The following is a 57,671-nucleotide window of genomic DNA, read 5'->3' as shown; positions in this document are numbered from 1 at the left end:
GATATTGAAGAAGTTGCAAATCTCCTCATTGGGCTTTTTCCAGCTTATATGGAGTTCGAAATTTCGAATCTCTATTCCTAACATCTTCATTTCTTGTGAAAAACTAAGCCAATTTTTCACTCCACTTATAATACCTTTTTGTATTACTTTTGTACCGACTCCTTTTTTTCGTATCAATAAACCTTCAAAAACCAGTTTGTTAATGGCTTGTCGTAATGTATTGCGGGAGATATTCAATTTTTGTGAAAGTTCTATTTCATTGGGTAAGTATTTTCCCGATTTATATTCTTCTGAATCGATTAGGGTTCGAAGAACTTCTTCTGCTTGAAGATGCAAAGGTTTATTGCTTTTATGGTTCAGCTCCATACACTATATATTTAATCTCTTTAATCACAAAGATAATTATTTTGTGATATAAATATAGTTTTCCTGCTGTTATTTATATATTAATTTTTTGTTAAAAGTGTGTAGTCATATTGATATCAATAAAGGGGTTTTTGTATCAAAAAGAGCTAAAATGCCATTTCCTTCTAACTCGTATTTTGTACAAAAAGAGCCTTTATGAAGCCTGAATCGCAGTTAAATTCTTATGAAATGCCTTCTAAACATGTTGGAAAACATATTTGAAAGGACTTGTAATAGGATGAAACGATACTTGAATCGGGGGCAAACGATACAAGTATCAATGCCTGATGTGACTAATACCGTATGCTCACGCCATTAGTTCCGTGTGTACTCGATACTGATAATAGAATTTGGGAGGTTTGAACCCCTGTTTTTATACACTTTTTCACATTTTCAGTTATCAACCCTCCTGTCTGAATCTTCTTTTTGATAATAGTATAATGTTATTGATAGATGGTTTTTGGAGAGTATGAAGATTGATAAATCCCTTTTTTGATGGTTTTGTGTTTGCAATGGTAAAGAACAGCTTTCTTTTTGAGTTTGCCTGATTTCGAAAAACAGGCTTTTTTCTTATCACTTTTGTACCTGGGGGCAAATATCGTCGTGTAGAGGCCTCTGATTTGACATTTTGTCAATCCTCTTGCAGTACTGATAAAGAGATTGGAGGATTTTACATTTTGTCAATTGAACTATGGAATTTGTTTCCTTGATTTTTGTTAGAAAGAAAGGGAGACAGGAAGCCTGAAAACAGAGAAAAGCTACCGTAATATCCCATAAATTATTGCTTACAGGGTTGAGTTAATTTGCTCATTTCTTTGTGTATATCTTTTCTTAATACTACCTTTGCAGGGTTAAAATCGAAAGAATGGAGTCTGTCTGAGATTGAACAGGTTGTCCGGTCAGTCTTTACGGAATGATTTCTACAGGCTCTGGGGATACTAAAGAAATAACTAACTTATAGCGTAAGAAAATGAATAAAATTATTTCAAAGGAACATTTTTCAGAAAAGGTTTTCAAACTTGTCATTGAAGCCCCTTTGATTGCCAAGTCTCGTAAGGCGGGACATTTCGTAATTGTGCGTGTGGGAGAGAAAGGCGAGCGTATGCCGCTGACCATTGCTGCTGCCGATCCTGTAAAAGGTACTATTACTTTGGTGGTACAGGAGGTGGGACTGTCGTCTACCCGTCTGTGTGAACTGAATGAAGGCGATTACGTGACCGATGTAGTAGGTCCGTTGGGTAAGGCTACTCATATTGAAAACTTTGGTACAGTAGTATGTGCCGGAGGTGGAGTAGGTGTGGCACCGATGCTTCCTATTGTACAGGCATTGAAAGCTGCGGGAAACCGTGTGATTACAGTTTTGGCAGGACGTACAAAGGATTTGATTATCCTGGAAAAAGAAATGCGTGAGAGTTCCGATGAAGTAATCATTATGACAGACGATGGTTCGTATGGTAAGAAAGGCCTTGTAACCGAAGGAGTGGAAGAGGTCATCAAGCGCGAGAAAGTAGACAAGTGCTTTGCCATCGGTCCGGCTATTATGATGAAATTTGTTTGCTTGCTGACAAAGAAATACGAAATCCCTACCGATGTGTCACTGAATACTATCATGGTAGACGGTACCGGTATGTGTGGAGCATGCCGTATCACTGTGGGCGGAAAAACTCGTTTCGTTTGTGTAGACGGTCCGGAGTTTGACGGTCATCAGGTAGACTTCGACGAGATGTTGAAACGTATGGGAGCCTTCAAGGATATTGAACGTGCTGAAATACATAAATTGGAAGTTGAAAAACCTGATACTTGTGAGGCAGAAAGAGAGGCATCAGACCGTAAGGCTCCTTGGCGTGAAGAACTTCGTAAGAGCATGAAGCCGAAGGAACGTACTGCGATCCCTCGTGTAAAGATGAACGAGCTGGAACCGGAATATCGTTCACACAGCCGTAAGGAAGAAGTAAACCTGGGATTGAGCGAGGAACAGGCTGTAACAGAAGCTAAACGTTGTCTGGACTGTGCAAATCCGTCTTGTATGCAGGGTTGTCCGGTGGGTATCAATATTCCTACATTTATCAAAAACATAGAGCGTGGAGAATTCCTCGAAGCTGCACGTACCCTGAAGCAGACCAGTGCATTGCCGGCTGTGTGTGGACGTGTGTGTCCGCAGGAAAAACAGTGCGAATCGCAGTGTATTCACCTGAAGATGGGACACGAAGCTGTGGCTATCGGTTATCTGGAACGTTTTGCTGCCGACTATGAACGTGAAAGCGGACAGATTTCCGTTCCTCAGATTGCTGCAAAGAACGGTATTAAGGTAGCGGTAGTAGGTTCGGGACCTGCCGGTCTGTCGTTTGCCGGTGATATGGCTAAGTTGGGATACGATGTGACTGTATTCGAAGCACTGCACGAAATTGGTGGTGTATTGAAATATGGTATTCCTGAATTCCGTTTGCCGAACAAGATTGTAGACGTAGAAATTGACAATCTTTCGAAGATGGGTGTACAGTTTGTAAAAGACTGTATTGTGGGTAAGACCATCAGTGTAGAAGACTTGGAACAGGAAGGTTACAAGGGTATTTTCGTAGCTTCGGGAGCAGGTCTGCCTAACTTTATGAATATTCCGGGTGAAAACTCTATCAACATCATGTCGTCTAACGAGTATCTGACTCGTGTGAACCTGATGGATGCTGCCAGCGAAGATTCTGATACTCCGGTCACATTCGGTAAGCGTGTGGCGGTAATTGGTGGTGGTAATACTGCTATGGACTCTGTACGTACTGCACGCCGTCTGGGAGCAGAAAAAGCAATGATTATCTATCGCCGTTCGGAAGCTGAAATGCCGGCTCGTCTGGAAGAGGTAAAACATGCAAAAGAAGAAGGTGTGGAATTCCTTACTTTGCATAATCCAATCGAATATATTGCCGACGAAATGGGTCGTGTAAAACAGGTGGTATTGCAGAAGATGGAACTGGGCGAACCAGATGCTTCAGGACGCCGTAGTCCGGTTGCTATTCCGGGAGCTATAGAGACCATCGATATCGATATGGCTATTGTCAGTGTGGGTGTATCGCCTAACCCGATTGTTCCGAATTCTATTCCGGGACTGGAGTTGGGACGTAAAGGTACAATCGCAGTAAATGAGGATATGCAGTCGTCTATTCCGACTATTTATGCCGGTGGTGATATTGTGCGCGGAGGTGCTACTGTAATTCTGGCTATGGGCGACGGACGCCGTGCTGCGGCAGCTATGCATCGTCAGTTGCAAGGATAAGAAGCTATAAACTTATAAAATGGTAAAAATAATGTCGGCTGAACGAAGAGAACTGTTCTCTATCGTCCAGCCGATGACTTTTTATCATAGATTGGTTAAAGTTTTATATGCTTCGTGGTATTTATTTCTTTTTCAATACCTCTTTTATTTTTTCTATAATTTGAGGAGTCTTTATATTACCGGTATTTAGAAGAGCATATTGGAAGTTTTCTGCTGCAATTTCTTCCGGATCAATGGTGTATGGAGTATTATTGCCTACTACTTCATAAAAGTCGGTAGCAGCGCTAAGCGGATAGATTACAGTATTTCCTTTTTCCTGTACGGGTATATAGCGTTCGTTCAGAGGGATAAGACCTGTCTGCATGTATTGGGATAAATCTCCTCCGCTATAAGGCTTATCGGAATGTAATACCATTGTACACGGTTGTTTTTCTCCCTCGATTGTAAATGTTGCATAACTGTCGTAGCGGCTTACATCCGGATTGGATATCCGCTTCTGGTTAATATCTGACGGGAAGATAATTTCCTTATCGAGTACGGTAAATCCGATGGTAGCATATATCGCTTTTTTGAATTCATGGTTTTCACGTGTCAGAATGTGAAACAGTTCATGAGCCATTACTTGAGTCAGTGTTTCAATTGGGGCATTCAACGCTTTTTCTCCTAATGCTATCCAGTTTTTGCGGGTATAGGCCGTAGCTCCTCCTTCTTCTTTCTGAGTTGTTTTTACAATGATAATTTCCTCAGGGAAAGGCAGGTTGAATTTCTGCTTGCTGATTTGATTTTGTATTGTTTTGAAAGCTTTTTCTACATTGCTTTTCTCTTGGTCACTCCAGTTTCGGGTTTCATCCATAGCCATACGAAGCAGTTCAGACTTTTTTCCTTCTACTTTTTGCAGGCGGAACTCAATATCAAACTGATTCCAATTGCTGGTGTAGTCGTCTATGTCTGTTACCAGCATCTGTGCTTCAGCTCTTGTGGCAAAACGGTAAGGTAGGGAAGTCTTATTTTCTTGGGCAATACCGGTGGTAGCTACGCAGCAGCACCATGTAAGGGCGAGTAAGGATGTTAGTTTCATAAGGTTTATCTTTTATCTAGTCAGTATGAGTTGGTAAATATAAATGTAAATTTTGTTTTTTTCTAATTTTTGAAGAGAAAATATGATTGGGGGAGGAGGAAAACATTACAGTTTTTAGAGGAAAGGCTGTGGAGAATCATCGGGTAAAAAAGGTATAAAAAAGAACCTTCTTCTGTCTGGAAATCCTTTTGTGGATATCGTATACAGAAGAAGGTTCTGATGTATTTCTCTGTGAAAGAAATTTTATTCTTTGTCTTTCAGTGCAGCAAAGATGAGTCCTTCCAGTTCTTCAGCCAGTTCGGGATTGTCCTGAATACACTGTTTGGCTGCATCGCGTCCTTGTCCGAGTTTGGTATCGTTGTAGCTGTACCATGAGCCGCTTTTCTTGATGATGCCCAGTTCTGCTCCCAGGTCGATGATTTCACCGCTGCGGGAAATGCCTTCACCGAACATGATGTCGAATTCTGCTTTGCGGAATGGAGGTGCTACTTTGTTTTTTACTACTTTTACGCGTACTTGGTTACCGATAACTTCTTCACCGTCTTTCAACTGGGTAGCGCGGCGGATGTCGAGACGTACTGAAGCATAGAACTTCAAGGCATTACCACCGGTTGTTGTTTCCGGATTGCCGAACATTACTCCGATTTTTTCACGCAACTGGTTGATGAAGATACAGGTTGTATTGGTCTTGCTGATAGCGGAAGTAAGCTTACGCAATGCTTGCGACATCAGACGTGCCTGTAAGCCTACCCGGTTGTCTCCCATATCGCCTTCGATTTCGGCTTTCGGAGTCAGGGCAGCTACAGAGTCGATAACAATGATGTCAATGGCAGAAGAGCGGATAAGCTGTTCTGCAATTTCCAGAGCTTGCTCACCGTTATCGGGCTGTGAAATCCACAAGTTGTCGATGTCTACTCCCAACTTGGCTGCATAGAAACGGTCGAAGGCATGTTCTGCATCGATGAACGCTGCAATACCTCCGTTTTTCTGTGCTTCGGCAATAGCATGGATAGCAAGTGTGGTCTTACCAGAAGATTCCGGACCATATATTTCAATGATACGTCCTTTGGGATAACCTCCTACACCAAGTGCAGCGTTGAGTGCAATGGAGCCGGTAGGAATGACTTCTACTTCTTGAACATGGTCGTCGCCCATTTTCATGATAGAGCCTTTACCGAAGCTTTTCTCAATCTTATCCATTGCGGCTTGCAATGCCTTGAGCTTTTCGCTGTTGTTGGGCTTGGAAGGAGTATCTACTCCTCCTTCGAATTCCAATTCGTCTTTTTTAGCCATATATTTTTCTTGGTTATTTTAAGATTTGTGCGGCATGGTCTTTGGTCTTCACCTCTTTGGGAGAGATGATACGTTCAATCACGCCTTCTTCGTTTATGATAAATGTGGTGCGGAATGTACCCATGTATTTACGTCCATACATGCTTTTTTCACCCCATACCCCAAATTCTTGCACTAACTTTTGTTCTGTATCGGCAATGAGTGTAAAAGGAAGCTGGTTTTTCTCGATGAACTTCTGGTGCGATTTGGCATCGTTGATGCTGACACCAATTACTTCGTAACCTGCTGCGCGAAGTTCCGAATAGTTGTCGCGCAGGTTGCAGGCTTGAGCCGTACATCCCGATGTCATGTCTTTGGGATAGAAGTAGAGGACTACTTTTTTTCCCTTGTAATCGCTTGTACGGATTTCTTCTCCTTTTTCATTCAGTCCCAATACTTCGGGGGCTTTATCTCCTACTTGCATGATGCTTTGTTTATACAGATTCAAGAATACAGATAATTACAGTTCCAAATCTCCGTCGAATACTTCGTGCCAAGGTAAGCCGTATTGGTTCAGTGCTTCCATGAACGGATCTGGATCGAATTCTTCTACATTCCATACACCCGGACGTTTCCATAAGCCTTTCAGGAACATCATTGCACCAATCATGGCTGGTACACCGGTTGTGTAACTTACGCCCTGCATACCTGTTTCCTGATAAGCAGCCTGGTGTGAACAGTTGTTGTATACATAGTAGGTACGTTCTTTACCGTCTTTGATACCACGGATACGGCAACCGATAGATGTTTCGCCTTCGTAGTTTTCTCCCAGGTCTTGTGGATTAGGAAGAACTGCTTTCAGGAATTGCAAGGGCACAATTTCCATGCCGTTGTAATTGATAGGCTCGATGCTTGCCATACCAATATTCTGAATAACTCTCAGGTGAGTGAGGTATTCTTGTCCAAAGGTCATCCAGAAACGGGCGCGTTTGATAGTCGGGAAGTTCTTAACCAGCGACTCCAGTTCTTCGTGGTACAACAAGTAGGAGTCACGCGGACCAATGTTTGGATATGTCAGGTCTTTATGGAATTCCAATGGCTTTGTTGTAACCCACTGTCCGTTTTCATAATAACGTCCGTTCTGGGTAATTTCACGGATGTTGATTTCTGGATTAAAGTTGGTTGCAAACGCTTTGTGATGATTACCTGCATTACAGTCTACGATATCCAGGTACTGTATTTCGTCGAAATGATGTTTGGCTGCATATGCTGTATACACGCCGCTTACTCCCGGGTCGAAACCACAACCCAAAATTGCTGTCAGTCCGGCTTCTTCGAAACGCTGTTTGTAAGCCCACTGCCAGCTGTATTCGAAATGAGCTTCGTCTTTCGGCTCATAGTTGGCTGTATCCAGGTAGTTGACTCCGGCTTGCAGACAAGCTTCCATGATAGTCAGATCCTGATAAGGGAGCGCTACATTAATAACGATTTCGGGTTTAAAACTGTTGAATAAAGCCACTAATTCGTCTACATTGTCTGCATCTACCTTAGCGGTCTTGATGTCTGGTCTGCCAATTGCTTTTACAATAGCGTCACATTTTGACTGGGTGCGGCTGGCAATCATCACTTCTGTAAATACTTCAGGATGTTGAGCCACTTTGTGTGCAACAACGGTTCCTACTCCGCCTGCACCAATAATTAATACTTTACTCATTTATTTTATTGATGATTTTAATGCCCGGTAAACGTTACCGTTCAGTATGCAAAGATAAGAATAATTAGATTATATAAACATAAAAAACGGAAAAATGCAGGTGGGCTGAACTTTTGTTCAAATATATCGTTATATTTGCGAAGTTTAGAAATTAAAATTGATATGAAAAGAACATTTTTAGGTGTTGCGGCTATTTGTGCCGGAGCGCTGATGGCAAGCTGCATGAGTAGCAAGAATGCAACACAGACAGTAGATCTGACAGGCGAGTGGAATATCGTAACTGTAGATGGAGAGAAACTTGGAGATGAAAATATGCCTTTTATCGGTTTGGATACAGAAACCAAACGAGTATATGGTAGCGCAGGTTGCAACCGTATGATGGGCGGTTTTGAATTGGATTCTGTCAATGCAGGAAAAATTCATTTCAGTCAGATTGCTACTACACGGATGATGTGTCCGGATATGGATACGGAACAGAAGATATTGGGAGCTCTTAATAAAGTAGAAGGTTATTCGGAAACAGAAACCGGTATTGAACTGACAGATGCGGAAGGTAAGACTGTCATTGTTTTGGAAAAGCGTGTACAGGCTGCTGTTTCTATCAATGATCTGGCAGGAGAATGGATTATTTCAGCAGTGAATGGAGAAGCTGTGAAGAAGATGGAAAAGACTCCGTTCCTGGCATTCAACATTGAGGAAAAACGTGTACATGGTAATGCGGGCTGTAATATTATCAATGGAGGTTTCTCTCAGGAAGAAGGCAATGCAGCTTCCTTGAAATTCTCACAAATGATTTCTACGATGATGGCTTGCCCGGATATGGATGTGGAAACACAGGTGTTGAAAGCACTTAATGAAGTAGCTTCATTTGAAAAGAATGAGGATGGATCTGTTTCATTGTTAGATGGAAACGGTAAAGTGCTCCTTACCTTAGTGAAGAATACAGGAGAAAGTCTGGTGAAATAATTGAAATAATTTTTATAAAAAGCGTGGGCATTTTCATTCGTGATGAAGATGTCCACGTTTTTTTATTCAGTTTCTGATGCATGAGCTCCGTTTCCGCTTATTTCTTCGCACCAGGTATAGCTCACTTTGAGTAAGGCTGTGCTGTTGTTCATTTCAATTGCTATGTAATGCCGTCCTCCATATCGTATGAATTTGCCGGTGATACCGTAAAGAGGTCCTTTTTTGGCGATGCGTACAGGGAATCCTTTTTTGTTTTTTAGCTTCTCGGAATCAATAAAGCGTGTACCTTGAATGTTAGGATCTGTAGCTCGTATAAAGTTTTGCATTTCATCATCCGGTACGATGCAGAATTCGTCGCAGTCTCTTTCCCTTTTCATAAAATATATAGGGAGAGGAAAATTACGTGCAAATTTCCTGCACCAGCTTTTGTTGTATGTATGTCGGATAAATAGCAGATTATGAATGGCTGGGACAAGAACATGCTCACACTTATGTTCTTTGTCTTTTGTCTCTTGCAATTCGTATACCATTGGCAAGTAGTATTCAATGCCTTCTTCGCGTAGCAATTCGGCTACTCGAAGTTCTTTACAGTAAAAAGTTTTTATAGGCATCCATACTAATGGTTGCTCTTGCTTCTCTTCCATGATTCATGTTTAGGTTAGTACAATCAGAGAAACAAAGAAAAGAAAAATAATCGATAAGAACAAGTCTATTTACTTTTAGAAGTATTTTAAGTTGGAATCCATAGAAGATTTGTGGATGAGTAAATGGATCTTGTTATTGGGATAATTGGTAGAAAACATAAAAAAAGGGATTACGAATGTCGTAATCCCTTTTGAAATATCTCAGGTGAAGAATTATTTCTTACCTTCAAGCTGTTCTTTCAAAGCAGCCAATGCATCGAGGTCACCCAATGTAGTAGAAGCAGCCTGGTTCTGAATCATAGGAGCTTCTTCTTTCTTAGCAGCCTTCTTAGTAGCTTTCTTTTCTGCTTTTTCTTCTGCCTTAGCAGCATCTTCGAAAATACGGCTGTGAGACAAGATGATTCTCTTAGCGTCTTTGTTGAATTCGATTACTTTGAATTCCAGTTTTTCATCCAACTGAGCCTGTGAACCGTCTTCTTTTACCAAGTGTTTCGGAGTAGCGAAACCTTCTACACCGTAAGGCAATGCAACTACTGCACCTTTATCCAACATTTCGATGATAGTACCTTCGTGGATAGAACCTACAGTGAATACTGTTTCGAATACATCCCATGGGTTTTCTTCCAACTGTTTGTGACCCAAGCTCAAACGACGGTTTTCTTTGTCGATTTCCAATACCTGAACTTCGATGTCTGCACCAATCTGAGTGAATTCAGAAGGATGTTTGATTTTCTTAGTCCAAGACAAGTCAGAGATGTGGATCAAACCGTCTACACCTTCTTCGATTTCTACGAATACACCGAAGTTAGTGAAGTTACGAACTTTTGCAGTGTGTTTAGAACCTACCGGATATTTTTCTTCGATAGTTTCCCATGGATCAGCTTTCAGCTGTTTGATACCCAAAGACATCTTACGTTCTTCGCGGTCCAAAGTCAAGATAACAGCTTCTACTTCGTCACCAACTTTCATGAAGTCCTGAGCTGAACGCAAGTGCTGTGACCAAGACATTTCAGATACGTGGATCAAACCTTCTACGCCCGGAGCGATTTCGATGAATGCACCGTAGTCAGCCATAACCACAACTTTACCTTTTACGTGGTCACCAACTTTCAAGTTAGGATCCAAAGCATCCCATGGGTGCGGAGTCAACTGTTTCAAACCAAGAGCGATACGTTTCTTTTCGTCGTCGAAGTCCAAGATTACAACGTTCAACTTCTGATCCAAAGAAACAACTTCGCGAGGATCGCTTACACGGCCCCAAGACAAGTCTGTGATGTGGATCAAACCGTCTACGCCGCCCAAGTCGATGAATACACCGTAAGATGTGATATTTTTAACAGTACCTTCAAGTACCTGACCTTTTTCAAGTTTACCGATGATTTCTTTCTTCTGCTGTTCCAATTCAGCTTCGATAAGAGCTTTGTGAGAAACAACAACGTTCTTGAATTCCTGGTTGATTTTTACAACCTTGAATTCCATAGTCTTTCCTACGAATACATCGTAGTCGCGGATAGGTTTCACATCGATCTGAGAACCCGGCAAGAATGCTTCGATACCGAATACGTCTACGATCATACCACCCTTAGTGCGGCACTTGATGTAACCCTTAATGATTTCTTCGTTTTCAAGAGCAGCGTTTACGCGATCCCAAGAACGAGTAGCACGTGCTTTCTTGTGAGACAAGATCAACTGACCTTTTTTGTCTTCCTGATTTTCGATGTATACTTCTACAGTATCACCAACTTTCAGGTCTGGATTGTAACGGAATTCGCTCAATGGAATGATACCGTCTGATTTGTAGCCGATGTTAACTACAACTTCGCGTTTGTTCATTGCGATTACAGTACCGTCTACAACCTCACGGTCGTTTACTTTGTTCAAAGTGTTATCGTAAGCTTTTTCCAAGTCTTCTTTGCTTACGTTTGATACTGCATCACCGTTTTCATACGCTTCCCAGTTGAAATCTTCAATAGGAGCAATGTTTTTTAAGTTTTCCATTAAATTAATAAATTGTTTGTAAATAATTAATTGTGTTAGACTTTATATTGTTTATCTAAATCGGTCGCAAAGATACAATAAATTACTGATATAGAAAATATTTGCATTTATTTTTGTGTAAACTTGAATGAAACTTCTTTCATTTTTTTACTTTTTCTTGAAGAAAGGGCGGCAGATATGGTTACAGGAAGGGAAAAGGATGGGGTTGAAAAGGGAGAAAGATACATTTACAGAACTTTTTGAAAGGGTTATTGTATGAACTGACGCTATTAGTATCATGTGTCTTTGTTGACAGTCGCGTCAGACGACGATACTAATAGCGTCAGTTCATGTGATTGATAGTGCTTTTACTGCTGTCTGTTATCAGTCTTCCAGTGAGTAGTCGATGGTAGTCACTACACGTACTTTTTTGATGTGCGGAGTATTTGGATCTCGGTCGCTGATGCTGAATTGTCCCTGATTGGCATGACGTATTTTACCCAATGTACTTTCCGAATCTTTTGCAAACTTTTCGGCAGCCTGACGTGCGTTTTTGGTAGCCTCTTCTATCATTTGCGGCTTGATGGTATTCAGGCCCGTATATTCATATTGAATATTATACTGGTAGTCGCCGGTTGTAATGGCTATACCACGTTTCAGCAGTTCTCCCTGTTCAGTAATAAGACCGCGCACCAAATCCACTTTGTTGGATGTAACAGTAATAACGGTGGTTACATTGTACCGGTAAGGAGAGTCCTGATTGTTACCGTAGCGTTCTGCTTTCATGTCTACGATAACAGGAGCATTGATGCTTATCTCTTTATCGGTAAGTCCTTTTTCCTTTAAAAATTCAGTGATGGTCCGGTTAGAACGCTTTATTTCCTCGTATAAGGCATTCAGGTCGTTGCCCAGGCTCTTGTATACTAAAGGCCAGGTCACTTTGTCTGCCGGAACTTCCATTTCGGCCAGTCCTTTTACGTTTACACTGCGGTCTCTTCCTGCAAATTCGGAGAAACCACGCTCTATGAACACTCCCAACAGCAACAATCCGATACTTAGGATGATTGCTTCTACTCTAAAGTTCTTCATAATCTGATCAATTTAAAGTAATATAATTCAGGTATATTTTATGTCCAATGATAGGCTATCAGGCTATTGATGGGCTGCTTGATAACTTTTTCTATATGCAGTCCGGAGCGCAAGGCTGCTTCCTGTAATTCCTTTTCAAAGAAGCAGGCGATGGAGCCCACAAAAGATACCGGTAACTTTTGTTTGTATTGCAGGATGTTGCGTCGGAAAAACTCCATAAAACAGTCGATGAGTAATGCCTGTATTTCCGGAATGTCTTTGTGCCTATATATATAAGGTGTAATAGCCGATAAGAAAAGGTTTGCTTGAGGCTGTCGGTACACTCTGTCCAGAATATCGGCAGGTGTCAGTTTGTATTCCCGGCAAAAATCGTCTGCTATTTCCCGTGGAAGCTGTCTCTTCAGGCAGTCGGCGATAAAGCGTTTGCCAATGTAGGCTCCACTTCCTTCATCACCTAATATATAACCCAGTGGAGAAATACTGTCGGTAATTTGTTCGCCATCGTACAGGCAAGAATTGGAGCCTGTTCCCAAAATACACGCTATCCCCGGCTGTTTTCCACATACGGCACGAGCCGCACCCAATAAGTCTGTGTAAATATGTATGTCCGCTCTTGGGAAAAAGTGCTCCAGTGAGCGGCGGATGATGCCTGTTTTTTCAGGGATACATCCTGCTCCGTAAAAATAAACGGCAGTACACGTATCGGCATTGGCCAGCTGTGCAACCAGTTGCTCGCGGATGATACGGAATACTTCTTCTTCTTTTAGGTGAAAAGGGTTTATTCCTTTGGTTTCTATCAGTTGGCCGTTTTCCGGATTGTCTCCAGCATACCAGTCAGTCTTGGTGGCTCCACTGTCTGCAATGAGTATCATAATCGTCTTTTTAAATTCTTAATAAAACAAATGTAGTGAAAGGCAAGTGCAGTACCAAGACAAAAGCTTGCTTTTGGACGAAGGTAATGCCAAGCCGCATCCTATATTCTTCAAATATACAAAAAAGAGTAAACCAGTGGTACTGATTTACTCTTTTATCTTTATCGGATTAAATAATAGCTATCCTATTAGTGGCAATGTCCGCATCCGCAACCGCATCCGGCTTCTTCTTCGTGTGAGTGGTCTCCGCATCCGCCTCCGCAGCTGTCACATCCGCAACCGCAGCCTTCACCGCTCATCAGATTTACCATACCTTCTATTTCTTTGTTGGTTGCTTCACGCATTTCAGTGATAACACCTTCGAAAATCAGGTCTTTTCCTGCATGCGGGTGATTCAGGTCGAGAACCACTTTGTCTTCAGTGATTTCGCCTACGTTTGCGTAGAACTGATGTCCTTCTGCATCGTTCAGCATGATGATGTTTCCTTCGAAGATGTTGTCGCTGTCAAAATTTCCGTCTGCATCACAGAACATAGATTTTGAAACGGCGCGTACACTTTCTTCGTCACGTTCTCCGTATGCTTCCGCACAAGGAATAGTGAAGTTGAAGTGGTCTCCTTTGTTGAGTGCAAGGATTTCGTTTTCGAATTTTTCAAGAGTATATCCTATTCCAGAAATGAACTGAAAGGGATGTTCTACAGGAGCTTCTTCCAATAACTCTTTCTTGCCTTCTGTAATAGCATACAGCTTATATGCGACAGTAATGTATTTATTTTCCATGTTTTAATATTTTGATTTGTCGGCAAAGGTAGGAAATAAAAATGATATTTCGGATGAGGGAAATTGATTTCAGAGAAAATACTTTTTGTTTTAGTGTTTTTTAGTAAGGAAAGATGAAAAAAAGTCTTTTTTATGTACTTGGGTAAACATATATGAACATTTGTCTGTAAATTGCAGCCTTTACAGCCTGATGAAAAGGTGTAAAAGTGATAAACTGATAGTAAAATGGCTCTCATTTTTACGATTAATAATTTATTGGAAAAAAAACTATCATTTTATTTGTTCGTTACAAAAAAGCCTTTACCTTTGCAAGCACAATAATCAATTTTGATAAAGAAATGAAAGCAACTATCTTACATAGCAACCTGATTATTTTGCAGGTCATTCGCGTCGTGGTTTTGCAGCCAAGAGGTGAGGAAGGTTCGTGTATATAGTTGTATATGCTAAGATATGTATGAAAGCCTTTCTCACTGATTCAGGAGAAAGGCTTTTTAATTGATAAGAAAAGATACGAAGATGAAAAACCAGTTACGCAGTTCGATGAGTACGGAAGGCCGCCGCATGGCTGGAGCCCGCGCCTTGTGGGTTGCCAACGGCATGAAGCCGGAGATGATGGGAAAGCCCATTATCGCTATTGTAAACTCATTTACTCAGTTTGTTCCCGGACATACACATTTGCATGAAATAGGTCAGCAGGTGAAGGCCGAAATCGAAAAGTTAGGATGCTTTGCGGCAGAGTTTAATACCATTGCCATTGATGATGGTATTGCGATGGGACACGACGGTATGCTTTATTCTCTTCCGTCGCGCGATATCATAGCCGACAGTGTGGAGTATATGGTCAATGCCCATAAAGCAGATGCGATGATTTGTATTTCCAACTGCGACAAGATTACTCCGGGGATGCTGATGGCTGCCATGCGTCTGAATATTCCTACCGTATTTGTATCCGGAGGTCCTATGGAAGCGGGTGACTGGAACGGAAAACATCTTGATTTGATTGATGCCATGATCCAGTCTGCAGACCCTACTGTGAGCGATGCAGATGTAGCGGAGATAGAACGTCATGCTTGTCCGGGTTGTGGAAGTTGCTCGGGTATGTTTACTGCCAATTCCATGAACTGCCTGAATGAAGCCATCGGATTGGCTCTGCCTGGAAACGGTACCATTGTGGCTACACACGAAAACCGTGCCCGGCTGTTCCGGGATGCAGCTGCATTGATTGTGAAAAATGCCTATAAATATTACGAAGAGGGCGATGACAGTGTATTGCCCCGTAGCATTGCTACCCGTGCTGCTTTTCTCAATGCCATGACCTTGGATATCGCTATGGGAGGCTCTACCAATACAGTATTGCATCTGCTTGCCGTGGCACACGAGGCAGAAGTCGACTTTAAGATGGACGACATCGATATGCTTTCCCGCAGAGTTCCGTGTTTGTGCAAGGTGGCTCCGAATACACAGAAATACCATATACAGGATGTAAACCGTGCCGGAGGTATTCTTAATATCCTGGGCGAGTTGGCTAAAGGGGGATTACTCGATACTACAGTACGTCGGGTAGACGGTTCTACACTGGCCGAAGCCATCGCTGCTTATGATATTTGTACACCGGCAGTCAATCCTGAAGCACAGCGTATCTACAGCAGTGCACCGGGTGGAAAGTTCAATATCAAGTTAGGATCGCAGGGAACTGTATATAAAGAACTCGATACAGACCGTGAGTCGGGTTGTATCCGCGATTTGGCTCATGCATATAGTAAGGATGGCGGGCTGGCTGTACTGAAGGGGAATATTGCACAGGATGGTTGTGTAGTGAAGACAGCCGGAGTAGACGAAAGCATCTGGAAATTCTCCGGACCTGCAAAAGTCTTCGATTCTCAGGAGGCTGCCTGCGAAGGAATTCTGGGAGGCAAGGTCGTAAGCGGTGATGTAGTCGTGATTACTCACGAAGGACCGAAAGGAGGTCCGGGTATGCAGGAAATGTTGTATCCTACTTCTTATATCAAATCGAAACATTTGGGTAAGGAATGTGCCTTGATTACCGACGGACGTTTCAGTGGAGGTACTTCCGGATTGAGTATCGGACACATTTCTCCGGAAGCGGCAGCCGGTGGAAACATCGGTAAGATTGTAGACGGTGACATCATTGAAATCGATATTCCGGCTCGCAGCATCAACGTACGTTTGAGTGAGGAAGAACTGGAGGCACGTCCGATGCGACCTGTCACACGCGACAGAAAAGTATCGAAAGCCTTGCGGGCTTATGCCAGCATGGTAAGCTCGGCCGATAAAGGTGGAGTAAGAATTGTGGATTAATGAAGATTTATGCTTCGTAAAAAAGGAGAGTTATGAGTAAAGAAAGAATATCAGGATCGGAAGCGCTGATGCGTTCGCTGGAGCACGAAGGAGTGAAGACTATCTTCGGATATCCGGGAGGAGCCATCATGCCGGTTTTCGATGCATTATACGATCATCGGGACAAACTGAATCATATATTAGTCCGTCACGAGCAGGGAGCGGCTCATGCAGCTCAGGGCTTTGCCCGTGTGTCGGGTGAAGTAGGAGTATGTCTGGTAACCAGTGGACCGGGAGCTACCAATACCATTACAGGAGTGGCCGATGCCATGATAGACAGTACGCCTATTGTGGTGATTGCCGGTCAGGTAGGAGCCGGACTTTTGGGAACGGATGCCTTTCAGGAAGTCGATTTGGTGGGTATTACCCAGCCTATTTCCAAGTGGAGTTACCAGATTCGCCGTGCAGAAGATGTGGCATGGGCTGTATCCAGAGCCTTCTATATCGCACGCAGCGGTCGTCCGGGACCGGTTGTTCTCGATTTTGCCAAAAATGCGCAGATTGATATGACCGATTTCGAACCGATGAAAGTGGATTTCATCCGCAGTTACGACCCGGATCCGGAAACCGACCCGAAAGCATTGGCCGAGGCTGTAGCTCTGATTAACGAGTCGAAGAAGCCTTTGGTTTTGGTAGGACAGGGCGTAGAGCTGGGAAATGCACAGCAGGAATTGCGTGCGTTTGTAGAAAAAGCCGATATTCCCTGTGGCTGTACATTGCTGGGCTTGTCTGCATTGCCTACATCACATCCGTTGAATAAGGGGATGCTGGGAATGCACGGTAATTTAGGCCCCAATGTGAAGACCAACGAGTGTGATGTGCTGATTGCGGTGGGTATGCGCTTCGATGACCGTGTGACCGGTAAGCTGGAAACATACGCCAAACAGGCAAAAGTCATTCATCTGGATATCGACCCTTCTGAAATAGGAAAGAACGTGCCGGTAGATGTTCCGGTATTGGGCGACTGTAAACGTACACTGGCTTTGCTGACTGAGTTGATACAGTCTAATACGCACACAGAGTGGATCAACAGTTTTGCTTCGTACGAAGAAACAGAGTATACCCGGGTGATTGAAAAGGAGATACATCCTTCTTCGGGTCCGCTGAATATGGGTGAAGTAGTACGTGCGGTAAGTGAAGCCACAGAAAATAAAGCAATATTGGTGACCGATGTAGGCCAGAATCAGATGATGGCTTGCCGTTATTTCAAATATAGTCAAAATCGCAGTGTGGTTACATCCGGTGGAATGGGAACAATGGGATTCTGTTTGCCGGCAGCTATTGGTGCTACCTTTGGCGCTCCTCAGCGTACGGTTTGTGCCTTTATGGGCGACGGTGGTTTACAGATGACCATGCAGGAGTTGGGAACCATCATGGAGCAGAAAGCCCCTGTAAAGATTATCCTGCTCAACAACAATTATTTGGGCAATGTGCGCCAGTGGCAGGCCATGTTCTTTAACCGCCGTTATTCATTTACTCCGATGATGAACCCCGATTATAAACAGATTGCTTCGGCCTACGGCATTCCGTTCCGTCGTGTAGCAGAACGTGAAGATCTGAATGAGGCTATCCGTGAGATGTTGACTACCGATGGCCCGTTCTTCCTCGAGGCTTGTGTGATAGAAGAAGGAAACGTACTTCCGATGACTCCTCCGGGAAGCTCTGTAAACTACATGATGTTGGATTTAGACTGTTAAGCAGAAAGGCGATTTATGGAAAACAAAACTTTATATACAATCATTGTTCATTCGGAAAACATTGCAGGTATACTGAATCAGATTACCGCTGTTTTTACCCGTCGGCAACTGAATATCGAGAGCCTCAACGTATCGGCATCTTCTATTAAAGGAGTACATAAGTATACCATTACTTGCTGGACAACGGCCGATATCGTTGAAAAGGTAGTGAAGCAGATAGAAAAGAAACTGGATGTGATACAGGCTCATTATTTCACCGATGAAGAAATTTTCCAGCGTGAGGTAGCCATGTACAAAGTTTCTACACCGGAGTTTCAGTCCACTCCCGAAGCATCGAAAGTAATTCGCCGGTACAGTGCTCATATTGTAGAGGTGAATCCTACTTTTTCTATCGTGGAACTGACCGGAATGAGCGACGACATTACTTCGCTGTATCAGGAACTCAAGGCTCTGAAGTGTGTGCTTCAGTTTGTACGCTCCGGACGAATTGCTGTATCGACCAGCTGTTTCGAAAGAGTAAACGAGTATCTGGCTCATCGCGAAGAAAGATACAACAACAGATAAAGGATTGTTTTTGGCAGTGATGTTATATCGAAGCCACAACAAACCAAGGAGTTTAAAGACTAAAGAACTCACAAACTAAAGAACTTAAAAACTAAAAACTCAAAAACTTAAAAACTCAAAAAATGGTAAATGAGAATAAAGTCGGAACGTATGAGTTTGTGGCAGAACCTTTCCATGTTGATTTCACGGAAAAACTGACCATGGGAGTGCTGGGCAACCACCTGCTGAACTGTGCAGGTTTTCATGCAGCCGACAGAGGATTTGGCATTGCCACCTTGAACGAGAATCATTACACATGGGTGCTTTCCCGTTTGGCTGTAGAGATGAACGAATTGCCCCGTGCTTATGAAAAATTCAGCATACAGACGTGGGTAGAAAATGTATACCGTCTGTTTACCGACCGTAACTTTGCCATTCTGAATGCAGAAGGAAAACCGATTGGGTATGCTCGTTCTGTATGGGCGATGATTAGTATGCAGACACGTAAGCCGGCCGACTTGCTGGCTTTGCATGGCGGAAAAATCACCGATTATATCTGTACCAATGTAGAGTGTCCGATAGATAAACCGGGGCGTATCAAGATGGAGCAGCCGGAGCAGGTGGGCGAACATCTGGCTAAGTACAGCGACATCGACCTCAACGGCCATGTAAACAGTATCAAGTACATCGAGCATATTCTCGACCTCTTTCCGATGGAGCAGTTCCGCGATAAAACCGTCCGCCGCTTCGAAGTGGCCTATGTGGCAGAAGGCTATTATGGCGATACGCTTACTTTCCATCGCGAACAGAAGGGAGAAAACGAATACGATATAGAAGTAAAGAAGAATAACGGTGAAGTCGTTGTTCGCAGTAAAGTGATATTTAAGTAAGTTTTTAAGTTTATGAGTTTTTTAGTTTGTAAGTTTATAAGTTCTTAAGTTTGTAACTTCTTAAGTTTATGAGTTTGCTACTGCTTGATTGCCAAATTAATAACAAACTCAAAAACTTAAAAACTCAAAAACTCATATTCAATATTCAATAAATTGTTTTAATAACCGAAACTCCTTAGGGAGTTAGCTAAAAAAGATTGAAAAATGGCACAGATGAATTTTGGCGGTGTAACAGAAAATGTAGTAACCCGCGAAGAATTTCCATTGGAAAAAGCACGTGAAGTATTGAAAAACGAAACTATAGCTGTCATTGGTTACGGTGTGCAGGGTCCGGGCCAGTCATTGAACTTGCGCGACAACGGATTCAATGTAATCGTAGGACAGCGTCAGGGAAAAACATACGACAAGGCAGTAGCCGACGGATGGGTACCTGGAGAAACACTCTTCAGTATCGAAGAAGCATGCGAACGCGCTACTATTATCCAGGTATTGCTTTCGGATGCAGCACAGATAGCATGCTGGCCTACTATCAAACAATATCTTACTCCGGGTAAGGCTCTGTATTTCTCTCATGGCTTTGCCATCACTTATAAAGAACGTACAGGTATTGTTCCTCCTGCCGATGTCGATGTAATCATGGTTGCTCCAAAAGGTTCGGGTACCTCTTTGCGTACTATGTTCCTCGAAGGACGTGGCTTGAACTCTTCTTACGCTATCTTCCAGGATGCTACCGGACGCGCTTTCGAACGTGTTGTCGCATTGGGTATCGGTGTAGGTTCCGGCTATCTGTTCGAAACTACCTTCCAGCGTGAAGTATATTCAGACCTTACCGGCGAACGTGGTACTTTGATGGGAGCTATCCAGGGATTGCTCTTGGCTCAGTACGAAACACTGCGCGAACACGGACATACTCCTTCTGAAGCTTTCAACGAAACAGTAGAAGAACTTACTCAGTCATTGATGCCTCTGTTTGCAGCCAAAGGTATGGACTGGATGTATGCAAACTGTTCTACTACAGCACAGCGTGGTGCTTTGGACTGGATGACTCCGTTCCACGATGCTACCAAACCGGTATTCGAAAAACTGTACCAGTCTGTAGCCAGCGGCGAAGAAGCACAGCGTTCTATCGACTCCAACTCACAGCCGGACTATCGTGAAAAACTGAACGAAGAACTCCGTCAGTTGCGCGAAAGCGAAATGTGGCAGACTGGAGCTGTGGTTCGTAAACTCCGTCCTGAAAACAACTAAAATATAAAGGTGTCCCATTGTAATGGTGCAGGTGTCTCCTTATAGTGAGACGCCCGTCTCCTTACAGTGGGACACTCGTCTCATTGCAGTGAGACGCCCTTTGCTTCTCCTTCTTGGGGAAGCTTTTTTTATATTCCTGCACACCGGTTCATCTGTTTTTATACGCTTTCCTTTTTCTCTTTTTCTTCTTTCTTTTTGTGAGTGTATACCGGGAGCCTTTCTCTGTTTGTTTTTATTTTAGGTAAGTGCAGAATGTCTTTTCCGATTTTTTTGTAAGTTTGTGCATCACTATATACAATTAAAAACAGTAAGAAACTATGAGCGGAAAAGACTTTTTGGAAATTATAAAGACACGTCGCAGTTGCCGTAACTATAAACCGGAGCAGATTACAGACGAAGAACTGAAGGCTGTACTTGAAGCCGGAACTTATGCACCCACTTCACGTGGTATGCAGTCGCCTTTTATTGTGGCCGTGCAGAATGAGGAACAGCGCAAACAACTGGCTGCCATGAATGCCCGGGTGATGGGAGTTACCTCCAATCCTTATTACGATGCTCCTACTTATGTATTGGTCTTTACTCCGGCCGATGCCAACAATCCTATACAAGACGGCAGTTGTGTACTGGAGAACATGATGCTGGCTGCCCATGCCATCGGTCTGGCAAGTTGCTGGATTCACCGCGAGCGGGAAATGTTTTCTACGGAAGAAGGTAAGGCACTGATGAAACAGTGGGGATTGCCCGAAGGACTGGTCGGTATAGGTGCTTTGTCATTGGGTTATCCGGCGGGAGAAGCTGCTGAGGCAAAACCACGTAAGGAAGGATATTACCGCATTGTGAAATAAATTTTATCCTTATGTTGCATATTTTACCTGTCATTTCACATCACTCCGTTTCGTTTTGTCTGTCCCAATTTCTGACAGACCTGGAAGTCCCTGTCGATCTGGAAGCCGAAGGCACAGACGGAGCTTCAACTTATTATTATTTGAAACGTCCGCAGCATTCTACTACCTTTTTTGTGCTGGCCGATCATGGAGAAGGCAAATATGAAATCTGGATGGACGGGATGGCATCGTTTGCCGACTATAAGTTTTTCCCTTATCTTGCTGATTGTCTGCACCGTTTCTTAAACGGAACTCCATTGCAGATAAAAGGGGTGTCTGCATTCGAATATTACAACGAAGACTGGATAGCAGAGACCATCGGCGAGGAGATTGCTACCTTGAAATCGGTTCTTTCCATTGCTCCTCGCTATTATCTTACCTTACCGTTCAAGCCATTCACCTATGTGTCGGAAGACATGTTGGCAGGGGTAGGGGCAGGATTGCATTCTTCCACTCCACGTATCTATGGATACGCACAGTTTCTGATGCGTAACAGCCGGCTACTCCAGGCCACGGAGCAGGAAGTAGAAGAAGATCAGGCTTTGAGTGAAAACGAGGTTATGGTGGATGTGCCTCAACACGTGTCAGTAGGAAGAGTGAAATCGTGGCAACTGGATGGGGCAGAGACCTGGGAAAGTTATGCTGCAGAAGATGTGCAGATGCTTCAGCATTTAGGAGAATGTTTCAAGCGGGGAGAGAAAGTGGATGGAGTGGTACTGAATGATTTGGGTACCATTTATCAGGAAGGCATCGGAGTAGCGCAAGACGGTTATCTTGCCGAATACTGGTTCGAGCAGGCGACACAGCAAGGCGACCGGCATTATGCACCGACCAATTTGGGTGACCTTTACCGCAAGGGCTGTGGCACGCTTCCTGCTTCCTTGCCCCACGCATTTCAGGCTTATATGCGCTCCGACGATCCTTATGCACATTATCGCATCGGACAGGCATACGAAGAAGGATGGCTGGGATATACAGATATGGATAAAGCCATGCAATGGTACAGACAAGCGGCAAAAGAGGGACATCATCTCGCAGTGAAACGCTTGAAGTGATAGTAGAAAGATTCTAGGTCTATTCGTTCTTCTTTGGTTTGTTGTCGATGAATATTAAGTATTAAAATTCTTAAATATGTTGTCAAACATATACACTGATTGAGGTATCATCAAAGGAAAATCTTTTCTTTGCATCAGTATAGTTCAGCATAGTTAGGGTGAAGATATGGAAATATTGTTCGGGCAGCAGTCGACGAAGGTAAAACAACTTTCGGATTTGATAGAACAGGATATCGTGGAAGGAAAATACAAAGGAAATAATAGTCTTCCTTCCATTAATAGCTTGAGCCGTACGTATGGGGTATCTCGTGATACAGTGTTCAAGGCTTTTGCCGACTTGCGGGCAAAAAAGCTGATTGATTCGACTCCGGGAAAGGGGTATTATGTAATAGATGGTCCTAAGAAAGTCTTTTTGCTACTCGATGAATATTCACCTTTTAAAAATACGCTTTATAATAGCTTTATAAAGAATCTAGGTAACAAATATAAGGTTGACTTGTGGTTTCATCAGTATAATGAGCATATCTTCAATACGATATTACATGAGGCCATAGGACGGTATAACTATTATATTGTGATGAATTTCGATAATGAGAAGTTTTCTCCTTTGCTGGAGCAGATTCCCGCTTCGAAATTGTTGTTACTCGATTTTGGAAAGTTCGATAAGAAATCTTATTCGTATGTATGTCAGGATTTTGACAATGCCTTCTACAAGGCGCTGACTAGTCTTGTAGAACGTTTGAGCCGCTATAGGAAGGTGGTCTTTCTCTATCCGGAAGACTCGAAGCACCCTGAAAGTACCGCGGAAAGCCTGAAATCTTATTGCCGGACTCACGATCTGAAATGTGAAATTATCCGGGAGGAAGACTTAGGCAGGCTGGAGCAGAAGGTAGTTTATATTGTGATCAGGCAGATCGATGTGGTGAATGTGATTAAGCGCAGTCGGGAATTGAGTATGAAATGTGGGTATGATTTTGGCCTGATTGCGTACAATGATACTCCGGCGTACCAGGTGATTGATGAAGGAATTACAGCGTTGAGTGTCGACTGGGAAGAGATGGGGCGGCTGGCAGCAAGGTTTGTGACGGAAGGAAAGTCTGTTCAAGTTTATCTTCCTACCGAGGTTCATTTGAGACATTCCTTGTAGACGGCTTTTTTAGAAACTGATTTCAGCACAGTTTAGCACAGTGCATTATGAAAAACAAATATATTAACCTTTGAATTTATGAATAAATATCCGAAAATTGGGATTCGTCCCACAATTGATGGTCGCCAGGGTGGCGTTCGTGAAAGTCTTGAGGAAAAGACTATGAACCTGGCTAAAGCAGTAGCCGAATTGATTTCTACTAACTTGAAAAATGGGGATGGTTCTTCCGTAGAATGTGTCATTGCAGATTCTACCATCGGGCGTGTGGCTGAGAGTGCTGCTTGTGCCGAAAAATTTGAACGGGAAGGAGTTGGTGCAACCATAACCGTGACTTCGTGTTGGTGTTATGGTGCAGAAACAATGGATATGAATCCCTATTATCCGAAAGCAGTATGGGGATTTAATGGAACAGAACGTCCAGGAGCAGTGTATCTGGCTGCTGTATTGGCAGGACATGCTCAAAAAGGACTACCTGCGTTTGGTATTTACGGACGTGATGTACAGGATCTTAATGATAATACTATTCCTGAGGATGTAGCGGAAAAGATTCTTCGCTTTGCCCGTGCAGCGCAGGCGGTTGCTACAATGAGGGGAAAATCGTATCTGTCAATGGGTAGCGTGTCTATGGGTATCGCTGGTTCTATTGTCAATCCTGATTTTTTCCAAGAATATCTGGGAATGAGAAACGAGTCTGTCGACCTGACAGAGATTATCCGCCGTATGACAGAGGGTATTTATGATAAGGAAGAGTTTGAAAAGGCTATGGCCTGGACTGAAAAATACTGCAAGAAGAACGAAGGACAGGACTTCAACTCGGATGCAAAGAAAAAGACTCGTCAGGAAAAGGATGCCGATTGGGAATTTATTGTGAAAATGACTATCATCATGCGCGACTTGATGAAAGGAAACCCAAAACTCAAGGAAATGGGCTTCAAGGAAGAAGCATTGGGACATAATGCCATTGCAGCTGGATTCCAGGGACAGAGACAGTGGACTGACTTCTATCCGAACGGGGACTATTCTGAAGCATTGCTTAATACTTCGTTCGACTGGAACGGAATTCGTGAGGCTTATGTGGTAGCTACCGAAAATGATGCCTGCAACGGTGTAGCTATGCTCTTCGGTCATTTGCTTACTAACAGAGCCCAGATTTTCTCTGATGTACGTACCTATTGGAGCCCGGAAGCTGTGAAGCGAGTGACTGGAAAATCGCTGACCGGATTGGCTGAAAACGGTATCATTCACTTGATTAACTCTGGAGCCACTACATTGGATGGTACAGGACAACAGACGGATGAAAATGGATGTCCTACCATGAAACCGGCATGGGAAATTACCGAAGAAGAAATGGAAAAATGTCTGGAGGCTACCACATGGTATCCTGCCAACAGAGATTATTTCCGCGGAGGTGGTTTCTCGTCTAACTTCTTGTCGAAGGGAGGTATGCCTGTTACCATGAGCCGTTTGAATCTTGTGAAAGGATTAGGTCCTGTACTTCAGATTGCAGAAGGATGGACAGTAGAAATCGATCCGGAAATCCATAAGTTGCTGGATGAACGTACAGACCGTACTTGGCCTACTACTTGGTTCGTGCCACGCTTGTGCGACAAACCGGCCTTCAAGGATGTATATTCTGTTATGAACAATTGGGGAGCTAATCATGGAGCTATCAGTTACGGACACATTGGCCAGGATCTGATTACATTGGCTTCTATCTTGCGTATCCCGGTATGCATGCACAATGTGGACGAAAACGAAATCTTCCGTCCGGCAGCATGGAATGCATTCGGCATGGATAAAGAAGGAGCGGACTATAGAGCATGCAAGAATTATGGCCCTATCTATAAATAAGAGGAAGTCAGTCTGATAAAAACAGGTATAATTTACAGAATCAAGATGATTACAGATATACATTTCAAAGAGTTTGTAGCGCAGGCTCATCGGGTAGGTGAGGCTGGATTGACAGTTTGCAGCAGTGGCAATCTGTCTTGGAGAATAGGGGATGAGGTATTGATTTCGGGTACTGGCTCGTGGGTTCCTACACTTTCGAAAGAAAAAGTGGCCCAATGTCGGTTGGATACAGGTGAGGTGTTGAATGGAGTTAAGCCTTCCATGGAGCATGGCTTTCATTTGGGTATCCTGAGAGAAAGACCGGATGTCAATGTGGTACTTCATTTCCAGTCGCCTTATGCAACGGCTGTAGCCTGCATGAAGCATATTCCTTCAGATTTTAATGTAACGGCAGAAGTACCTTGTCATGTGGGAGCGGAGATTCCGGTGGTGCCTTATTTCCGTCCGGGTTCTCCCGAATTGGCGGCTGCAGTAGTGGATGCTATGAAGAATCATAACTCCATCTTGTTGCAAAAGCACGGACAGGTGGTATGCGGAAAAGATTTTGATCAGGCTTTTGAACGGGCGATGTTTTTCGAGATGGCTTGCCGGATTATCGTACTCTCCGGAGGGGAATATCAAACGTTGGGCAAAGCTGAGATAGACGATCTGGAAACTTATGTGTTAGGCAAGAAGACAAAATGACAGACGTATATTTGGCAATTGATTTTGGAGGGGGTAGCGGGCGTGTGATTGCCGGCTACCCTTCCGGTGATGAGTTAGTGCTTGATACGGTATATCGCTTTCCCAATCGTCAGGTAAAGTTAGGTGCTCATGTCTATTGGGATTTTCTTTCCCTGTTCGAAGATATGAAGCGGGGCATACGCATGGCCCACGAAAAAGGTTATCGTATCAAAAGTATAGGTATTGATACCTGGGGGGTGGACTTTGGACTGATAGACAAGCAGGGTAATTTGCTGGGAAATCCTGTCTGTTACCGGGACCGGCGTACAGAAGGTCTTTCGGAGGAGGTGTTTGCTCGTGTCTGTCGGAAAGAACATTATGCTCGGGTAGGTACTCAGGTGATGGATATCAATACGCTTTTCCAACTTTATGCTATGAAGAAAAATGGCGATCCGCTGTTGGAAGTGGCTGATAAACTGTTGTTTATGCCCGACCTGTTCAGTTTTTTTCTGACGGGAGTGGCGAACAATGAATATAGCATTGCTTCTACATCCGAAATGCTGGATGCCAGAAGTCGGCAATGGGACTGGAAACTGATGGAGGAACTGGGGCTGCCTGCACATTTGTTTGGTGAGATTGTCATGCCCGGAACTGGAAGGGGAAAAGTAAAGCCGGAGATTCTGGAGGAACTGGGTATCGGTTACGATATTGAGGTCGTGGCTGTTGCTTCTCATGATACGGCAAGTGCTGTTTCGGTGGTGACGGAGGTTGCCGGAGGGGAGCACAAGGCTTTCTTGAGTTCGGGAACCTGGTCTTTGTTGGGTGTAACTCTCGATGAACCGGTGCTGACTGAGGAGGCGCGTAAGGCTGGATTTACAAATGAAGGAGGTAGCGATGGTAAGATTTGTTTCCTTCAGAATATTACCGGTCTGTGGATTTTGCAGCGGCTTTTCTCTCAATGGAAGGACGAAGGCAAGGATACCTCATACGAGAGACTTATTCCGCTGGCGACAAAGACAGAATTCTGTGCTACCATTGATGTAGACGATGCCTCATTCCAGAATCCGATTTGCATGTCGGAAGCCATCAACCGTTATTGTGAAGCTACGGGTCAGCCTGTACCTGTATCGCAAGGAGAATATGTTAGATGTATCTTGTTGTCGCTTGCCGAAAGATACCGGAAAGGTATCGAGGAACTGAACAGGATGCTTCCTCAGCCGGTTACGTGTCTTCATATTATCGGCGGAGGCAGTCAGAATGGATTGCTCAATGACTTGACAGGAAAACTGACCGGTCTGAAGGTGGAAACCGGGCCGGTGGAGGCCACTGCCATTGGCAATATTAGAATGCAGATGAAACACGTCTGAATAAAATATGCCATAAGGTTTCCTTTGGCATATTTTGTGACTTGTATACGTTGTTAAACACATGATAAACATTTTAATACTATGAGTTGTAAGAAAGCAGAACCAATATTGAAGAAGGAGGGGGTGAACTATCTTGTACCGTTTATATTGATTACTTTTTGTTTTGCCCTTTGGGGATTTGCCAATGATATAACTAATCCGATGGTAAAAGCTTTTTCCAAGATATTCCGAATGAGCGTTGCGGATGGAGCACTGGTACAAGTTGCTTTTTATGGAGGATATTTTGCAATGGCTTTTCCGGCTGCTATGTTTATCCGTAAGTATACTTATAAGGCAGGAGTACTGATGGGATTGGGGATGTATGCGTTGGGTGCCTTGTTATTTTTTCCAGCCAAGATGACTGGAAATTATTATCCTTTTTTGTTGGCTTATTTCATTATGACCTGTGGCTTGTCTTTTTTGGAAACTAGTTGCAATCCTTATATCCTTTCTATGGGTAGTGAACAGACGGCTACCAGAAGATTGAATTTGGCTCAGTCTTTTAATCCTATCGGTTCTTTGCTTGGGATGTATGTGGCTATGAATTTCATTCAGAATAAATTGAATCCGATGGATACTGTGGAGCGAAGCCAGTTGACACAGGTTGAGTTTGAACAGGTACGTGATTCAGATTTGTCTGTACTGATAGCTCCTTATCTTGCAATTGGAGTCGTGATTTTTCTCATGTTGCTGGTTATCCGACTGTCGCGGATGCCTAGTAATGCTGACCGTTCACATGCCATAAACTTTATTCCGATCTTGAAACGTATTTTCTCTATCCGCCATTATCGGGAAGGAGTGATTGCACAATTCTTTTATGTAGGAGCACAGATTATGTGCTGGACATTCATTATACAATATGGAACCCACTTGTTTATGTCGCAGGGAATGGATGAGCAAAGTGCGGAGGTACTTTCTCAGAAATTCAATATTGCGGCAATGATTATTTTTTGCGGAAGTCGTTTTGTCTGCACGTTTATGTTGCGGTATCTGAATGCCAGTCTCTTGCTTAAAATCCTGGCCCTGGCTGCGTGTGTCTTGACTGTAGGGGTTATCTTCCTGGAGAATATATGGGGAATGTATTGTCTGGTTGGAGTGTCGGCGTGTATGTCGCTCATGTTTCCCACTATTTATGGTATTGCGTTGGAGGGATTGGGGGATAATGCCAAATTTGGAGCTGCCGGGTTGATTATGGCCATCTTGGGCGGTTCAGTCCTTCCTCCATTGCAGGCTTGCATTATCGATTGTAAGGTGTTGTTCGATATGCCTGCTGTCAATCTCTCGTTCGTCTTGCCCTTGGTTTGCTTTGTAGTAATAGCCATATACGGGCATCGGATGCGTTGTCGGGTGTAGGATGTAGATAGTATCATTCCGCCCCTGCACATCTGTTCGGATACAGATATGACAGGGGCGGAATAATATAATCTGAGTAGTGTAGGCAGAACGGATTAATGCATGTCGGCCATTTCGTCGCGGTAAGCCTTGTACGTGCCCGGATGTTGTGTAGTGGCAGTGAAGGTAACTGCATCGCTACTTATCGATACATTGCCGATTTTATTTCCCTGACTGTCGGTCACTACATCCGATGGAGTATTTTTAAAGGTTCCGTTCCATACGTAGTAGTTGTCTGCTCTGCTTTTTGGAAATACTTCGTAAGTACATTGGAAACTATACCCATCGGAGGTTTTTCCAATAGTAATGACTGTGTCCGATTCTCCGGTCAGATTGCCGTATCTGCCTGTAATTTCTGTCGGTTCATCGTCTGTAGTACATGCAGTGGCAACTATCATTGCCGCAAGCATTAAAAAACGGTTTATAGTTTTCATACGTGTATAAGTAAGTTATTTTTTTCCAAATTCAGGATCTATTTTCAGTAAGGCTGTGACGCCGAAAGTAGCGATACAGCATATCATTATCCATACAAAGAAATGCGGATAGCCTAATGTTTCCTGCAGCCATCCGGCTATCATGCCGGGCAACATCATTCCCAATGCCATAAAAGCCGTACAGATGGCATAATGTGCGGTTTGATGACTGCCGCGGGAGTAGTAAATCAGGTAGAGCATATATGCCGTGAAGCCAAAGCCATATCCGAACTGTTCGATAAAGATACAAATATTAATCAGAATCAGGCTGCTATCCGGGAAATAACTTAGATATACATAGACGATATCGGGTAAAGAAATAGCCCATACCATGGTCCACAGCCAGTAGCAGAGTCCGTGACGGGCTACAGCCAGTCCACCCAATATTCCTCCTGCCGTAAGTCCGATGATGCCTAAGGTCCCTTGGGCAAACCCAATCTGTTCGGTCGTCATTCCCAGTCCCCCTTCGGATATCGGGTCGAGCAGAAAAGGAATACTCATCTTGGCAAGCTGGGCTTCCGGCAGCCGGTAGAGCAGCATAAAGAGAATGGCAGCTCCGGCTTGTTCTTTTTTGAAGAAAGAACGGAAGGTCTGCAGGAAGTCGTACAGCAGGCTGGAGGCCGAGTGCTGACGGACAGCCCGGTCCTGTTCGGGACGAGGCAGCCGGTAGGCATGGTAGACCCACAGTGCGAGCAATAATCCGGAAGCAAGCAGAAAAGTCAGTGCCCAGGCATACGGAATACCTTGTCCCGATTTCTCCAGAAAGCCGGCAAGCATAATCAGTACTCCCTGTCCGGCAATGGTTGCAATCCGGTAGAAGGTACTGCGTATGCCTACATACAGTGCCTGCTGGTGTGGGGTGAGTCCCAGCATATAGAATCCGTCGGCTGCAATATCGTGGGTTGCCGAACTGAATGCAAGAAGCCAGAATACCGCCAGTGTCACCTGGAAGAAATGTTCGGTGGGAATGGTAAAAGCGATTCCGGCCAGTCCGGCTCCGATAAGTAACTGCATGGATACAATCCACCAGCGTTTCGTCTTGATAAGGTCGACAAACGGGCTCCACAGCGGTTTGATTACCCAGGGCAGGTTCAGCCAGCTGGTATACAGGGCAATGTCGGTATTCGATATGCCCATGCGTTTGTACATGACCAAAGACAGTGTCATGACAATGACATAAGGTAACCCCTCTGCAAAATACAGACTGGGTACCCACTTCCAGGCAGATGGTGTGTTCATTTAGTACAGTTTTCTTATTTCTGCACCCCGATAGTAGTGCAGCAAGATTTCATTGTAATTGTATCCCTGTTCCCCCATAACGGCTGCTCCAATCTGGCACAGTCCTACTCCGTGTCCCCATCCGGCTCCGGTCAGTTCGAACCAGGCGGGCGCTCCGTTTTCCTCCTGTCCTTTGTCTACCACGAAGGCCGAGCTGAACAGATGGCTTTCCGATAGCGTACGGCGTATTTCCAGTTCTTTTCCTATGATGAGCGTTTTGTTTGTTCCTACAATCTTCAGACGGCTGATACGTCCGGATTTTCCACGTTCCATTGGGATGAGGTCGAGTATCTGTCCGTAATCGGTCTTGGTGTTTTTACGAATCAGTTCTGCCAGTTCTTCCTGCGTATATCGCACGTTCCAGCGGTAGAAGTCGGTCGTCTCCCTGTCGTAATTGTTCAGGATTTGTGAAAGGATATGCGTATCCTTTGTATTACAGAAAGAAGGAGGAGAAGTCCGTATCCACTGCTGTATGGTCTGTTCGTCCGAAAGATCGGGAATCGGTTCGTTTGAGCCGGTGTCGCGCACAGCCGAGAGATAGGTATGTTTTTTGTCCTCCCAGCAGTAGTTGAATTCCTCGCTTACTCCGCCACAGCATTTGGAGAAGCGTGCGTCGCAGATGCTTCCTTTGTGCATCAGTACCTGTCCTTTGGTGGTCTTTACTGCTTCTTCTACAGCCGGGCTGGTTGCTTTGGTGATTCCCTGATAGCGCTGGCAATGGTCGTCGGCACAGACATCGAAGATGCTATGGTCTTCCCGGTCGTACCAGCGGATGTATTCTGTTTCTGTCTTGATGAACGAAAAGAAATCGGCAGGTTGCTGGCTCATGGCTTTCCGTTTTTCGATTTGTGCCAGCAGCCAGCTGCGTGAGATTACAGCGTGGGCTTTCAGAAACTCGGGAGATGAAGCCGAGTTCATTTCCGAAGAAATCACACTGATAAGGTAATCTTCTGCCGGAAGCAGATTGATAGCTACAATCTTTCCTTCGTCTACCACTAATTTCAATGTTCCTCTGAATACTTGTGTTTCCTGCCGTTCCCAATGGAAATTGATACCGATTGTGACATCGTACAAGGAGAAAGAGGCTTCATTTTCCAGTGGGGTAAAGGTCAGTTCGCGGTATACATTTCCGTTCCATAGTATGCCTCCGTCTTCGAATGCTACTACTTGTGGTCCGTCTACCGTTTCTCCTTTCGCCAGGAAATGTGCGTTCAGGGTAAAGTGTATTTTCTGGGCACTGACAATGCCGATACTTATTTCAGGTTCTTTCATATATTGATGCGTATGTGTGGTTTAATGATGTGCGACTTCTCCGAGTATCTGCCGGAGGTCTTCCAGGGTTATTTTATTAAAATCTTCTTCGCGTGGGGTTACAATGAGTCCTCCCATATCCAAGGCTCCCGGACTGACCAGAAGTTGTGCTTCTCCTTGTGCGGTATAGCAGGAAGGGCGGTGTTTGTCTCTTGGGAAATAGGCTACTGTAAATCCTCTCTGTCCGTCTTTCCATGCAAACAGATTATATCGGGGCTCACTCTCTCCTTCATGCAGCGGTAGTGTGTGCAGGTATTGCTCTATCAGAGAAGGAGGGGTAGTGTAGCTTCCTGCGGTGATGAATGCCTGAGCCGGACATACATAATCCTTGATTTGATAGCTGCGGCAGATGTTTCCATCGGCATCCGTTGCTTCTGCTGTCTGGAGAGCTGTCTTCATCAGCCGTTCCCATTGGGCAATAAACGGTATGTCTTCTTTTCGTGCTGCCTGAAAATGAAAATGATCGGGAGCAGAAGCACCGCATTGTGCCCCGTTGTAGAACAGGGCATATCCTTTGTCGAAATAGTTTTCTATCCATTCCAGCAGTCTTCCCGGAAGCTGACGTGCCGTTTTGTCTGCCAGGGTCTGTTCCTGATGGCGAAGGCTGGAAATGGTGAGATGGCCTTGCAATATAGGATACGGATTGATGCGCAGGCTGAAAGGTTCGTCGAGTTCAATGGTCAGACTGTCTTGTTCCTGTGGTTTGTTCTCCATACAAAGGAAACAGGGGCGTGCAGCAATGGAAGCCTTGTCTGTAGCAGCGCAGGTCGATACGGCACGGGCCGGATTAAACTGTATGGTAATCTGGTTGCCGTCTATTTCAAATCTGCGTGTCTGTATATTTTGTAGTGCTTCATGGTTCCGATGAGCCAGTTCCCAGGTATCCAGTTGCTGTGCAACGAAGCCGGAGCCGGCAGTGAGACCTTGTGCGGCTGCCCATGCTTTTCTATGGCTGATTTCCAGTGTACGCAGACTGTCCTTATAGGTATTGTTCTGATTTGTTTTTTCTATGCTGAGCGCTGCATCGGAATTTCCTTCCCAGCGGCGGCACAGATAGAGTACGTCGAAAATACGGCCGATGCGGTACCGGCGTGAAAATGCCAGTCCCAGTGCATAATCTTCGCCATAGCTTGTATTGGGCACCCGTATCTCTCTTAAAACGGGAGTAAAGAATGCCCGCGGTGCTCCCAGACCGTTGATGCGTAATGCATTGTTGTGTCCGTTATCGTCTGTCCACTCTTTGTGGTCGATTACCCCGGGCGGTAATGTCTGCAAGTCGAAGTTGGTCATGCGGTACGAGCCGATTACCATTGCACATTGCTCCTGATAAAACTTGTCGACGATACGTTGCAAGGTATCCGGACCGCTATAGAGGTCGTCACTATCCAGTTGTACGGCAAAGCGTCCGCACTTCGGATGATGTATACCTTGATTCCAGCAACCTCCGATACCTAAATCTGTCCGCTCGGGGATGAGGTGAATCACCCGTTTGTCTTTCTTATATTGTTCGATAATTTCGCTGGTCCCGTCGGTAGAATGGTTGTCGATGACAATCAGGTTGAACGGGAAACTGGTTTCCTGTGTCAGTACAGAACGGATGGCATCTTCGATGGTACGCACCCGGTTGCGGACCGGTATAATGACAGATGCTTCGTACTCAAACTCTCCGGCTGATAAATCTACTGTATGTTTCACAGGAGGAAGATAAGCACCAATCCGTTTCAGGTAATGCGTAAAGACTACTTCTCTTTCAATTTGCACTTGCCGGTTGCGAGGGTCTACGTAGTCGAATTGTTTTTCTCCGGACAGGCGTGTGTCTTCTTCTATTTCCGTATATAGAAATTCGTGTATATGCGTAAGGCTTGCATGCTCGGAAAGAGCAAGACGCAATGCATAGAGAGCCGAAAACTGATACTCCGGTTCCAGTGCGATACGGTGGAGTGCCTTGCGGAAACAATCGGTCTTGAACAGCAGCACGGAGCCAAAGTCGAAGTCATCGCGTACGCTGCCCGGCTGATAGTCGGCAACCGGATGAGGCTGTCGTCCGTTCTGGGTTTCCTGATAATGGTCGGCATATACCATTCCACACTCTGGAGCCGACAGATAATCGATCATTCTTTCCAAAGCCATTTCTCCCCATTGCAATATCTGTGGCTTGGTATAGATAAGCAGGTAGGGAGTAGAGGTATGGGCTGCAATCTGTGTCAGGGCAGAGGTAGAATCGAATGAACCGTATGGCAAGACACGGCAATTTTCCGGTAATGTGGTTTCCGGTATATGCAGGTTGGTAAGCAAGCAGATGTCTTTCACGTACGGACTTTCCGTGAAGTGCTTTATATTCTTATCCGACAGTTCTTTGTCCCCATATAGGAGATAGCACGTTATAGTCTGGTTCATATCTTATCAATTTATAGAAAACAAACTTACGTAAATTCTATGGAATGGCCGAATAAATGGATTGATTTTTGGGGCAGACTGTTTCTGTCTGCTTTTTTACATACTGTCTTTTGTTATTATATGCTCATCGGATGGTTTCCAGATACAGAAATGCAGAATGCATATCGAATGGTGTCGTTTCTGTAACTTGATTCTGATGTTTGTTGTCTATGTAGTTATACAATTATAAAGGGAACTTTTTGGAGGGTATATACTTTTCTAATCTTTTAATAATCATAATAGGTTGTGCTAATCTGTGTTTTTTATAAGGATATTCCACAGATTTTCGGTAACTTTGTACGCTAATATATAGATTTGAAAAGAAATGGATATGACAAAAACTCCTTTATTGGGGAAAACTCTGAACGAAATACAGGGGATTGTTTCCGATTTGGGGATGCCGAAGTTTACTGCCGGACAGATTGCTGCATGGATTTACGACAGAAAGGTGACCTCGATTGACGAAATGACAAATCTGTCGTTGAAGAACCGGGAACGCCTGAAGGAAAACTATGAAATCGGTGCTTCTGCTCCTGTACATGAAATGCGCTCGGTAGACGGTACGGTGAAATATCTTTTCCGCACTCCTGAAGGAGATTATATAGAGTCTGTGTATATTCCTGATGCGGACAGAGCTACTCTGTGTGTATCTTCGCAGGTAGGTTGCAAGATGAACTGTAAATTCTGTATGACAGGGAAGCAGGGATATACCAATAGTCTGACCGCTACACAGATATTGAATCAGATTTACTCGATTCCTGAACGCGATACATTGACTAATGTGGTGTTTATGGGAATGGGAGAACCTTTTGATAATCTGGATGCAGTACTTCGTGCACTGGAAATACTTACGGACGACTATGGGTATAAATGGAGTCCGAAACGTATTACTGTTTCTACTGTGGGACTGCGCAAAGGACTGGAACGTTTCCTGGAAGAAAGCGATTGTCATCTGGCTATCAGTCTGCATTCTCCTTTCCCGGCACAGCGAAGGGAACTGATGCCGGCAGAAAAGGCATTTTCTATTACGGAAATGGTGGAGATTTTACGCCGTTATGATTTCAGCAAGCAACGTCGTCTTTCGTTCGAATACATTGTATTCAAGGGCGTAAACGACAGTCTGATTTATGCCAAGGAGTTGATTAAACTTTTGCGTGGACTGGATTGCCGCATGAATCTGATTCGTTTCCATGCCATTCCGAATGTAGATCTGGAGGGTACCGATTCGGATTCGATGATTGCTTTCCGCGATTATCTTACACAGCATGGCCTGTTTGCGACCATTCGTGCATCGAGAGGAGAGGATATTTTTGCGGCTTGCGGAATGCTCTCTACTGCCAAACAACAGGCAGAAAAAGAAAATGAAACCATTTAATACAGAGAAAAATATGAAAAGTTTATCCTTTTATTTATGTATGGCACTGGTTGGACTGGTGCTGGCTTCTTGTAAAGAAGGAGGAAAAAGTATAATGACACCCGTATCGAGCGGACGTCCCTATGAAGTAATGGTAGTGGCAGACGACAATTGCTGGATGAGTCCGGACAGTGCTTTGTTTCATGTGCTGGATACTGATGTTCCGGGATTGCCTCAGGCTGAACGCTCTTTCCGTATTTCACGTGTACGTCCGGAGCATTTCGACCGTACGATGAGACTGTTCCGGAATATTATTATCGTAGATATTAACCCGAACACATATACGCAGACTAAATTTAAGTATACCCGTGATGCTTATTCATCTCCTCAGATGATTATGACTATTCAGGCACCTACTCAGGCTGAGTTTGCTGATTATGTATCGAAAAACGGACAGGTGATTATTGATTTTTTCACTCGTGCGGAAATGAATCGTGAAGTGAAGCAACTGGAAAAGAAACACAATCAGGTGATTTCTTCTAAAGTGGCAAGTCTTTTCGACTGTGACATCTGGATGCCGGTCGATATGCTTTCTTATAAGGAAGGCAAGGATTTCTTCTGGGCTTCTACTAATCTGAATGATATGAACTTTGTAATGTATGCATTCCCTTACAGAGATAAGAATACATTTACAAAAGAATATTTTATCCACAAACGTGACTCGGTAATGAAAATCAATCTTCCGGGTGCCAGCGAAGGTATGTATATGGAAACTGCCGATTCTATCTTTGTGGATGTACGCAATATTGCCGTAAAAGGCGATTATGCTTTCGAGGCTCGTGGCTTGTGGGAAATGCGGAATGACGCAATGGGTGGTCCTTTTGTATCACACATGCGTGTAGACCGTAACAACGGCCGGGTAATTGTGGTAGAAGGTTTTGTCTATAATCCGGGTAAGTTGAAACGCGATCAGATCCGTAAGCTGAATGCAGCGTTGTATACCTTGAAACTTCCTTCAGAAAAAGAGGTTTCTGAAATTCCGGTAGATAACTCCATTGATGAAGAGAAGGCTCAGGTAGAGACTGAACAGAATAATAACAAGTAAACAAATAGAAATGGAAGAAGGTAAGATAAGGGTAGGTATTACTCACGGAGATATAAACGGAGTGGGCTATGAGGTTATTTTAAAGACCTTTTCCGATCCGTCCATGCTGGAATTGTGTACACCTATTATCTATGGTTCACCGAAAGTAGCGGCATACCATCGTAAGACAATGGATATTCAGACTAATTTCAGTATTATCAATTCGGCTTCGGAAGCTCAGGATGGCCGGGTGAATATTGTGAACTGTATAGATGATGAATTGAAGGTGGAATTGACTCGCTCTACTCAGGAGGCTGGAAAAGCGGCTCTTTCTGCTTTGGAAGCAGGACTGGAAGAATATCGTGAAGGCTTGTTTGATGTGCTGGTTACAGCTCCGATTAACAAACATACGATTCAGTCGGATTCATTCCATTTTCCCGGACATACCGAATACATTGAAGAACGTGTGGGCGAGGGACAAAAAGCATTGATGATTCTTTTGAAAGGTGATTTCCGTATTGCATTGGTAACAGGCCATGTGCCGGTTGCAGAGATTGCAAATCATCTGACTAAGGAATTGATTATGGAAAAGATTGCTATTTTCCATCGTTCCTTGAAAAAGGATTTCGGAATAGATTGTCCGCGTATTGCTGTGCTTGCCTTGAATCCTCATGCAGGCGACGGTGGCCTGATAGGTAAGGAGGAACAGGAAATAATCATTCCTGCCATCAATGAAATGATAGCAAAAGGTATTCAGTGTTTTGGTCCTTATCCGGCTGATGGATTTATGGGAGCTGGAAATTACCGTTATTTCGACGGAGTACTGGCAATGTATCATGATCAGGGATTGGCACCGTTTAAGGCGTTGGCTATGGATGAAGGTGTAAACTTTACAGCCGGACTGCCGATTGTACGTACTTCTCCGGCACATGGTACCGCTTACGATATCGCCGGTCAGGGTATTGCTTCGGAAGATTCCTTCCGTCAGGCTATTTATGTAGCTTTGGATGTATATCGTAACCGCTGTATAGAGGAAGAAATCAGTGCGCGTCCGTTGCGTAAACAGTATTATGAGAAACGTGACGACAGCGATAAGCTGAAGTTGGACTCTATCGATGAAGAATAAATACAGAAATATATTTTTGGTGTTTGGCATAGCGGCAATAGCCGTTATGCTTTTCACTTTTGATGTGTCGTATACCGAACTGGCCGAGAGTGTACGCAGGGCTGGTCTTTGGTTTCCGGTGGTAGTCTTGCTCTGGATGCTGATTTATGTGCTGAACGCAGGTGCATGGTATATTATTATACACGATGGATTCAAAGGAGGAAAAATTCCTTTCTGGCGTGTATACAAATATACGGTAACCGGTTTTGCCCTGAACGCAACCACACCTGTGGGATTGATGGGAGGAGAGCCTTACCGCATTATGGAACTGACTCCGTACGTGGGGGTGGAAAAGGCTACATCGAGTGTGATATTGTATGTGATGATGCATATTTTCTCTCATTTCTGCTTCTGGCTTTTTTCTATCGGACTGTATGTCGTACTGCATTTTGATTATCTTACGACGGGTATGTCTGCTTTTCTTGGTCTGGCGGGGCTGTTTTGTCTCTGTGGCGTGTATTTCTTTACAAAAGGATATCGCTCGGGACTTGCCATGCGAAGCATTGGGCTGTTGCAGAAAGTACCTTTTCTGCGGAATTGGGCTACAGGCTTTGCACAGCGGAAGAAAGATGCCTTGGAACGGGTAGATGCTCAAATAGCCGAGTTGCATGGAAAGCATCGTATTACGTTCTATTCTTCACTGGGAGCGGAGTTCTTTGCAAGGGTATTTTCGTGTGCAGAGATTTATTGTATATTGCTGATTTTTACGGATACAATCAGTTACTGGGACTGTATTCTGATATTGGCATTTACTTCTCTGTTTGCCAATGCTCTTTTCTTTTCACCTATGCAGTTGGGTGCCCGTGAGGGAGGATTCGCTTTAGCTGTAGGAGGATTGGCCTTACCTTATGCTTATGGAGTATATATGGGACTGATTATGCGTGTGCGTGAACTTATCTGGATTGTTGTAGGTATCGGACTGATGAAGTTTGGTAACCGCCGGCCGGTAGAAAGTGAAGAATATAAATAGCTATAAAGTATCATGTCGTTTGAATCGTTGAAAAAAGGAATTAAGTCTACGCTGAAATCGGAGGATACAGAAGGATTTTTTGAAATTTACGTGACCCGTTCTTGTGGATATATCTGGGCTTTGTTTTTCAAAAAATTACATGTACATCCCAATGCTGTGACCATTATATCCATTGTACTGGGAGCATTGGCTGGATATATGTTTTATTTTGACGATTTGTATCATACGCTTTGGGGAATTTTCCTGCTGATATGGGCAAACTGGTACGACTGTGCCGACGGACAACTGGCAAGAATGACGGGGCAGAAAAGTCTGCTGGGACGTATCTTGGATGGATTTGCCGGTGATGTATGGTTCTTCTCTATCTATTTCTTTATTTGTTTGCGCTTGAATGAAGAATGGGGATTATGGATTTGGTTGCTGGCTGCATTTGCCGGACTGATATGTCATAGTAAGCAATGTGCACTGGCCGATTATTATCGCAATGTGCATATATTCTTTCAGAAAGGTGCCGATAAATGTGAATTGGATTCTTCTGTAGTACAGAAGGAGAAAATGAGAAAACTTTTGTGGAAAGAAGCATGGTTCGAGAAGATTTATCTCTTCTTTTATACCCGATATACTCGCAGTCAGGAGCAAATGTCGCCCGCTTGTCAGCATTTGCTGAAAGCATTAAAGACAAAATATGGAAATACTTTGCCTGTTGAGTTGCGCGAAGAATTCCGTCGTGGAAGTAAGCCGCTGATGAAATACACAAATATTCTGACTTTTGATACAAGGGCACTGGTACTCTTTGTCGTGATGCTGGTCAAAGAACCGTATCTGTATTTTGTGTTCGAAATAACAGTCTTGAATGTTCTGTTTTTCTATATGCGCTATAAACACGAGAATTTATGTAAGAATATTGAGAAAACATATTGTTGAAATGAAAAAAGAAAGGAACATAGCACTGATTATGGCTGGAGGTTCGGGCGACCGTATGGGAACTGATACTCCAAAGCAATTTGTATGTCTGGGAGGTGTTCCTGTTATTTTATATACATTGAAAGCCTTTCAAGAGCATCCGGAAATAGATGAAATTGCAGTTGTGTGTGTGCCAGGTTGGGAAGACTTTGTGCGCGAACTGGCTCAGAAATATGACATTGGCAAATTGAAACATATTTTTGTAGGGAAAAAAAGTAGCCATGAGTCAGTGCGGGCAGGAATGGAAGGATTGTGTGAAGTGTGCGATATGAAAGACATTGTACTTGTGCATGACGCGGTACGTCCTTTTATCTCTGCACAGATTATTACCGATAATATTGAGGTCTGCCGAACAAAAGGGAATGCCATAACGGCTGTATTGGATAATGAAGCGTTAATGTACAGTACAGACGGTGTGGCATCGGAAAAATATTTCCCGCGAGAAGTGATGTATAAGGCACAGACTCCTCATACTTTCAGGCTGGAAGACCTGAAAGAGGCCTATGAAGAAGCAGATGGCAAAGGAATCTGTGAGCAGTCGCTTTATACACTTATGGCAGAACTGAAACGGTATCCGCTGTATATTGCAAAGGGGCACAGACTGAATATGAAGCTGACTGTACCTGATGATATTTTGGTCTTTGAGGCCATATTATCTATAAAAACAAAACTATAATAATTATAAAACCAACAAACGTAGAAAAATGAAATCGAAAGGAACTTCATTGGTTGACAAGCAGTATATTATTCCGTTTATACTTGTAACCTCACTTTTCTTTTTATGGGGATTTGCCCATGCTATTCTGGATGTAATGAACAAGCACTTTCAGGAAGCGCTTGATATTACGAAAGCGCATTCGGCCTTTATTCAGGTAACGATGTATATGGGGTATTTTGTGATGGCAATTCCTGCAGGATTATTTATCAATCGTTTCGGATATCGAAAAGGTGTAGTGTCTGGACTTATTCTTTATGGAGTAGGAGCTTTGCTGTTTATTCCAGGGGAGTATATCGCTTCGTTTAATGCTTTTCTTTTTGCTTTGTTCGTAATCGGTTGTGGACTGGCTTTTCTGGAAACAGCAGCTAACCCCTATGTGACGGAACTGGGAGCAAAGGAAACAGCTGCAAGCCGTCTGAACTTTGCACAATCCTTCAATGGACTGGGATGTATTTGTGCACCGATATTGGTAGGATTTATGTTGTTTTCCAACGATGGACAGGAGGGAAGTGGAAGTATAGCTTTGCCTTATGTGTGCATGGGGGTAATAGTATTGCTGGTAGCAGTTATATTTTCTCGTGTGAAACTGCCGGAAATAGAACATGCAATAGAAGTGGATTCGGAAGGGCATAAGGTAAGTCTTTGGTCGCATAAACTGTTTGTATTCGGAGCTTTTGCTTTGTTTGCTTATGAAATAGGTGAGATTTCAATCAATAGTTTCTTCATCAACTACGTGGTAGAACAAAAATGGATGAGTGCCCGTGATGCCTCTTGGGTTTTATCGTTCGGTGGATTGGGACTGTTCATGGTCGGACGCTTTGTCGGCAGTTGGATTATGCGTCGGGTACGTGCAGAAAAAATGCTGTTTGTATGTGCTACAGGTGTTGTACTTACTACGTTTATTGTATTGCTCGATGTCGGCATGATTTCTTTGGTCGCCCTTCTGTGTGGTTACGCTTTTGAAGCAATTATGTTTCCTACCATATTTGCACTGTCTCTGAAAGGATTGGGAAGCCATACCAAGCGTGCTTCTTCTTTCCTGATGATGTCTCCGGTAGGGGGAGTAGTTGGTCCGTTGCTGATGGGATATGTGGCCGATCAGACTACGATGGTATGGTCGTTTGCCGTTCCTTTCTGTGCGTATGTATTTGTATGGTTCTATGCACGTAAAATGTTGTCTGTAGCCTGAGTAGTGTAAAACTCTATAAAGAAATCGCCTCTTAAAAGCTTTTTATAAACTTTTAAGAGGCGATTTCTTTATGTCTTTTTGAAAGACTGTTGTACCGGTTTATTCCGTTATTATAATACTTCCGGATGAAGATTACTGTTTTGTATGATTTGGAGAACTTCTTCTTCACTGCCGGAAAAAGGACCTGATTTTTCAATTTTCAGAGTAGACAATGCAGCAGCAAAACAGCCGGCTTCTTCATATGAAGCTCCTTTGTTTCTCATATACAGATATCCCATTACGTATGTATCTCCACAACCGGTAGCATCTACTACTTCTTTGGGTGGATAGGCTGGTATTCTGTAAAATTTACTGTCTGCATAAATCAGAGAACCGGAACTTCCCAATGTGAGCAAAACTTCTTTGACTCCCCATTCTGCCAGTCGGATAGAGGCTTGTTGATAGTCTGATAGTCCGGTCAACACTTCTGCCTCGTGTTCGTTTACTTTCAGAATATCTACATATTGCAGCATTTCTTTTTTGTTTGCCCAATCTATAGCGTGAACATTCTCTCCTCTTACTTCACGTAAATATCCTTGTGCATCGACAGAAAGTGTACCTTTTTTTGACAGATATTGAAGAACATCCAACGGAAAATCATCGGCCAACAGACTTCCCAAATGATAGAAACGGGCTTCTTCTCCTTCGAGGCCTTCTACTGTGAACGGATCGGCTTTAGCCAATACGCGTTGGGTACGGTTGTCCTGGTTTTCACCGTATGCATTTTCGAAATATACAGTATGCTTGCTGGGAAGCACTTTTACTTCTACTCCTTTGCTGCGAAGCTCTTCTACCGAAGCCATTTCGCTTGGTGCCAGCGCTGTTATCAGTTTATAATTTTGGCTGTTCTGTAGGTGACGGATTCCATGAGAAAAATAGTAGGCCGTTCCTCCAGGCATGTACGTAGTTTGTTTCGGAGTAATTATCTTGTCTAAAGTGATGTGTCCGATGCAACAAATATCATTCATTGGCGTAAAGTCTAAAAATTTGCCCGCAAAGGTAGACAATTTTTTAGACTTTTAAGAGATGTATGTTTGTCGTTTTATCTCATTTTATGGCAAATTTCTCATTTACAGGCTGATTTTATCAGTTAATGTAGTGAGTATATCTGTCAATGAAGCGTGAAAATGCAGGAATTCTCATCAATCCATATTCGAAAACCACGATACCGATGATGGCACATGAGGCGCCGAGTATGGCATCTATAATGTAATGATGTCCGGAATAAACGGCAGTAAACCAAATGCCAATCATAATGAAGGCAAAGATACCTCGTAGCCAGTTGCTGCATCTAGCCTTCAGTGAGTAATAAAAAGCTATTACCATATAGGCCGAGTGGAGTGAAGGAACTGCTGCAAACACATTTGAGTTTCGGGCATAGAGACTGTCGAATATAGAGAGTCCCGTCATTGCATCAAAACGTCCCAGTCCGGCTACATCGCCGGGAGTATTCAGTATGACTTCGAATCCGTATTTCATCACATACCAGGGTGGGGCTGCAGGGTGAATGTAATATCCTGCAAAACCGATAAGATTGACAAATAGAAAGACCAAAGCAAAGCGAAGGTATATGGCACGTTGTTTGGCAAAATAAAGTCCTAATCCGAATAGAATAGGTACGGGTACCCAGCACAGATAGAATATACCGGCCATAAAATCCATTGCAGGACAGTTGTGAATATTAAAATATTCGTTGGGGGTGAGTATACCTTCAGTGGCTGTAGCAATACCAAACAGGCTTTTTTCTGCTTCATAAAGTCCCTGTACATCAATAGGGTTTACTTCGTAGTTGGGAATAATGCGCATCCAGTCGTATGAAATGCCGAATATGGCAAAAGGAAGGAGAGCTACTACGAGTTTACGTGTAACGGAGCTGACAAGGAAAAGGGCAGCTATCAGTATTCCCATTCCGATGTGTTCCGGACGTATCCCCACAAATAAAGCCGTTACAAGCATCCAGGCTGCCAGAGACAAGACAAGCGTCAGGCTTTCCCTTGCAGTAGGTTTATTGTATAATGTATTCATCGGTTGGACTTATTTCTTGATTAACTGACGGCGGCTGTATTCGATACGCGCAAAAGCTGTTACGTTGGCAAAGATGGCAATGAATCCCATCGGTACGATAAGGATAAGCATTGGGTCAAAAGACAAATCGGATGCTGTATGCGCTGTGATTCCACAAGCCAGTAGTCCGATGCAAGTCAGTACTACACGTTCCGGACGCTGCATGAATCCGATTTTGCATTCCAGTCCCAGACCTTCTGCACGAGCTCGTACATAGCTTACCATCAATGAGCCGATAAGAGCAGCAAAAGTAATCACTGCACCTGCCAGTTGCTGATGTCCGAACAGGCAGAAAATAATACCACCCAATGTGACCAGTTCGCTGTAACGGTCGAGTACAGAGTCGTACATTGCTCCAAACGTAGAAGCCATGTTTCCTATACGTGCTACCTGGCCGTCCATCATATCAAACAAAGAAGATAATAAAATAATACCTCCAGCCCATCCTATGCAGGTAAAAGGCTCTTGTTCCGGGTGTGCACCGGCGTAGATAAGTATGCAGGCACCGGCCAGATTACCGAGAAATCCTATTGTTGTAACTACATTAGGAGTAATTCCTATCTTAATCATTCCATGAATAAGAGGATTGATGATTTTGTAGATGAGTTGCTGCAAGGCATCACGCATCTTTTTTGCTTGTTTTTTTATTTCCATATTTTATTCGTTTTATTTTATTCTTCAGTAATCTGTTGATGTGTGCATTTTTGAATACAAAAGTCCGATGCAAATTATAATTCCAAAGTACAGCTACCATTACTGCTGCAATAACTTTGGATAAAATGAAGGCTGTGGAAGAATTAAGTTGGATAAAGCCACTCTGCATGAGCAGGAATTCGGTAAGCAGGTAAGTTCCCCATAAATTTAGTCCGATGCTGCCAATCCATACCAATATATATTTGAATAAGACATTTGCCGGACTGCAGTCGTCGGTCCGGAATGTCCATTTGTAGTTAATGATACAATTAACCAGTCCGCCTGTTATTGAACCGATGAGTGTGGCATATACATAATACATTCCAAAAAACTGATTCAACAGAATAGACAACAGAAAATCTGTTACTGTAGCAATTTGTGCAGACAACTGTGCCCGCATAAACATGAATAGTCCTTTCCCTTGTCGGAATGATGTCAGTATATCTTTCACGCGAAACAGAGTCTGTATAAATAAATTACAATAAAACCATATATTCCGGCCAGAATATCATCGGCCATGATTCCGAATCCGGAAGGCAAGCTTTCCATTTTTCTTACTCCAAGCGGTTTCACTATATCGAAAAAGCGGAACAATACGAATGCGGCCAGCATATATCCCCAATGAGCACCTTCCGGTACAGCCAGCAAGGCAATCCATGTGCCTACCATCTCGTCTACAACAACCCGTGACGGATCCTCTCCCCAATATTTTTCGACTACACTGGAAGACCATACTCCGGCAAAAGTAAATACCACAATTACAATAAAAGTAAGTACAGGGATGGAGATACAGTGGCTGAAGAGGAGGGAATATCCCCACCAAATGAGCATGGCAAGCAGAGCTCCGGCTGTTCCCGGTGCTATTGGACTGTATCCTGAACCAAATCCTGTTGCTATAAAATTATGGAATAAAGGCGCTTTTGGCATATTCTCTAATATCTTATGAATTTTAATTTGTCTCTTTTTACAATTCGATTGAGCCTACAAAAGTACACTTTTTATTTTAAATGCAATTTCTAAAAATCTAAATTAATAATGGTTAATACTACATAAAAGACGGTCTATTTGTCATTTTTCGGGGTGTTGGATTTGTCTAAAAGAATTAAGAGCAGTAATTTCGCTTCGTTTTTCAAATATAAAGGGTAAAAAAGATTGTTTGTATGATAAAACGATTATTCCTGTTTGTGATAATGGCATGTGTCTGGACGCTTAATGTGTGGTCTCAGATACACGGTGTTGTTATAGATTCGGATACAGGAGATCCTATTCCTTATTTAAATGTGTATTATGACGGGAAAGGAGTGGGAACAATAACCGATATTGACGGTAAATATTCGATTGACTATCGTCCGGGATGGACCAATTTGACTTTTTCAATGGTAGGATATACTACACGGGTAGAAAAAGTGTCTTCCAAAACGCGTGAATTGAATGTAAGCATGCGTTCTGATTTAGTGCTTGATGAAGTCGTTGTGAAGCCCAAAAAGGAAAAATATTCCCGTAAGAATAATCCGGCAGTAGAATTGATGAAGAAAGTGATTTCCTCCAAGCAGCGTACCAGCTTGGAGAAGAATGACTTTTACAGTTATAATAAGTATCAGAAGATTACTCTTGCAGTCAATAACATTACTGCCGACTCCTTGCGCGAGTCATTCCTTTTCAAGAAATATCCGTTCTTTAGAGATCAGGTAGAATTGTGCGAAATGACGGGAAAGAATATTCTTCCTGTGTCGGTTGATGAAACGGTTTCACAGAAGGTATACCGTAAGGAACCGCATGCAGAGAAGACTATTATTCAAGGGATTAATTCTTCAGGTATCAATGAACTTTTCAGTACGGGAGATATGCTGACTACTGTACTGAAAGATGTATTTCAGGATATTGATATTTATGAAGACCGTTTCCGTTTCTTGCAGTATCCGTTCGACAGTCCGGTATCTGAAGCAGGTATCGACTTCTATAAGTTCTATATCATGGATACGGTGTATGTAGAGAAAGAACGCTGTTTCCATCTTACATTTGTGCCCAATAACTCCCGTGACTTTGGCTTTACAGGACATTTGTATATCCTGGCCGACTCTACCTACCGGGTGAAAGAGTGTACGTTGAATCTTCCGAAGAAGACCGACATCAACTTTGTGGATAATATGATTATAGACCAGAAGTTTGGTGAACTTCCTACCGGCGAATGGGCCCTGATGGAAGACGATATGCTGTGTGAATTGTCTTATCTGAAAAAGGTACTGGGCTCGTATCAGGTAAGGCGAACGACGCGTTATTTCGATTTTAGTTTTGAACCCATACCCGAAAAGATATTCAAACGGAAAGGCAGTGAGGTGAAAGACGTCAATGCCATGATGCGGGATGACGCGTACTGGAACCAGTATCGTCAGGAGGAACTGAGCAAATCGGAAAGTAAGATGGGCTCGTTTGTGGATAATCTGACAAAAATAAAAGGATTCAAGTATATCATGTTTGGTTTGAAGGCGCTGATTGAGAACTTTGTGGAAACCGGCTCACCCAAGCATCCGAGTAAAGTGGATATCGGACCTATCAACACCATGATTACGAGCAACTATATCGATGGACTCCGTTTGCGTGCATCGGCACAGACTACGGCCAATCTGCATCCTCATCTCTTCCTGAAGGGATATTATGCGTATGGTTTCAAGGACCGGAAATCGAAATATATGGGTGAGGTGGAGTATTCTTTCAATAAAAAAGAATATTTGCCCCGCGAATATCCGAAAAACTCACTGACATTTACCTATCAGTATGATAATATGTTGCCTTCCGACAAATATATCAATACCGATAAGGATAACGTGTTTACTTCGCTGAAAGTGTCTACGGTAGACCAGTATAACTATGAGCGCAGAGCGATTGTGAAGTACGAACTGGAAAAAGAATCGGGATTGAAGACTACCGTTACGTTGAAACATGCAAACTACGAACCTTGCGGTATGCTGTTTTATCGTACTAATGCCGGAGAAAACCAGTTGCAGGAAGCTATTGCTGCCGGTGAACTGACCGGAACGGAATGGGTAAAATCTCCTTTCAATGTACACGATATTACGGTATCCGAAGCAACTTTGGCATTCCGCTATGCACCGGGAGAAACCTTTGTGAATACCAAGCAGCGCCGTTTGCCTGTCAATCTGGATGCACCGGTATTTACTTTGCAGCACACGCTGGCTTTGAAGGGAGTATTGAGAGGTGATTATACCTACAATGTGACAGAGGCTGGTTTCTACAAGCGTTTCTGGATGAGTTCATGGGGACATGTAGATGCTCGCTTGAAGGCGGGTATCCAGTGGAATAAAGTTCCGTTCCCTCTGCTGATTATGCCGGCAGCCAACTTATCGTACATCATTCAGGATGAAACTTTCAACTTGATTAACAACATGGAGTTCCTGAACGACCGCTATGCTTCTTTGGATATTTCTTGGAATATGCAGGGTAAGCTGTTCAACCGTATTCCTTTGCTGAACAGACTGAAATGGCGTGAGTTTATCGGGGTGAAATGTTTATGGGGACAGCTGACGGATAAAAACAATCCGTTCCTTGAACAGAACCGTAACGACAATGAACTGATGATGTTCCCCGGACATTATGACCGTACAGGGCATTATAATTACTCCAGCAGTGTGATGGATCCTAAGGTTCCTTATGTGGAAGTAACAGCCGGTATTCATAATATCTTTAAATTGCTTCACGTGGAATATGTACGTCGTTTGAATTACAACCATTTGCCTACAGCCAATAAATGGGGTATTCGTTTCATGATACGTACAGTATTCTGATTTTATAGATTTCTTTATTGTAAGGAGAACCAGTCGTTTTTCGATCTCGTCCGCTTATGACGAGAAGAGGAAAGCGACTGGCTTTTTTTTATATATAAGAGTCGTTTTTGTTCGTAATAAGCGTATACGATGCCTTTTATATGGTATAAACAACGTCGTCGTCTGTACAGGCGCTGTCGTTGGCTGTATAACCGACGTCGTCGGCTATAGAGTCGACGACGTCGGTTGAATTCTTCTTTCGTTATAGGGAAATGCTATTTGCAGTCTTTGTGCAAATTGTATATAGGAGAGTATTGATAAAAAGATTAGAAAAGGAAAATATGAACAATCCTCCATCGTTTATGAATAATATTGTATATCCTTAACTGTCTATCTTTGTTTCAGATTAAGAAGCAATAAAAATGAAACAGTTAGTAGTTATTTTTACTTTTATTCTATGCCCTTTTCTTGGAGGAAAAGCACAGAATGTATTGACCCTGGAAGAATGTCTTCGCCTGGGAATTGAGAACAATCTTTTGTTGGAAAGCAGCCGTAATGAAATACGCAAGGGTAAATATACCTTAAGTGAAAATCGTGCACGACTGCTGCCTCAATTGAACGGTGTGGCGGGATTTAATGATAATTTTAATCCTCCCGTTTCTGTAACCGACGGTTCTGCTTATGGTAATCCTTACAATGTAACCAAAACGTTGCAGTACAATGCCTCTGTCGGTATTCAGTTGCAGATGCCTTTGTATAACCAAACCATGTATACGGCTTTAGATATAGCCCGTACCATGGATGAACTGAATCATCTCTCGTATGGTAAAGCACGTGAAGATTTGATTTTGCAGATTACCAAAATGTATTATCTGGGGCAGAATACTGCAGAACAGATTGCATTGATAGAAGAGAATATTGCCAGATTAAAAGAACTGAGAGACATAACGCAGGCCTTTTATGATAATGGTATGGCAATGGAAGTAGATGTGAAGCGTGTCAATATTAATCTGGAAAATCAGCAGGTACAATACGACAATGCCAAGGCAATGCTTACTCAGCAATTGAATCTTCTGAAGTATGTTATCGATTATCCATTTGATAAAGATATTGTGCTGGTTCCGGTAGATACTGAAAATATTATAAATGTATCTTTAACCGGATTGGATCTTAATCAGTATGAACTTCGTTTGTTGCAGTCGAAAGAAAAACTGGCGGAGCAGCAGAGAAAGCTTACTACGCAAGGATATATACCCTCTCTTTCGCTCACCGGAAGTTGGATGTATTCGGCTTATACCGATAAGGCACGCAACTGGTTTCATTCCGGACCTTCCAATCGTTGGTATCAGTCTAGTGGCATTGGTCTTACACTGCGTATTCCTATTTTTGACGGATTGGAAAAACGCTCAAAAGTCAGAAAAGCAAAAATTGAGGTGGAAAACGTAAAACTGATGTATGAAAATACATTGAAGAATATGCAGACGCAATATTTCAATGCAACGAACGAACTGATGAACAGTCAGCGTAATTTCAGAAAGCAGAAAGACAACTATATGCTGGCGCAAGATGTATATCAGGTTACTACTGACCGGTATCGGGAAGGAATAGCTTCAATGACAGAGGTGTTGCAGGATGAAATGAGGATGAGTGAAGCACAGAATAATTACATCAGTGCACATTATAATTATCGGGTAACTAATCTCACTCTACTGAAACTCACCGGACAAATAGAAAGTCTGCTGGATCATCGCTCAGCTTATTAATCAATATTATTTCAAACATTAAATAGATACGAATTATGGAAACAACAAATAATACTTTGGAAAAAAAGGCAACACAACTAAAAAAACAACGTCGTTCGAGAATGATGGCAAGTGTCGTAGGAATTGCTTTATTAGTATGGGCTCTGATAGAGGTAATCTGCCTTTTCCTTGACTATAAGTATACAGAAACCAGTAATGATGCACAGGTAGAACAATATATCTCTCCGGTCAATTTACGTGCTTCCGGATACATCAGGAAGATTTATTTTACAGAACATCAGACTGTAAAAAAAGGAGATACGCTGTTGGTTCTTGACGATCGTGAGTATCGCATCCGTGTGATGGAAGCGGAAGCTGCATTGAAGGACGCAATGGCAGGAGCCACTGTGATTGATGCTACACTCCAGACGACACAGAATTCGGCATCGGTATTCGAAGCTTCGATTGCAGAAGTGGAAATCAGACTGGCAAAACTTGACAAAGATCGTCAGCGTTACGAAAATCTGTTGGAAAGAAATGCCGCAACTCCTATTCAGTTGGAGCAGATTGAAACAGAATATGAAGCCACAAGGAAGAAGTTGGAGGGATTGAAGCGTCAGCAGAAAGCTGCTAAATCGGGAATAAATGAGGTTTCTAATCGCCGTGAAAGTACTGCTGCCGCTATTCAGCGTGCACAGGCTGCGCTGGAAATGGCTAAACTGAATCTGTCGTATACGGTTGTAGTGGCTCCTTGCGATGGAAAGTTGGGCAGACGTGCTTTGGAAGAGGGGCAGTATATTGGAGCCGGACAGACGATAACTTATATCCTTCCGGATACTGGAAAATGGATTGTTGCCAACTATAAAGAAACGCAGGTGGAAAACCTGACTATTGGGCAAGAAGTGCGGATTACGGTTGATGCAATCAGTGATAAGGAGTTCACGGGACGGATTACAGCTATTTCAGGAGCTACAGGGGCAAAATACTCATTGGTTCCAACAGATAATTCGGCCGGAAATTTTGTGAAGATACAGCAGCGGATACCGGTGCGCATTGATTTTATTGATTTGTCTGAAGACGATAACGAACGTCTGGTTGCAGGTATGATGGCTGTGGTAAAGGCTAAATTATAGTCTGTGAAATAAATCGTGTCATTAAAAAAATTGAGTTATGGCTTCATGTCCTCGGAATTATCCGTTTTATAACTGGGTACCTAAACCTGTCGGTATACTGATACTTATATTGCTGTTTATTCCTATTCTTACAACAAGTGGAGTGTATACAGCCAATAGTACCGAGATGTTCAGTGGGTTGGGTATTCTTTCAGAGCATATTCAGTATATAGGTTTTCTTACTTCTATCGGGATGGCCGCTTTTTGTCCTTTCTTTTACGATCTGGTATGTATCCGGAGAGAGAAACTGATGTGTGTGGTAGGCTTTGCTATCCTTTGTGTCTTGAGTTGGGTTTGTGCACAGACAGATAGTCTTATTGTACTGGGGGTGAGTAGTGTGTTGATGGGATTTTTACGTATGGTACTGATGATGGTGAACTTGTTTACCCTGATAAAATATGCATTTGGTATGGAAGCTACCCGTAATATTACTCCAGGCAACGACCCTTGCGATGAAAAAGGCTGGGACAGACTGGATGCGGAAAAAAGTGTAAGCCAGCCTCTCATTTATGTATTCTTTATGATTTTGGGGCAAATCGGTACATCGCTTACGGCATGGCTTGCTTATGAGTATGAATGGCAATATGTGTATTATTTCATGATTGGTTCTATATTGCTGTCTATGTTGGTTTTGCTGCTTACCATGCCGTGGCATCTGTACGACGGGCATCGGATACCTGTCAATTTTCGTAAATTTGGCAATGTGGTAGTATTCTGTGTGATGTGTGCTGCTGCAATTTATGTAATGGTATATGGAAAAGTGCTCGATTGGTACGATAGCCCTTCTATTCAGGTTGCTACGGTTGTGGCAATTGTTTTTGCCGGCTGGTTTGTATATATGGAGAAAACACAGGATTCACCTTATTTCCTGTTGGAGATATTCAAACTTCGTACCATCCGTATGGGAGTATTGCTCTTTTTCTTGCTTATGGTATTTAACTCCAGTGCTATGTTTGTCAATGTGTTTGCTGGAGTAGGTATGAAGATTGATAATTGGCAGAATGCTTCTTTGTCAAATTGGAGTATGTTGGGGTATATAGTAGGGTGTATCATTGCTCTCATTCTGGTAAAAAAGGGTGTACATCTGAAATATATATTTGCACTGGGATTTGTCTTGATAGGTTGTTCTGCGTTGTTTATGTATTTTGAAGTACAGACTTATGGACTTTATGAACGGATGAAATATCCGGTTATCATACGGTCTGTTGGAATGGTGCTTCTTTATTCTCTTACTGCTGTGCATGCTAATCAGCGGATGCCTTACAAATATCTGTCTACATGGATTTGTGTGATGCTTACGGTACGTATGGCTATCGGACCGGGTGCAGGCAGCTCGCTTTATACTAATATACTGCAGCATCGTCAACAATATTATATTACCAGTCTTGCACAGGATAGAGACTTGATGAACCCTGAAATAGCTACATCGTATGTACAAACTCTGCAAGGAATGAAATATCAGGGCAAGAGTGAGGTGGAATCTCAAAGCATGGCTGCACTTTCTGCTAAGGGAAAAGTACAGGTGCAGGCTACATTGTCTGCATTGAAGGAAATGGCAGGATGGACCTTTTATGGGTGTATAGGTGCGGCATTTCTGATGGTATTGATTCCTTGGAAGAAACGTAAATTAAGCGTCAGTGGGGAACTTAATGCTTCTTAATCTATTCTTTTCGGCGGAAAAGATTTACAATATATGGGTTCCCCCTGACGTTTTTATTCTCTTTATTTTCTTCTGATAAAGGAAAAGTATACTTTCGTAGTGTAAATTATCTTTATTCAGATTAATATGAAAGGGAAAGAAGAACGTTTGGAAAAATTGGATAAAGCGTTGGCAACTAATTGTGACATCTGTAGTTCGGAAGGCACTTTGTGTATGTTTCCAAGTTTTCTGCTGAAGCCATTTATTTTAAAGCATATTGGGTTGATATTGTGTGAACGTGGTAATTTTACTTTCACTATCAATAAAAAGACTTTTTCGGCTCATGAGGGAGAGTGTGTCTTTCTTTCAGAAGGAGCTGATTTTTGTATAAGTGAATATAGTGAAGATTTGGCTATAAATCTTTTCTTTTATCGTATCGATCCTATTCGCGATATTTTGGGTAGCTCTATAATGGCTATGTATCTATATATGACTTATACTCCCGAACCTTGTTATGTATGGACTACAGGAGAGGAAGAGGACTTTTTACACTATTTTTCTTTGTTGAACAATAAGCCGCACGATTCGCTCAGTCCATTCGACCATTATGAACATAAACTGTTGTTATTGGCTCTTACTTATAGATTGTGTGCAGTGTACAGTCGCCGTATCATGGGGGATAATAAAGTAAATGGACATAAGATTGATACTTTTATTAAATTGATACATCTGGTGGAGATGTATTATATGGAAGAAAGAGGAGTAGCTTTCTATGCAGACAAGCTTTGTTTATCGCCTAAATATTTATCGGCGTTGGTAAAATCGATTTGTGGATATACTGTGCAGGAACTGGTATTTAGGGCTATTATACGCAAAAGTATCTTTTGGCTAAGAAACACATCTAAACCGATACAGGAGATAGCCGATGAATTGAATTTTCCGAATGCTTCTGCTTTTGGTACATTTTTTAAAAAACAGGTAGGTTTATCTCCTTTTTACTATCGTTGTAAGGAAGAAGGAAGTAGTCGGGGGCTTAAAGGGAGTGATGAAGAGTGAAAATCTATGCGGATTTATGCCTTTAGAGTTCGATTATTTTTGTATTTTTGCTGTCTATTGGAAGAGAATTTATGGTTAAATCGGAAATACAGAATATAAAGTTGCGCTTCGGGATTATCGGTAACTCTGAGGGATTGAACCGGGCTATTGATATCGCGATGCAAGTGGCTCCTACCGACTTGTCTGTACTGGTTACGGGAGAAAGTGGAGTCGGTAAGGAAAGCTTTCCGCAAATTATCCATCAGTTTAGCCGTCGTAAACATGGGCCTTATATTGCTGTGAACTGTGGTGCAATTCCGGAGGGAACTATCGACTCTGAGCTGTTTGGGCATGAGAAAGGTGCATTTACAGGGGCTATCAGCGACCGGAATGGATACTTTGCCGAAGCAAATGGTGGAACAATCTTTTTGGATGAAGTGGGTGAGTTGCCTTTGTCTACTCAGGCTCGTTTGCTTCGTGTGCTGGAGTCGGGTGAATACATTAAGGTTGGTTCCTCAAAGGTACAGAAAACAGATGTACGGATTGTAGCTGCTACGAATGTAGACTTTGCTACAGCTATAGCCGAAGGACGTTTTCGTGAGGATTTGTATTATCGTTTGAATACAGTGCCAATCAAGGTTCCTCCCTTACGTGAACGCGCGGATGATATTGCGCTGTTGTTTCGTAAGTTTGCATCCGATTTTGCAGAGAAATATCGTATGCCTGCCATTCAGTTGACGGAAGATGCCAGACGGATGTTGGTCTCTTATTCCTGGCCGGGTAATATCCGACAGCTTAAAAATATTACAGAACAGATTTCTATCATTGAAACAAATCGGGATATCAGTGCAGATATTCTGCAACAGTATCTTCCTGCACAAAATGTATCCCGTCTTCCGGCTTTGTTTGGAGGTAAAGCTGCAACATCGCAGAAAAGCTTTGAAAGTGAACGTGAAATCTTGTATCAGGTATTGTTTGATATGCGTCGTGACGTGACGGAACTCAAGAAACTGGTGCACGATATTATGTCGGAGCGGGCAGGGGCACAGGTCAGCCATCCTGCACAGACTTCTTCTGTACAGTATATTCAGGAGGCACCTGTAAGCATGATGCCTGAAACGCCTGTTGTAATGACTCCTGTACCTGTGGTAAAGACATCGGTGCCTTTGGTCAATAATTATCCGGTAAACAGAACAGAAACTCCTGTAGAGGAACCCGATGTGCAGGATACTGAAGAATATATAGAAGAAAATTTATCACTGGATGAAGTGGAAAAAGAGATGATTCGTAAAGCTTTGGAGCGTCATCATGGTAAAAGAAAAAATGCTGCAAAGGATTTGAAGATCTCTGAACGTACCCTTTATCGTAAAATCAAAGAATATGGTCTCGATTAAGAAATATTGGAAAATACTGTCTTCGTTTGTACTTGTTTCCTGTGTATTGGTAGCATGTACGGTTTCGTATAAATTCAATGGCTCATCTATTAACTACGATAAGGTGAAAACCATTTCGTTCGAAAACTTTCCTAACCGTTCGGCTGCTTTCGTATGGGGACCGATGGAGTCTATGTTTAACGTAGCTCTTCAGGATAAGTTTATGCAGCAGACTCGTCTGAAACAGGTTCGTCAGGGAGGAGATTTGGAACTTTCGGGTGAGATTACCAATTACGATGCTTACAATAAAGGTATCGGTTCGGATGGTTATTCTACCATGGCCGAATTGCGTATGACAGTGAATGTACGTTTTGTCAATAATACAAACCATACAGAAGACTTTGAACAGCAGTTTTCTGCCAGTCGTGAGTATAATGCCAGTCAGCAGCTTTCAGCCGTACAGGAGGAATATGTAAGTCAGATGATTGATGAAATTGTAGAACAGATATTCAATGCAACTGTAGCTAATTGGTAATATGATACAACAGCGTTTGCAGGAATGGATTGCACATCCGGAACTTTTGGATAGAGAGAGTCTGGGCGAACTGAGAGGTTTGTTGGCACGCTATCCGTATTTTCAGACTGCGCGTTTGCTCTATCTGAAAAACTTGTTTCTTCTGCAAGATCCGGATTTTAAAACCGAATTGCAAAAAAGTGCTTTATATGTAGCCGACTTGAGTTTGCTGTTTTATTATATAGAAGGAGAACGCTTTGTAATTGGTAAGCATGGTGAAAAAACAGCAGAGAAAAATGCTGAAAGTACGGATCGAACTTTAGACTTGATCGACCGTTTTTTGTCGGAACTTCCGGCACAGACAGCTAAAGAGCTTTCAATACCTCAGGAAGTGAGTATTGATTATACTTCTATTTTGCTTCAGGAGGATGCTCAACCGGAAGTGACAGTTCCTTTGAAGAATCAGGAGCTGATAGATGATTTTATAGAAAAGCAGAATCTTCAATCGTCTGTAGATGAACATCCTGACTCGGAACAAACTGTGGATTTGGAAGAAGAAACAGAGGATACTGAACCTGAAAAGGTAGAGGGAGAGGAGTTGGATGAAAGCTATTTTACAGAAACTTTGGCTAAAATTTATGTGAAACAGCATAGATACGATAAAGCATTGGAAATTATTGAAAAATTAAATTTGAAATATCCGAAAAAAAACATTTACTTTGCAGACCAAATTAGATTTTTACAAAAATTGATTATTAACGCTAAATCAAAATAGAAAATGTATTACTTATTAATTGGATTGATTGTACTTGCAGCTGTACTGATGTGCTTTGTAGTATTGGTACAAAATTCTAAGGGAGGAGGTCTTTCTTCTAGTTTTGCTGCTTCAAATCAGATTATGGGAGTTCGTAAGACTACAGAATTTATTGAAAAGTTGACTTGGGGATTGGCTATTTTCATGGTAGTGTTAAGTATTGCTACCTCTTATCTTGTTCCTACTACAGTAGAATCTTCTTCTGTGATTATGGAACAGGCTATAGAAGAACAGAAAACAAATCCGTTGAATGCTCCGGCTGGATTTGCTGCTCCTCAGCAAGACGCAACTGATGCACCTGTAGCACCTGCTGCAAAGGACTCTGCTGCTAACTAATAATATAATCATATAGTGCAAGCGCGGTTTCTCTTTATTTATTGAAGAGGGATCGCGTTTTCTGTTTATATTATATAGATTACATCGTAAATGTATATAGCTTCTATATCTATTTGTGCGGAGGCTATGGTTTAATGCGTTGGGATGTAAAAAGGATTGTAAGGAGTTTGTAACTGAAAGTTTTGTTTGACATTGAAGCAATAGTATTGGATAGATAAAGTTATATAGGGACATTCAGTGAATAATAAAAAATTAGCCAACTAATTCGCAATACTTTGTGTATGAATTAGTTGGCTGATTTTATACTATTTACTGAATCTCCCCTCTTCATA

At 42.9% G+C, this 57,671-nt stretch carries 49 protein-coding genes (1 of these 49 running past the window's edge); 30 read left to right on the top strand and 19 right to left on the bottom strand.

What is annotated here, in order from left to right:
- On the bottom strand, nucleotides 1–366 hold the 5' portion of the coding sequence (locus WKU26_RS04730; protein ID WP_340321091.1) for a GntR family transcriptional regulator. The gene continues 363 nt to the left of window position 1, outside the view; 366 of the gene's 729 nt are visible here — the first part of the coding sequence; the start codon lies at nucleotides 364–366; the stop codon falls past the left edge of the window.
- A 1,009-nt stretch (nucleotides 367–1,375) separates the two neighbouring features.
- Between WKU26_RS04730 and WKU26_RS04725 the strand changes: the two genes are divergently transcribed.
- On the top strand, nucleotides 1,376–3,670 hold the full coding sequence (locus WKU26_RS04725) for a bifunctional dihydroorotate dehydrogenase B NAD binding subunit/NADPH-dependent glutamate synthase (protein WP_269878106.1): 2,295 nt from the start codon (nucleotides 1,376–1,378) through the stop codon (nucleotides 3,668–3,670).
- A gap of 121 nt (nucleotides 3,671–3,791) precedes the next feature.
- On the opposite strand, the gene WKU26_RS04720 is transcribed toward WKU26_RS04725, so the two are convergent.
- The 4 genes from WKU26_RS04720 to WKU26_RS04705 all read right to left on the bottom strand — a co-directional run bounded on the left by WKU26_RS04720 (nucleotide 3,792) and on the right by WKU26_RS04705 (nucleotide 7,734).
- A complete protein-coding gene (locus WKU26_RS04720; RefSeq protein ID WP_340321090.1) occupies nucleotides 3,792–4,748 on the bottom strand; it encodes a hypothetical protein in 957 nt (318 codons plus the stop codon).
- 243 nt (nucleotides 4,749–4,991) lie between these two features.
- A complete protein-coding gene (gene recA / locus WKU26_RS04715; RefSeq protein WP_269878109.1) occupies nucleotides 4,992–6,041 on the bottom strand; it encodes a recombinase RecA in 1,050 nt (349 codons plus the stop codon).
- A 13-nt stretch (nucleotides 6,042–6,054) separates the two neighbouring features.
- Nucleotides 6,055–6,504 carry a thioredoxin-dependent thiol peroxidase gene (bcp, locus tag WKU26_RS04710; protein ID WP_269878111.1) on the bottom strand — a complete coding sequence of 150 codons (450 nt, stop codon included), beginning with the start codon at nucleotides 6,502–6,504 and terminating at the stop codon, nucleotides 6,055–6,057.
- A 36-nt stretch (nucleotides 6,505–6,540) separates the two neighbouring features.
- On the bottom strand, nucleotides 6,541–7,734 hold the full coding sequence (locus WKU26_RS04705) for a saccharopine dehydrogenase family protein (RefSeq protein WP_269878112.1): 1,194 nt from the start codon (nucleotides 7,732–7,734) through the stop codon (nucleotides 6,541–6,543).
- Nucleotides 7,735–7,896: 162 nt separating this feature from the next.
- Here WKU26_RS04705 and WKU26_RS04700 point away from each other — a divergent pair, with 162 nt between their 5' ends.
- Nucleotides 7,897–8,700 (top strand): META domain-containing protein, encoded by an 804-nt coding sequence (locus tag WKU26_RS04700; protein WP_340321089.1) that lies wholly within the window; start codon nucleotides 7,897–7,899, stop codon nucleotides 8,698–8,700.
- A gap of 62 nt (nucleotides 8,701–8,762) precedes the next feature.
- On the opposite strand, the gene WKU26_RS04695 is transcribed toward WKU26_RS04700, so the two are convergent.
- The 5 genes from WKU26_RS04695 to WKU26_RS04675 form a co-directional block, all read right to left on the bottom strand.
- Nucleotides 8,763–9,344: a UpxY family transcription antiterminator gene (locus WKU26_RS04695; protein ID WP_269878114.1), complete on the bottom strand. Its 582-nt coding sequence runs from the start codon at nucleotides 9,342–9,344 to the stop codon at nucleotides 8,763–8,765.
- A 213-nt stretch (nucleotides 9,345–9,557) separates the two neighbouring features.
- A complete protein-coding gene (gene rpsA, locus WKU26_RS04690) occupies nucleotides 9,558–11,342 on the bottom strand; it encodes a 30S ribosomal protein S1 (RefSeq protein ID WP_269878116.1) in 1,785 nt (594 codons plus the stop codon).
- A 363-nt stretch (nucleotides 11,343–11,705) separates the two neighbouring features.
- Nucleotides 11,706–12,410 carry an SIMPL domain-containing protein gene (locus WKU26_RS04685; RefSeq protein WP_269878118.1) on the bottom strand — a complete coding sequence of 235 codons (705 nt, stop codon included), beginning with the start codon at nucleotides 12,408–12,410 and terminating at the stop codon, nucleotides 11,706–11,708.
- A gap of 38 nt (nucleotides 12,411–12,448) precedes the next feature.
- Entirely contained in the window at nucleotides 12,449–13,282 is an 834-nt protein-coding gene (locus tag WKU26_RS04680) for an ATPase (protein WP_338158055.1), read from the bottom strand.
- A 188-nt stretch (nucleotides 13,283–13,470) separates the two neighbouring features.
- Nucleotides 13,471–14,061 (bottom strand): FKBP-type peptidyl-prolyl cis-trans isomerase, encoded by a 591-nt coding sequence (locus tag WKU26_RS04675; RefSeq protein WP_269878120.1) that lies wholly within the window; start codon nucleotides 14,059–14,061, stop codon nucleotides 13,471–13,473.
- 516 nt (nucleotides 14,062–14,577) lie between these two features.
- On the opposite strand from WKU26_RS04675, the gene ilvD reads away from it, so the two are divergent.
- The 12 genes from ilvD (at nucleotide 14,578) to fucP (ending at nucleotide 29,156) form a co-directional block, all read left to right on the top strand.
- Nucleotides 14,578–16,380, top strand: a complete 1,803-nt coding sequence (ilvD, locus tag WKU26_RS04670; RefSeq protein ID WP_340321088.1) for a dihydroxy-acid dehydratase — start codon at nucleotides 14,578–14,580, stop codon at nucleotides 16,378–16,380.
- A 32-nt stretch (nucleotides 16,381–16,412) separates the two neighbouring features.
- Nucleotides 16,413–18,116, top strand: a complete 1,704-nt coding sequence (gene ilvB / locus WKU26_RS04665; RefSeq protein WP_338158052.1) for a biosynthetic-type acetolactate synthase large subunit — start codon at nucleotides 16,413–16,415, stop codon at nucleotides 18,114–18,116.
- Between the two features lie 15 nt (nucleotides 18,117–18,131).
- Nucleotides 18,132–18,680: an acetolactate synthase small subunit gene (ilvN, locus tag WKU26_RS04660; RefSeq protein WP_340321087.1), complete on the top strand. Its 549-nt coding sequence runs from the start codon at nucleotides 18,132–18,134 to the stop codon at nucleotides 18,678–18,680.
- Nucleotides 18,681–18,802: 122 nt separating this feature from the next.
- Nucleotides 18,803–19,549 carry an acyl-[acyl-carrier-protein] thioesterase gene (locus tag WKU26_RS04655; RefSeq protein WP_340321086.1) on the top strand — a complete coding sequence of 249 codons (747 nt, stop codon included), beginning with the start codon at nucleotides 18,803–18,805 and terminating at the stop codon, nucleotides 19,547–19,549.
- Between the two features lie 204 nt (nucleotides 19,550–19,753).
- Nucleotides 19,754–20,797 carry a ketol-acid reductoisomerase gene (ilvC, locus tag WKU26_RS04650; protein ID WP_340321085.1) on the top strand — a complete coding sequence of 348 codons (1,044 nt, stop codon included), beginning with the start codon at nucleotides 19,754–19,756 and terminating at the stop codon, nucleotides 20,795–20,797.
- A gap of 317 nt (nucleotides 20,798–21,114) precedes the next feature.
- Nucleotides 21,115–21,642: a nitroreductase family protein gene (locus WKU26_RS04645; protein ID WP_340321084.1), complete on the top strand. Its 528-nt coding sequence runs from the start codon at nucleotides 21,115–21,117 to the stop codon at nucleotides 21,640–21,642.
- An 11-nt stretch (nucleotides 21,643–21,653) separates the two neighbouring features.
- The gene (locus WKU26_RS04640; RefSeq protein WP_340321083.1) at nucleotides 21,654–22,736 is read left to right on the top strand and encodes a tetratricopeptide repeat protein; all 1,083 of its coding nucleotides are present in this window, start codon (nucleotides 21,654–21,656) and stop codon (nucleotides 22,734–22,736) included.
- 166 nt (nucleotides 22,737–22,902) lie between these two features.
- Nucleotides 22,903–23,883 (top strand): GntR family transcriptional regulator, encoded by a 981-nt coding sequence (locus WKU26_RS04635; protein WP_340321082.1) that lies wholly within the window; start codon nucleotides 22,903–22,905, stop codon nucleotides 23,881–23,883.
- A gap of 78 nt (nucleotides 23,884–23,961) precedes the next feature.
- Nucleotides 23,962–25,734 (top strand): L-fucose isomerase, encoded by a 1,773-nt coding sequence (gene fucI / locus WKU26_RS04630; RefSeq protein WP_340321081.1) that lies wholly within the window; start codon nucleotides 23,962–23,964, stop codon nucleotides 25,732–25,734.
- A 45-nt stretch (nucleotides 25,735–25,779) separates the two neighbouring features.
- Nucleotides 25,780–26,418 carry a class II aldolase/adducin family protein gene (locus WKU26_RS04625; protein ID WP_340321080.1) on the top strand — a complete coding sequence of 213 codons (639 nt, stop codon included), beginning with the start codon at nucleotides 25,780–25,782 and terminating at the stop codon, nucleotides 26,416–26,418.
- The gene (locus WKU26_RS04620; protein WP_340321079.1) at nucleotides 26,415–27,764 is read left to right on the top strand and encodes a rhamnulokinase; all 1,350 of its coding nucleotides are present in this window, start codon (nucleotides 26,415–26,417) and stop codon (nucleotides 27,762–27,764) included. Before WKU26_RS04625 ends, WKU26_RS04620 begins: the two co-directional genes overlap by 4 nt.
- 81 nt (nucleotides 27,765–27,845) lie before the next feature.
- Nucleotides 27,846–29,156: an L-fucose:H+ symporter permease gene (gene fucP, locus WKU26_RS04615; protein WP_340321078.1), complete on the top strand. Its 1,311-nt coding sequence runs from the start codon at nucleotides 27,846–27,848 to the stop codon at nucleotides 29,154–29,156.
- Nucleotides 29,157–29,251: 95 nt separating this feature from the next.
- Here the strand turns inward: fucP and WKU26_RS04610 are convergent, their stop codons facing one another.
- From WKU26_RS04610 to WKU26_RS04595, 4 genes are read right to left on the bottom strand one after another with little or no spacing between them, the layout of a single operon-like run.
- Nucleotides 29,252–29,629 carry a hypothetical protein gene (locus WKU26_RS04610; protein ID WP_340321077.1) on the bottom strand — a complete coding sequence of 126 codons (378 nt, stop codon included), beginning with the start codon at nucleotides 29,627–29,629 and terminating at the stop codon, nucleotides 29,252–29,254.
- Between the two features lie 15 nt (nucleotides 29,630–29,644).
- Nucleotides 29,645–30,907 carry an MFS transporter gene (locus WKU26_RS04605; protein ID WP_340321076.1) on the bottom strand — a complete coding sequence of 421 codons (1,263 nt, stop codon included), beginning with the start codon at nucleotides 30,905–30,907 and terminating at the stop codon, nucleotides 29,645–29,647.
- Entirely contained in the window at nucleotides 30,908–32,218 is a 1,311-nt protein-coding gene (locus WKU26_RS04600; RefSeq protein WP_340321075.1) for a SpoIID/LytB domain-containing protein, read from the bottom strand.
- 21 nt (nucleotides 32,219–32,239) lie between these two features.
- Nucleotides 32,240–34,654: a DUF4922 domain-containing protein gene (locus WKU26_RS04595; protein ID WP_340321074.1), complete on the bottom strand. Its 2,415-nt coding sequence runs from the start codon at nucleotides 34,652–34,654 to the stop codon at nucleotides 32,240–32,242.
- A gap of 364 nt (nucleotides 34,655–35,018) precedes the next feature.
- Between WKU26_RS04595 and rlmN the strand changes: the two genes are divergently transcribed.
- The 7 genes from rlmN to WKU26_RS04560 are packed head-to-tail and all read left to right on the top strand — an operon-like array spanning nucleotide 35,019 to nucleotide 42,136.
- Nucleotides 35,019–36,068 carry a 23S rRNA (adenine(2503)-C(2))-methyltransferase RlmN gene (gene rlmN, locus WKU26_RS04590; protein ID WP_340321073.1) on the top strand — a complete coding sequence of 350 codons (1,050 nt, stop codon included), beginning with the start codon at nucleotides 35,019–35,021 and terminating at the stop codon, nucleotides 36,066–36,068.
- Nucleotides 36,069–36,081: 13 nt separating this feature from the next.
- The gene (locus WKU26_RS04585) at nucleotides 36,082–37,152 is read left to right on the top strand and encodes a DUF4837 family protein (RefSeq protein WP_340321072.1); all 1,071 of its coding nucleotides are present in this window, start codon (nucleotides 36,082–36,084) and stop codon (nucleotides 37,150–37,152) included.
- 10 nt (nucleotides 37,153–37,162) lie between these two features.
- Entirely contained in the window at nucleotides 37,163–38,257 is a 1,095-nt protein-coding gene (gene pdxA, locus WKU26_RS04580; RefSeq protein ID WP_340321071.1) for a 4-hydroxythreonine-4-phosphate dehydrogenase PdxA, read from the top strand.
- Complete coding sequence (locus tag WKU26_RS04575; RefSeq protein ID WP_340321070.1) at nucleotides 38,247–39,266, top strand: lysylphosphatidylglycerol synthase transmembrane domain-containing protein; 1,020 nt, start codon at nucleotides 38,247–38,249, stop codon at nucleotides 39,264–39,266. Before pdxA ends, WKU26_RS04575 begins: the two co-directional genes overlap by 11 nt.
- Nucleotides 39,267–39,278: 12 nt before the next feature.
- Nucleotides 39,279–40,190 carry a CDP-alcohol phosphatidyltransferase family protein gene (locus WKU26_RS04570; RefSeq protein ID WP_340321069.1) on the top strand — a complete coding sequence of 304 codons (912 nt, stop codon included), beginning with the start codon at nucleotides 39,279–39,281 and terminating at the stop codon, nucleotides 40,188–40,190.
- A 1-nt stretch (nucleotide 40,191) separates the two neighbouring features.
- Nucleotides 40,192–40,905, top strand: a complete 714-nt coding sequence (locus tag WKU26_RS04565) for an IspD/TarI family cytidylyltransferase (protein WP_340321068.1) — start codon at nucleotides 40,192–40,194, stop codon at nucleotides 40,903–40,905.
- Between the two features lie 28 nt (nucleotides 40,906–40,933).
- On the top strand, nucleotides 40,934–42,136 hold the full coding sequence (locus tag WKU26_RS04560) for a sugar MFS transporter (protein WP_340321067.1): 1,203 nt from the start codon (nucleotides 40,934–40,936) through the stop codon (nucleotides 42,134–42,136).
- Nucleotides 42,137–42,246: 110 nt separating this feature from the next.
- Here the strand turns inward: WKU26_RS04560 and WKU26_RS04555 are convergent, their stop codons facing one another.
- The 5 genes from WKU26_RS04555 to WKU26_RS04535 all read right to left on the bottom strand — a co-directional run bounded on the left by WKU26_RS04555 (nucleotide 42,247) and on the right by WKU26_RS04535 (nucleotide 45,859).
- The gene (locus WKU26_RS04555) at nucleotides 42,247–43,143 is read right to left on the bottom strand and encodes a PfkB family carbohydrate kinase (RefSeq protein WP_340321066.1); all 897 of its coding nucleotides are present in this window, start codon (nucleotides 43,141–43,143) and stop codon (nucleotides 42,247–42,249) included.
- A gap of 118 nt (nucleotides 43,144–43,261) precedes the next feature.
- Nucleotides 43,262–44,200 carry a phosphatase PAP2 family protein gene (locus WKU26_RS04550; RefSeq protein ID WP_340321065.1) on the bottom strand — a complete coding sequence of 313 codons (939 nt, stop codon included), beginning with the start codon at nucleotides 44,198–44,200 and terminating at the stop codon, nucleotides 43,262–43,264.
- A gap of 9 nt (nucleotides 44,201–44,209) precedes the next feature.
- Nucleotides 44,210–44,893, bottom strand: coding sequence for a CDP-alcohol phosphatidyltransferase family protein (locus WKU26_RS04545; RefSeq protein ID WP_269878158.1), 684 nt, complete (start codon nucleotides 44,891–44,893; stop codon nucleotides 44,210–44,212).
- Nucleotides 44,859–45,338 carry a GtrA family protein gene (locus tag WKU26_RS04540; protein ID WP_340321127.1) on the bottom strand — a complete coding sequence of 160 codons (480 nt, stop codon included), beginning with the start codon at nucleotides 45,336–45,338 and terminating at the stop codon, nucleotides 44,859–44,861. The genes WKU26_RS04545 and WKU26_RS04540 overlap by 35 nt, the downstream gene beginning before the upstream one ends.
- 41 nt (nucleotides 45,339–45,379) lie before the next feature.
- Nucleotides 45,380–45,859, bottom strand: a complete 480-nt coding sequence (locus WKU26_RS04535) for a phosphatidylglycerophosphatase A family protein (RefSeq protein WP_269878159.1) — start codon at nucleotides 45,857–45,859, stop codon at nucleotides 45,380–45,382.
- Nucleotides 45,860–46,092: 233 nt separating this feature from the next.
- On the opposite strand from WKU26_RS04535, the gene WKU26_RS04530 reads away from it, so the two are divergent.
- From WKU26_RS04530 to secG, 9 genes are all read left to right on the top strand, one after another.
- Entirely contained in the window at nucleotides 46,093–48,735 is a 2,643-nt protein-coding gene (locus WKU26_RS04530) for a DUF5686 and carboxypeptidase-like regulatory domain-containing protein (RefSeq protein ID WP_340321064.1), read from the top strand.
- 401 nt (nucleotides 48,736–49,136) lie between these two features.
- On the top strand, nucleotides 49,137–50,477 hold the full coding sequence (locus tag WKU26_RS04525; RefSeq protein WP_340321063.1) for a TolC family protein: 1,341 nt from the start codon (nucleotides 49,137–49,139) through the stop codon (nucleotides 50,475–50,477).
- Between the two features lie 35 nt (nucleotides 50,478–50,512).
- The gene (locus WKU26_RS04520; protein WP_340321062.1) at nucleotides 50,513–51,589 is read left to right on the top strand and encodes an HlyD family secretion protein; all 1,077 of its coding nucleotides are present in this window, start codon (nucleotides 50,513–50,515) and stop codon (nucleotides 51,587–51,589) included.
- Between the two features lie 37 nt (nucleotides 51,590–51,626).
- On the top strand, nucleotides 51,627–53,288 hold the full coding sequence (locus WKU26_RS04515; protein ID WP_340321061.1) for an MFS transporter: 1,662 nt from the start codon (nucleotides 51,627–51,629) through the stop codon (nucleotides 53,286–53,288).
- 126 nt (nucleotides 53,289–53,414) lie between these two features.
- Nucleotides 53,415–54,323 carry a helix-turn-helix domain-containing protein gene (locus WKU26_RS04510; protein WP_340321060.1) on the top strand — a complete coding sequence of 303 codons (909 nt, stop codon included), beginning with the start codon at nucleotides 53,415–53,417 and terminating at the stop codon, nucleotides 54,321–54,323.
- Between the two features lie 71 nt (nucleotides 54,324–54,394).
- The gene (locus WKU26_RS04505) at nucleotides 54,395–55,696 is read left to right on the top strand and encodes a sigma-54 interaction domain-containing protein (protein WP_340321059.1); all 1,302 of its coding nucleotides are present in this window, start codon (nucleotides 54,395–54,397) and stop codon (nucleotides 55,694–55,696) included.
- The gene (locus tag WKU26_RS04500) at nucleotides 55,683–56,210 is read left to right on the top strand and encodes an LptE family protein (RefSeq protein ID WP_269878163.1); all 528 of its coding nucleotides are present in this window, start codon (nucleotides 55,683–55,685) and stop codon (nucleotides 56,208–56,210) included. The genes WKU26_RS04505 and WKU26_RS04500 overlap by 14 nt, the downstream gene beginning before the upstream one ends.
- Before the next feature lies 1 nt (nucleotide 56,211).
- Entirely contained in the window at nucleotides 56,212–56,964 is a 753-nt protein-coding gene (locus WKU26_RS04495; protein WP_269878164.1) for a tetratricopeptide repeat protein, read from the top strand.
- Nucleotides 56,965–56,967: 3 nt separating this feature from the next.
- Nucleotides 56,968–57,339, top strand: a complete 372-nt coding sequence (secG, locus tag WKU26_RS04490; protein WP_269878165.1) for a preprotein translocase subunit SecG — start codon at nucleotides 56,968–56,970, stop codon at nucleotides 57,337–57,339.
- The last annotated feature ends 332 nt before the right edge of the window (nucleotides 57,340–57,671 follow it).

It is taken from the genome of Phocaeicola sp. HCN-40430 (genome assembly GCF_037890285.1).
In the GTDB taxonomy this organism is placed as follows: domain Bacteria; phylum Bacteroidota; class Bacteroidia; order Bacteroidales; family Bacteroidaceae; genus Phocaeicola; species Phocaeicola acetigenes.
This window is presented reverse-complemented; position numbering and strand designations above follow the sequence as displayed.

Excerpts from the sequence above, each read along its gene's own strand:
- WKU26_RS04555 (WP_340321066.1), bottom strand. The coding sequence starts at position 43,143 with ATGAATGATATTTGTTGCATCGGACACATCACTTTAGACAAGATAATT.
- WKU26_RS04645 (WP_340321084.1), top strand. The coding sequence starts at position 21,115 with ATGAGCGGAAAAGACTTTTTGGAAATTATAAAGACACGTCGCAGTTGC.
- WKU26_RS04550 (WP_340321065.1), bottom strand. The coding sequence starts at position 44,200 with ATGAATACATTATACAATAAACCTACTGCAAGGGAAAGCCTGACGCTT.
- WKU26_RS04680 (WP_338158055.1), bottom strand. The coding sequence starts at position 13,282 with ATGATACTCATTGCAGACAGTGGAGCCACCAAGACTGACTGGTATGCT.
- ilvC (WP_340321085.1), top strand. The coding sequence starts at position 19,754 with ATGGCACAGATGAATTTTGGCGGTGTAACAGAAAATGTAGTAACCCGC.
- WKU26_RS04540 (WP_340321127.1), bottom strand. The coding sequence starts at position 45,338 with ATGTTTATGCGGGCACAGTTGTCTGCACAAATTGCTACAGTAACAGAT.
- WKU26_RS04535 (WP_269878159.1), bottom strand. The coding sequence starts at position 45,859 with ATGCCAAAAGCGCCTTTATTCCATAATTTTATAGCAACAGGATTTGGT.
- WKU26_RS04625 (WP_340321080.1), top strand. The coding sequence starts at position 25,780 with ATGATTACAGATATACATTTCAAAGAGTTTGTAGCGCAGGCTCATCGG.
- fucP (WP_340321078.1), top strand. The coding sequence starts at position 27,846 with ATGAGTTGTAAGAAAGCAGAACCAATATTGAAGAAGGAGGGGGTGAAC.
- WKU26_RS04530 (WP_340321064.1), top strand. The coding sequence starts at position 46,093 with ATGATAAAACGATTATTCCTGTTTGTGATAATGGCATGTGTCTGGACG.
- WKU26_RS04705 (WP_269878112.1), bottom strand. The coding sequence starts at position 7,734 with ATGAGTAAAGTATTAATTATTGGTGCAGGCGGAGTAGGAACCGTTGTT.
- WKU26_RS04635 (WP_340321082.1), top strand. The coding sequence starts at position 22,903 with ATGGAAATATTGTTCGGGCAGCAGTCGACGAAGGTAAAACAACTTTCG.
- WKU26_RS04605 (WP_340321076.1), bottom strand. The coding sequence starts at position 30,907 with ATGAACACACCATCTGCCTGGAAGTGGGTACCCAGTCTGTATTTTGCA.
- WKU26_RS04725 (WP_269878106.1), top strand. The coding sequence starts at position 1,376 with ATGAATAAAATTATTTCAAAGGAACATTTTTCAGAAAAGGTTTTCAAA.
- WKU26_RS04610 (WP_340321077.1), bottom strand. The coding sequence starts at position 29,629 with ATGAAAACTATAAACCGTTTTTTAATGCTTGCGGCAATGATAGTTGCC.
- WKU26_RS04570 (WP_340321069.1), top strand. The coding sequence starts at position 39,279 with ATGTCGTTTGAATCGTTGAAAAAAGGAATTAAGTCTACGCTGAAATCG.
- secG (WP_269878165.1), top strand. The coding sequence starts at position 56,968 with ATGTATTACTTATTAATTGGATTGATTGTACTTGCAGCTGTACTGATG.
- WKU26_RS04685 (WP_269878118.1), bottom strand. The coding sequence starts at position 12,410 with ATGAAGAACTTTAGAGTAGAAGCAATCATCCTAAGTATCGGATTGTTG.
- WKU26_RS04595 (WP_340321074.1), bottom strand. The coding sequence starts at position 34,654 with ATGAACCAGACTATAACGTGCTATCTCCTATATGGGGACAAAGAACTG.
- pdxA (WP_340321071.1), top strand. The coding sequence starts at position 37,163 with ATGGAAGAAGGTAAGATAAGGGTAGGTATTACTCACGGAGATATAAAC.
- ilvB (WP_338158052.1), top strand. The coding sequence starts at position 16,413 with ATGAGTAAAGAAAGAATATCAGGATCGGAAGCGCTGATGCGTTCGCTG.
- WKU26_RS04695 (WP_269878114.1), bottom strand. The coding sequence starts at position 9,344 with ATGGAAGAGAAGCAAGAGCAACCATTAGTATGGATGCCTATAAAAACT.
- WKU26_RS04560 (WP_340321067.1), top strand. The coding sequence starts at position 40,934 with ATGAAATCGAAAGGAACTTCATTGGTTGACAAGCAGTATATTATTCCG.
- WKU26_RS04505 (WP_340321059.1), top strand. The coding sequence starts at position 54,395 with ATGGTTAAATCGGAAATACAGAATATAAAGTTGCGCTTCGGGATTATC.
- rlmN (WP_340321073.1), top strand. The coding sequence starts at position 35,019 with ATGGATATGACAAAAACTCCTTTATTGGGGAAAACTCTGAACGAAATA.
- WKU26_RS04600 (WP_340321075.1), bottom strand. The coding sequence starts at position 32,218 with ATGAAAGAACCTGAAATAAGTATCGGCATTGTCAGTGCCCAGAAAATA.
- WKU26_RS04575 (WP_340321070.1), top strand. The coding sequence starts at position 38,247 with ATGAAGAATAAATACAGAAATATATTTTTGGTGTTTGGCATAGCGGCA.
- WKU26_RS04500 (WP_269878163.1), top strand. The coding sequence starts at position 55,683 with ATGGTCTCGATTAAGAAATATTGGAAAATACTGTCTTCGTTTGTACTT.
- bcp (WP_269878111.1), bottom strand. The coding sequence starts at position 6,504 with ATGCAAGTAGGAGATAAAGCCCCCGAAGTATTGGGACTGAATGAAAAA.
- rpsA (WP_269878116.1), bottom strand. The coding sequence starts at position 11,342 with ATGGAAAACTTAAAAAACATTGCTCCTATTGAAGATTTCAACTGGGAA.
- WKU26_RS04515 (WP_340321061.1), top strand. The coding sequence starts at position 51,627 with ATGGCTTCATGTCCTCGGAATTATCCGTTTTATAACTGGGTACCTAAA.
- WKU26_RS04545 (WP_269878158.1), bottom strand. The coding sequence starts at position 44,893 with ATGGAAATAAAAAAACAAGCAAAAAAGATGCGTGATGCCTTGCAGCAA.
- ilvD (WP_340321088.1), top strand. The coding sequence starts at position 14,578 with ATGAAAAACCAGTTACGCAGTTCGATGAGTACGGAAGGCCGCCGCATG.
- fucI (WP_340321081.1), top strand. The coding sequence starts at position 23,962 with ATGAATAAATATCCGAAAATTGGGATTCGTCCCACAATTGATGGTCGC.
- WKU26_RS04495 (WP_269878164.1), top strand. The coding sequence starts at position 56,212 with ATGATACAACAGCGTTTGCAGGAATGGATTGCACATCCGGAACTTTTG.
- ilvN (WP_340321087.1), top strand. The coding sequence starts at position 18,132 with ATGGAAAACAAAACTTTATATACAATCATTGTTCATTCGGAAAACATT.
- WKU26_RS04620 (WP_340321079.1), top strand. The coding sequence starts at position 26,415 with ATGACAGACGTATATTTGGCAATTGATTTTGGAGGGGGTAGCGGGCGT.
- WKU26_RS04520 (WP_340321062.1), top strand. The coding sequence starts at position 50,513 with ATGGAAACAACAAATAATACTTTGGAAAAAAAGGCAACACAACTAAAA.
- recA (WP_269878109.1), bottom strand. The coding sequence starts at position 6,041 with ATGGCTAAAAAAGACGAATTGGAATTCGAAGGAGGAGTAGATACTCCT.
- WKU26_RS04655 (WP_340321086.1), top strand. The coding sequence starts at position 18,803 with ATGGTAAATGAGAATAAAGTCGGAACGTATGAGTTTGTGGCAGAACCT.
- WKU26_RS04640 (WP_340321083.1), top strand. The coding sequence starts at position 21,654 with ATGTTGCATATTTTACCTGTCATTTCACATCACTCCGTTTCGTTTTGT.
- WKU26_RS04700 (WP_340321089.1), top strand. The coding sequence starts at position 7,897 with ATGAAAAGAACATTTTTAGGTGTTGCGGCTATTTGTGCCGGAGCGCTG.
- WKU26_RS04675 (WP_269878120.1), bottom strand. The coding sequence starts at position 14,061 with ATGGAAAATAAATACATTACTGTCGCATATAAGCTGTATGCTATTACA.
- WKU26_RS04525 (WP_340321063.1), top strand. The coding sequence starts at position 49,137 with ATGAAACAGTTAGTAGTTATTTTTACTTTTATTCTATGCCCTTTTCTT.
- WKU26_RS04565 (WP_340321068.1), top strand. The coding sequence starts at position 40,192 with ATGAAAAAAGAAAGGAACATAGCACTGATTATGGCTGGAGGTTCGGGC.
- WKU26_RS04720 (WP_340321090.1), bottom strand. The coding sequence starts at position 4,748 with ATGAAACTAACATCCTTACTCGCCCTTACATGGTGCTGCTGCGTAGCT.
- WKU26_RS04510 (WP_340321060.1), top strand. The coding sequence starts at position 53,415 with ATGAAAGGGAAAGAAGAACGTTTGGAAAAATTGGATAAAGCGTTGGCA.
- WKU26_RS04585 (WP_340321072.1), top strand. The coding sequence starts at position 36,082 with ATGAAAAGTTTATCCTTTTATTTATGTATGGCACTGGTTGGACTGGTG.